This is a genomic window from Streptomyces sp. NPDC058246 (assembly GCF_042881985.1).
Classification (GTDB): Bacteria; Actinomycetota; Actinomycetes; order Streptomycetales; family Streptomycetaceae; genus Streptomyces.
This window is the reverse complement of record NZ_JBHVWZ010000012.1, coordinates 125430-183100: the sequence shown is the minus strand read 5'-3', so window position 1 is coordinate 183100 and position 57671 is coordinate 125430. Positions and strand designations below refer to the sequence as shown.

The 57671-nt window shown below is 71.1% G+C and carries 45 protein-coding genes and 1 pseudogene (1 of these 46 only partly in view); 14 read left to right on the top strand and 32 right to left on the bottom strand.

What is annotated here, in order from left to right; genetic code table 11:
* The 3 genes in view from ACFVXA_RS19925 to ACFVXA_RS19915 are tightly spaced (at most 1 nt apart) and all read right to left on the bottom strand, a layout consistent with a single transcriptional unit that may run on beyond the window.
* On the bottom strand, nucleotides 1-228 hold the 5' portion of the coding sequence (locus ACFVXA_RS19925; RefSeq protein ID WP_390025839.1) for a succinate dehydrogenase/fumarate reductase iron-sulfur subunit. The gene continues 516 nt to the left of window position 1, outside the view; the window shows 228 of its 744 coding nt (coding positions 1-228); it begins with the start codon at nucleotides 226-228; the stop codon falls past the left edge of the window.
* Nucleotides 225-2174, bottom strand: coding sequence for a fumarate reductase/succinate dehydrogenase flavoprotein subunit (locus ACFVXA_RS19920; RefSeq protein ID WP_390025837.1), 1950 nt, complete (start codon nucleotides 2172-2174; stop codon nucleotides 225-227). The genes ACFVXA_RS19925 and ACFVXA_RS19920 overlap by 4 nt, the downstream gene beginning before the upstream one ends.
* 1 nt (nucleotide 2175) lies before the next feature.
* Nucleotides 2176-2847, bottom strand: coding sequence for a succinate dehydrogenase (locus tag ACFVXA_RS19915; protein WP_362023082.1), 672 nt, complete (start codon nucleotides 2845-2847; stop codon nucleotides 2176-2178).
* Between the two features lie 121 nt (nucleotides 2848-2968).
* Here ACFVXA_RS19915 and ACFVXA_RS19910 point away from each other — a divergent pair, with 121 nt between their 5' ends.
* Complete coding sequence (locus tag ACFVXA_RS19910) at nucleotides 2969-3853, top strand: LysR family transcriptional regulator (protein WP_390025835.1); 885 nt, start codon at nucleotides 2969-2971, stop codon at nucleotides 3851-3853.
* 227 nt (nucleotides 3854-4080) lie between these two features.
* Here the strand turns inward: ACFVXA_RS19910 and ACFVXA_RS19905 are convergent, their stop codons facing one another.
* The 5 genes from ACFVXA_RS19905 to ACFVXA_RS19885 form a co-directional block, all read right to left on the bottom strand.
* Nucleotides 4081-4860: an SDR family NAD(P)-dependent oxidoreductase gene (locus ACFVXA_RS19905; protein WP_383740509.1), complete on the bottom strand. Its 780-nt coding sequence runs from the start codon at nucleotides 4858-4860 to the stop codon at nucleotides 4081-4083.
* A gap of 61 nt (nucleotides 4861-4921) precedes the next feature.
* A complete protein-coding gene (locus ACFVXA_RS19900) occupies nucleotides 4922-5098 on the bottom strand; it encodes a hypothetical protein (protein WP_390025833.1) in 177 nt (58 codons plus the stop codon).
* Between the two features lie 411 nt (nucleotides 5099-5509).
* Nucleotides 5510-7645 carry a putative bifunctional diguanylate cyclase/phosphodiesterase gene (locus tag ACFVXA_RS19895; RefSeq protein ID WP_389748833.1) on the bottom strand — a complete coding sequence of 712 codons (2136 nt, stop codon included), beginning with the start codon at nucleotides 7643-7645 and terminating at the stop codon, nucleotides 5510-5512.
* On the bottom strand, nucleotides 7642-8454 hold the full coding sequence (locus ACFVXA_RS19890; RefSeq protein WP_389466813.1) for an SAM-dependent methyltransferase: 813 nt from the start codon (nucleotides 8452-8454) through the stop codon (nucleotides 7642-7644). The genes ACFVXA_RS19895 and ACFVXA_RS19890 overlap by 4 nt, the downstream gene beginning before the upstream one ends.
* Nucleotides 8455-9142: 688 nt before the next feature.
* The gene (locus ACFVXA_RS19885) at nucleotides 9143-10087 is read right to left on the bottom strand and encodes an SCO0930 family lipoprotein (protein WP_383740518.1); all 945 of its coding nucleotides are present in this window, start codon (nucleotides 10085-10087) and stop codon (nucleotides 9143-9145) included.
* 754 nt (nucleotides 10088-10841) lie between these two features.
* Here ACFVXA_RS19885 and ACFVXA_RS19880 point away from each other — a divergent pair.
* From ACFVXA_RS19880 to ACFVXA_RS19870, 3 genes are all read left to right on the top strand, one after another.
* Nucleotides 10842-10970 (top strand): hypothetical protein, encoded by a 129-nt coding sequence (locus ACFVXA_RS19880; RefSeq protein WP_384018556.1) that lies wholly within the window; start codon nucleotides 10842-10844, stop codon nucleotides 10968-10970.
* A 15-nt stretch (nucleotides 10971-10985) separates the two neighbouring features.
* Nucleotides 10986-11750 (top strand): hypothetical protein, encoded by a 765-nt coding sequence (locus ACFVXA_RS19875; RefSeq protein WP_389934773.1) that lies wholly within the window; start codon nucleotides 10986-10988, stop codon nucleotides 11748-11750.
* A gap of 226 nt (nucleotides 11751-11976) precedes the next feature.
* Nucleotides 11977-12582 carry a hypothetical protein gene (locus ACFVXA_RS19870; RefSeq protein ID WP_390025831.1) on the top strand — a complete coding sequence of 202 codons (606 nt, stop codon included), beginning with the start codon at nucleotides 11977-11979 and terminating at the stop codon, nucleotides 12580-12582.
* 149 nt (nucleotides 12583-12731) lie between these two features.
* Here the strand turns inward: ACFVXA_RS19870 and ACFVXA_RS19865 are convergent.
* Nucleotides 12732-13136 (bottom strand): annotated as a pseudogene (locus ACFVXA_RS19865) (hypothetical protein); the annotation flags it as partial.
* A gap of 734 nt (nucleotides 13137-13870) precedes the next feature.
* Between ACFVXA_RS19865 and ACFVXA_RS19860 the strand changes: the two are divergent.
* The gene (locus tag ACFVXA_RS19860) at nucleotides 13871-14533 is read left to right on the top strand and encodes a class F sortase (RefSeq protein ID WP_362023110.1); all 663 of its coding nucleotides are present in this window, start codon (nucleotides 13871-13873) and stop codon (nucleotides 14531-14533) included.
* 39 nt (nucleotides 14534-14572) lie between these two features.
* Here ACFVXA_RS19860 and ACFVXA_RS19855 read toward each other — a convergent pair whose 3' ends face one another.
* Nucleotides 14573-15418, bottom strand: a complete 846-nt coding sequence (locus ACFVXA_RS19855; RefSeq protein WP_383740527.1) for a polysaccharide deacetylase family protein — start codon at nucleotides 15416-15418, stop codon at nucleotides 14573-14575.
* An 81-nt stretch (nucleotides 15419-15499) separates the two neighbouring features.
* The gene (lysX, locus tag ACFVXA_RS19850; RefSeq protein WP_384399006.1) at nucleotides 15500-18778 is read right to left on the bottom strand and encodes a bifunctional lysylphosphatidylglycerol synthetase/lysine--tRNA ligase LysX; all 3279 of its coding nucleotides are present in this window, start codon (nucleotides 18776-18778) and stop codon (nucleotides 15500-15502) included.
* 101 nt (nucleotides 18779-18879) lie between these two features.
* Here lysX and ACFVXA_RS19845 point away from each other — a divergent pair, with 101 nt between their 5' ends.
* Both ACFVXA_RS19845 and ACFVXA_RS19840 read left to right on the top strand, forming a co-directional pair.
* On the top strand, nucleotides 18880-19344 hold the full coding sequence (locus ACFVXA_RS19845; RefSeq protein WP_362023118.1) for a universal stress protein: 465 nt from the start codon (nucleotides 18880-18882) through the stop codon (nucleotides 19342-19344).
* Nucleotides 19345-19450: 106 nt separating this feature from the next.
* A complete protein-coding gene (locus ACFVXA_RS19840; RefSeq protein ID WP_362023121.1) occupies nucleotides 19451-20881 on the top strand; it encodes an amino acid permease in 1431 nt (476 codons plus the stop codon).
* Here the strand turns inward: ACFVXA_RS19840 and ACFVXA_RS19835 are convergent.
* Nucleotides 20868-22025, bottom strand: a complete 1158-nt coding sequence (locus ACFVXA_RS19835; RefSeq protein WP_384399008.1) for a CapA family protein — start codon at nucleotides 22023-22025, stop codon at nucleotides 20868-20870. The two genes, ACFVXA_RS19840 and ACFVXA_RS19835, sit on opposite strands and share 14 nt — an antisense overlap.
* An 881-nt stretch (nucleotides 22026-22906) precedes the next feature.
* Here ACFVXA_RS19835 and ACFVXA_RS19830 point away from each other — a divergent pair.
* The 3 genes from ACFVXA_RS19830 (at nucleotide 22907) to ACFVXA_RS19820 (ending at nucleotide 24956) form a co-directional block, all read left to right on the top strand.
* Nucleotides 22907-23455 (top strand): sigma-70 family RNA polymerase sigma factor, encoded by a 549-nt coding sequence (locus ACFVXA_RS19830; RefSeq protein ID WP_362023126.1) that lies wholly within the window; start codon nucleotides 22907-22909, stop codon nucleotides 23453-23455.
* Between the two features lie 145 nt (nucleotides 23456-23600).
* Entirely contained in the window at nucleotides 23601-24116 is a 516-nt protein-coding gene (locus ACFVXA_RS19825) for a hypothetical protein (protein ID WP_362023129.1), read from the top strand.
* 189 nt (nucleotides 24117-24305) lie between these two features.
* Nucleotides 24306-24956 (top strand): zf-HC2 domain-containing protein, encoded by a 651-nt coding sequence (locus ACFVXA_RS19820; RefSeq protein WP_383740698.1) that lies wholly within the window; start codon nucleotides 24306-24308, stop codon nucleotides 24954-24956.
* Between the two features lie 34 nt (nucleotides 24957-24990).
* Here the strand turns inward: ACFVXA_RS19820 and ACFVXA_RS19815 are convergent, their stop codons facing one another.
* The 3 genes from ACFVXA_RS19815 to ACFVXA_RS19805 all read right to left on the bottom strand — a co-directional run bounded on the left by ACFVXA_RS19815 (nucleotide 24991) and on the right by ACFVXA_RS19805 (nucleotide 30063).
* On the bottom strand, nucleotides 24991-25851 hold the full coding sequence (locus ACFVXA_RS19815) for an Fpg/Nei family DNA glycosylase (RefSeq protein ID WP_384018569.1): 861 nt from the start codon (nucleotides 25849-25851) through the stop codon (nucleotides 24991-24993).
* A 690-nt stretch (nucleotides 25852-26541) separates the two neighbouring features.
* The gene (locus ACFVXA_RS19810) at nucleotides 26542-28617 is read right to left on the bottom strand and encodes a SpoIIE family protein phosphatase (RefSeq protein ID WP_362023135.1); all 2076 of its coding nucleotides are present in this window, start codon (nucleotides 28615-28617) and stop codon (nucleotides 26542-26544) included.
* 75 nt (nucleotides 28618-28692) lie between these two features.
* Nucleotides 28693-30063, bottom strand: coding sequence for a DUF6777 domain-containing protein (locus tag ACFVXA_RS19805; protein ID WP_390025829.1), 1371 nt, complete (start codon nucleotides 30061-30063; stop codon nucleotides 28693-28695).
* 372 nt (nucleotides 30064-30435) lie between these two features.
* Between ACFVXA_RS19805 and ACFVXA_RS19800 the strand changes: the two genes are divergently transcribed.
* Entirely contained in the window at nucleotides 30436-31866 is a 1431-nt protein-coding gene (locus ACFVXA_RS19800; protein WP_390025827.1) for a lipase maturation factor family protein, read from the top strand.
* 47 nt (nucleotides 31867-31913) lie between these two features.
* Here ACFVXA_RS19800 and ACFVXA_RS19795 read toward each other — a convergent pair whose 3' ends face one another.
* From ACFVXA_RS19795 to ACFVXA_RS19760, 8 genes are read right to left on the bottom strand one after another with little or no spacing between them, the layout of a single operon-like run.
* The gene (locus tag ACFVXA_RS19795) at nucleotides 31914-32753 is read right to left on the bottom strand and encodes an amidohydrolase family protein (RefSeq protein ID WP_390025825.1); all 840 of its coding nucleotides are present in this window, start codon (nucleotides 32751-32753) and stop codon (nucleotides 31914-31916) included.
* Nucleotides 32750-33064, bottom strand: a complete 315-nt coding sequence (locus tag ACFVXA_RS19790) for an L-rhamnose mutarotase (RefSeq protein WP_362023147.1) — start codon at nucleotides 33062-33064, stop codon at nucleotides 32750-32752. Before ACFVXA_RS19790 ends, ACFVXA_RS19795 begins: the two co-directional genes overlap by 4 nt.
* Nucleotides 33061-34047 carry an aldo/keto reductase gene (locus ACFVXA_RS19785; RefSeq protein ID WP_390025823.1) on the bottom strand — a complete coding sequence of 329 codons (987 nt, stop codon included), beginning with the start codon at nucleotides 34045-34047 and terminating at the stop codon, nucleotides 33061-33063. Before ACFVXA_RS19785 ends, ACFVXA_RS19790 begins: the two co-directional genes overlap by 4 nt.
* Entirely contained in the window at nucleotides 34044-34817 is a 774-nt protein-coding gene (locus tag ACFVXA_RS19780; protein WP_362023153.1) for an SDR family oxidoreductase, read from the bottom strand. The genes ACFVXA_RS19785 and ACFVXA_RS19780 overlap by 4 nt, the downstream gene beginning before the upstream one ends.
* Nucleotides 34814-36169: an L-fuconate dehydratase gene (locus tag ACFVXA_RS19775; protein WP_390025821.1), complete on the bottom strand. Its 1356-nt coding sequence runs from the start codon at nucleotides 36167-36169 to the stop codon at nucleotides 34814-34816. Before ACFVXA_RS19775 ends, ACFVXA_RS19780 begins: the two co-directional genes overlap by 4 nt.
* A 49-nt stretch (nucleotides 36170-36218) precedes the next feature.
* Entirely contained in the window at nucleotides 36219-37253 is a 1035-nt protein-coding gene (locus tag ACFVXA_RS19770; protein WP_362023159.1) for an ABC transporter permease, read from the bottom strand.
* Nucleotides 37246-38769: a sugar ABC transporter ATP-binding protein gene (locus ACFVXA_RS19765; RefSeq protein ID WP_390025819.1), complete on the bottom strand. Its 1524-nt coding sequence runs from the start codon at nucleotides 38767-38769 to the stop codon at nucleotides 37246-37248. Before ACFVXA_RS19765 ends, ACFVXA_RS19770 begins: the two co-directional genes overlap by 8 nt.
* Entirely contained in the window at nucleotides 38766-39842 is a 1077-nt protein-coding gene (locus ACFVXA_RS19760) for a sugar ABC transporter substrate-binding protein (RefSeq protein ID WP_362023164.1), read from the bottom strand. The genes ACFVXA_RS19765 and ACFVXA_RS19760 overlap by 4 nt, the downstream gene beginning before the upstream one ends.
* Before the next feature lie 207 nt (nucleotides 39843-40049).
* On the opposite strand from ACFVXA_RS19760, the gene ACFVXA_RS19755 reads away from it, so the two are divergent.
* Nucleotides 40050-40751, top strand: a complete 702-nt coding sequence (locus tag ACFVXA_RS19755; RefSeq protein WP_362023167.1) for a FadR/GntR family transcriptional regulator — start codon at nucleotides 40050-40052, stop codon at nucleotides 40749-40751.
* A gap of 568 nt (nucleotides 40752-41319) precedes the next feature.
* Here the strand turns inward: ACFVXA_RS19755 and ACFVXA_RS19750 are convergent.
* Genes ACFVXA_RS19750 through ACFVXA_RS19725 form a run of 6 tightly spaced genes read right to left on the bottom strand, consistent with a single transcriptional unit; the run spans nucleotide 41320 to nucleotide 50799 of the window.
* Nucleotides 41320-44337, bottom strand: a complete 3018-nt coding sequence (locus tag ACFVXA_RS19750) for an alpha-mannosidase (RefSeq protein WP_389466785.1) — start codon at nucleotides 44335-44337, stop codon at nucleotides 41320-41322.
* 28 nt (nucleotides 44338-44365) lie between these two features.
* Nucleotides 44366-46366 carry an endo-beta-N-acetylglucosaminidase gene (locus ACFVXA_RS19745; RefSeq protein WP_390025817.1) on the bottom strand — a complete coding sequence of 667 codons (2001 nt, stop codon included), beginning with the start codon at nucleotides 46364-46366 and terminating at the stop codon, nucleotides 44366-44368.
* A gap of 29 nt (nucleotides 46367-46395) precedes the next feature.
* On the bottom strand, nucleotides 46396-47628 hold the full coding sequence (locus ACFVXA_RS19740; RefSeq protein ID WP_390025815.1) for a glycosyl hydrolase: 1233 nt from the start codon (nucleotides 47626-47628) through the stop codon (nucleotides 46396-46398).
* A gap of 34 nt (nucleotides 47629-47662) precedes the next feature.
* Nucleotides 47663-48568 (bottom strand): carbohydrate ABC transporter permease, encoded by a 906-nt coding sequence (locus ACFVXA_RS19735; protein WP_389466779.1) that lies wholly within the window; start codon nucleotides 48566-48568, stop codon nucleotides 47663-47665.
* A complete protein-coding gene (locus tag ACFVXA_RS19730; RefSeq protein ID WP_362023180.1) occupies nucleotides 48565-49503 on the bottom strand; it encodes a sugar ABC transporter permease in 939 nt (312 codons plus the stop codon). The genes ACFVXA_RS19735 and ACFVXA_RS19730 overlap by 4 nt, the downstream gene beginning before the upstream one ends.
* A gap of 6 nt (nucleotides 49504-49509) precedes the next feature.
* Nucleotides 49510-50799 (bottom strand): ABC transporter substrate-binding protein, encoded by a 1290-nt coding sequence (locus ACFVXA_RS19725; protein ID WP_390025813.1) that lies wholly within the window; start codon nucleotides 50797-50799, stop codon nucleotides 49510-49512.
* Nucleotides 50800-51020: 221 nt separating this feature from the next.
* On the opposite strand from ACFVXA_RS19725, the gene ACFVXA_RS19720 reads away from it, so the two are divergent.
* On the top strand, nucleotides 51021-52067 hold the full coding sequence (locus ACFVXA_RS19720; RefSeq protein WP_362023186.1) for a LacI family DNA-binding transcriptional regulator: 1047 nt from the start codon (nucleotides 51021-51023) through the stop codon (nucleotides 52065-52067).
* A 500-nt stretch (nucleotides 52068-52567) separates the two neighbouring features.
* Here ACFVXA_RS19720 and ACFVXA_RS19715 read toward each other — a convergent pair whose 3' ends face one another.
* The gene (locus tag ACFVXA_RS19715; protein WP_390025811.1) at nucleotides 52568-54937 is read right to left on the bottom strand and encodes an alpha-L-fucosidase; all 2370 of its coding nucleotides are present in this window, start codon (nucleotides 54935-54937) and stop codon (nucleotides 52568-52570) included.
* Between the two features lie 291 nt (nucleotides 54938-55228).
* Here ACFVXA_RS19715 and ACFVXA_RS19710 point away from each other — a divergent pair, with 291 nt between their 5' ends.
* Entirely contained in the window at nucleotides 55229-56569 is a 1341-nt protein-coding gene (locus ACFVXA_RS19710; protein WP_390025809.1) for an amidase, read from the top strand.
* 181 nt (nucleotides 56570-56750) lie between these two features.
* On the opposite strand, the gene ACFVXA_RS19705 is transcribed toward ACFVXA_RS19710, so the two are convergent.
* Nucleotides 56751-57233, bottom strand: coding sequence for a GNAT family N-acetyltransferase (locus ACFVXA_RS19705; RefSeq protein ID WP_384399032.1), 483 nt, complete (start codon nucleotides 57231-57233; stop codon nucleotides 56751-56753).
* 53 nt (nucleotides 57234-57286) lie between these two features.
* Nucleotides 57287-57463 carry a hypothetical protein gene (locus ACFVXA_RS19700; protein WP_362023196.1) on the bottom strand — a complete coding sequence of 59 codons (177 nt, stop codon included), beginning with the start codon at nucleotides 57461-57463 and terminating at the stop codon, nucleotides 57287-57289.
* Nucleotides 57464-57671 lie beyond the last annotated feature (208 nt).

Here is a 57671-nt window from a genome sequence, read left to right as displayed (position 1 = left end):
TCCGTGCGCGTCACCGTTGATGACGAGCGAGCAGGCACCGCAGATGCCCTCGCGGCAGTCGTGGTCGAAGGCGACCGGGTCCTCGCCCCTGAGGATGAGTTCCTCGTTGAGGGTGTCGAGCATCTCCAGGAAGGACATGTCGGCCGAGATGTCGTCCACCTCGTACGTGGACATCGCTCCGTCGGCGTCGGCGTTCTTCTGCCGCCAGACGCGCAGGGTGAGCTTCATGCGTAGCTCCGCTGGGTGGGGTGGACGTACTCGAAGACCAGGTCTTCCTTGTGCAGGACGGGCGCGGCGCCGGTGTCGGTGAACTCCCAGGCGGCGGCGTACGAGAACTCCTCGTCCTTGCGGGCCGCCTCGCCGTCCGGGGTCTGCGACTCCTCGCGGAAGTGCCCGCCGCAGGACTCGGACCGGTGCAGCGCGTCGAGGCACATGAGCTCGGCGAGCTCCAGGTAGTCGACGACGCGGTTGGCCTTCTCCAGGGACTGGTTGAACTCCTCGCCGGTGCCGGGCACCTTGATGCGCCGCCAGAACTCCTCGCGGATCTGCGGGATGCGCTCCAGCGCCTTGCGCAGTCCGGACTCCGTTCGGGCCATGCCGCAGAACTCCCACATGAGTTCGCCGACCTCGCGGTGGAAGGAGTCGGGCGTGCGGTCGCCGTCGACGGCGAGGAGCAGCCGCAGTCGGTCCTCGGTCTCGGCCAGCACCTCCTGGACGGCGGGGTGTTCGTCGGTGACCCGCTCGTGGTGCGGGTTGCGGGCGAGGTAGTCGTTGATGGTGGACGGCAGCACGAAGTAGCCGTCGGCGAGGCCCTGCATGAGCGCGGACGCGCCCAGCCGGTTCGCGCCGTGGTCGGAGAAGTTGGCCTCACCGATCGCGAACAGGCCGGGGACGGTCGTCTGGAGGTCGTAGTCGACCCACAGGCCGCCCATCGTGTAGTGCACGGCGGGGTAGATCCGCATCGGCACCGTGTACGGGTCCTCGGCGGTGATCCGGGCGTACATGTCGAAGAGGTTGCCGTACTTCTCCTCGACCTTCGCCCGGCCCATGCGCCGGACGGCGTCGGCGAAGTCCAGGTACACGCCCTGCCCGCCGGGGCCCACTCCCCTGCCCTCGTCGCAGACGTTCTTGGCGGCGCGGGAGGCGATGTCGCGGGGTACGAGGTTTCCGAAGGACGGATAGACGCGCTCCAGGTAGTAGTCGCGCTCGTCCTCGGGGATCTCGTTCGGCGGACGGTGGTCCCCCTTGGCCTTCGGCACCCAGATGCGGCCGTCGTTGCGCAGCGACTCACTCATCAGGGTGAGCTTGGACTGGTGGTCGCCGGTGCGCGGGATGCAGGTGGGGTGGATCTGGGTGAAGCAGGGGTTGGCGAAGTAGGCGCCACGCCGGTGCGCCCGCCAGATCGCGGTCGCGTTGGAGTTCATGGCGTTCGTCGAGAGGTAGAAGACGTTGCCGTATCCGCCGCTCGCGAGGACGACGGCGTCCGCGTAGTACGTATCGATCTTGCCCGTGATCAGATCGCGGGCCACGATCCCGCGCGCCCGCCCGTCCACCACGATCAGGTCGAGCATCTCGGTACGCGCGTGCATCTCGATATTGCCCGCGGCGATCTGCCGGGACAGCGCCTGGTACGCGCCGAGCAGCAGCTGCTGGCCCGTCTGGCCACGGGCGTAGAAGGTACGGGAGACCTGGACGCCGCCGAAGGAGCGGGTGTCGAGGAGGCCGCCGTACTCTCGGGCGAAGGGCACGCCCTGGGCCACGCACTGGTCGATGATCTCGACGGAGATCTGCGCCAGCCGGTGGACGTTGGACTCGCGCGCCCTGAAGTCGCCGCCTTTGACGGTGTCGTAGAAGAGCCGGTGGACGGAGTCGCCGTCGTTGCGGTAGTTCTTCGCCGCGTTGATACCGCCCTGGGCGGCGATGGAGTGGGCGCGGCGGGGCGAGTCCTGGTAGCAGAACTGGACGACGTGGTAGCCCTGTTCGGCGAGTGTGGCGCCGGCGGATCCGCCGGCCAGACCGGTGCCCACGACGATCACCGTGTGCTTGCGGCGGTTGGCGGGGTTGACCAGCTTGGCCTCGAAGCGGCGGGTGTCCCAGCGTTCGTGGACCGGACCCTGCGGGACCTTGCCGTCGACGACCGGCTCACCGGTCGCGTACTCGGTGTATGCGGTCATGTCAGCTCACCACTCCAGTCATGACTCCGACGGGTACGGAGACGAAGCCCGCCGTCAGCACCAGCGCGAGGACGTTGGCGACGGTCTTGAGGGCGCGGTCGCGGGTGCGGCTGCCGGCGCCCAGGGTTTGTGCGGCGCTCCAGAAGCCGTGCCGGATGTGCAGGCCGAGCGCGAGCATCGCGACGATGTAGATCACGTTGCCGTACCAGGTGGAGAAGGTGTCCACGACGTTCTGGTACGGGTGGCCCTCCTGGAAGCCGCCGGAGTGCACGGTGCCGGTCGTGAGGTCCAGGATGTGCCAGACGATGAACAGGCCGAGGATGATCCCGCCCCAGCGCATGGTGCGCGTCGCGTAGCTCGCCCGCGGCTTGCTGTGGACGTACTTGCTGGGGCGCGCCCTGATGTCGCGGCGGCTGAGCTGGTAGGCGGCGGTGGCGTGCGCGACGACGGCGACGACCAGGACCACGCGGATGATCCACAGCGCCCACTCGTAGTGCAGGAAGGGCTCGCCGAGGGTGCGCAGCCAGTGCGCGTAGTGATTGAACTCGCCCGTACCGAAGAAGATCTTCAGGTTGCCGAGCATATGGACGGCCAGGTACAGCAGCATGATCAGACCGCTCACGGCCATGACGGTCTTCTTGCCGACGGACGAGTCCCACACGGTGCGTGTCATGGACGGTTTTCGGTCCGTCCGCGTTGCCAGAGCCATGGAACAGCACGCTAGGGCCGAGGGACCCGATCGGTCCAAGACATGGTCCGGCTCGATTCCATAGGCTTGGGCTATCGTGGCTTGTGTGCAGTTCCAACAGCTCCAGTACTTCGTGGCGGTCGCCGAGACCCGGCACTTCACCCGGGCCGCCGATCTGGTCCATGTCGCGCAGCCCTCCCTCTCCCAGCAGATCAAGTCCCTGGAGCGGGAGTTGGGTGCGGATCTGTTCCTGCGGGCGCGCGGGAACATCACGCTCACCGACGCCGGGGAGGCGCTGCTGCCGCTGGCCCGGCGCATCCTCGCCGACGCGGACACCGCCCGGCACGAGGTGCAGGAGCTGGCCCAGCTGCGCAGCGGCCGGGTGCGTCTGGGCGCGACCCCGAGCCTGTGCACGGGCCTGCTCCCGGACGTGCTGCGCGCCTTCCACGACCGCTACCCGGGCATCCGGCTGCTGATCGAGGAAGGGGGCTCCCACGATCTCGTACGAGAACTCGCGCGCGGAGCGCTGGACCTCGCCCTGGTCGTCCTCCCGCTCCCGACGCCGTCCCCCGCGCTGACCACGGTGGAGCTGCTGCGCGAGGACCTCGTGGTGGTGTCGTCGCCGGAGGCCCCCGCCCCCGGCCGCGGACGGCGCACGGTCGGCGTCGCCGACCTGGAGGGCGAACGTCTGGTGATGTTCCGGCACGGCTACGACCTGCGCGAACTGACCGTCGCCGCGTGCCGCGCCGAGGGCTTCGAGCCGGACTTCGCCGTGGAGGGCGGGGAAATGGACGCGGTGCTCGGTTTTGTACGGGCGGGGCTCGGCGTGGCCGTCGTACCGCGCATGGTCGCGACGCGCTCCGGGCGGGGGCTACGGGTGACACCGCTGGCCCGTCCCGGCCTCCATCGGACGATCGCACTGGCCCACCGCAGCGATGTGGCTCCGCCACGGGCGGCCCGGGAGCTCCAGCGGATGCTGCTGGAGCGCTGAACGGCGGGGTCAGGACAGGAAGCGCCCAGGCGCCCGGCTCTCACAGCCGGGCGCCCCGTCGACCTGCTCTGCGCCGAGGAGCGGCGCATTGCTCTGTACCGAGGCGCGTCGCGGGCGTGCTGTGCCGAGGCGCGTCCCGGGCGTTGCGTTCTGTGCCGAGGCGCGTCGCGGGCGTGCTGCGGGCGGCGCGTCGCGGGCATGCTGCGGGCGGCGCCCCCGCGCCCCCGTCACCAGGTCGGAATGAAGCCGCCGTCGATGACGAGGTCGCTGCCGGTGATGTTGCGGGCGTGGTCGGCGGCGAGGAAGAGGACCAGTTCGGCGACCTCCCGCGGCTGGGAGAAACGACCGGTGACGGTCGCGCCGGCGGCCCCGGCCACCACCTCCTCGGGGGTGATCCCGGCGGCGGCCGATACGGTCTCGGCCACGCCACCGCCGCCGAGCCACAGCTCCGTCTCGACCGGGCCGGGGCTGACGGTGTTGACCCGGATGCCCTGGGGGCCGACCTCCTTCGACAGTGCCTTGGAGAAGGCGACCAGGGCGGCCTTGCTCGCGCTGTAGTCGATCACCAGCGGGTCGGGCAGGGTGGCGTTGACCGAGGCGATCGTCACCACCGAGCCGCGGCCCGCCTCGAGCATCACCGGCAGCGCGGCCCGGGTGACCCGGACGGCGGTCAGCAGGTTCAGGTCGACGGTGCGCCGCCAGTCCTCGTCGGTCACCGAGAGGAAGCCGCCCGTGCGGGCCGGGGCCGAGCCGACGTTGTTGACCAGCACGTCGATCCGCCCGTTCGCCGCCGCCACGAGCCGCTGGGCGGCCCCGGGTTCGGCGAGGTCGACGGGCACCCGGATGACGTTGCCCTGTTCGACCAGCGTGTCCAGGCCCGCCGTGGTGGTCCGGGATCCGGCGATCACCGTCGCCCCCGCGCCGGCCAGTACCTCGGTGACGGCCAGTCCGATGCCCTTGCTGGCGCCGGTCACGACCGCGGTCCTGCCCTGAAGTTCCGTGCTCATGCGTCTCGACTCCTCTGCTGGGACGCCCGCTTCGTCGGACGCCGATGGGATGTATGTCCCGTCAGGGGCGCGATGCGTCGCGGCCGTGGAGGTCCCGGTCGGCCGGCCACTGGAGGGCGTACCCGGCCACGGTCCGCCGGCCGTGCCCGACGACCAGGGAGTGCCCGTGGTCGGGCAACCGCTCGCGCTCGGTGACGGCCGGCGAGTCGCCGCGGAACTCGTACGCCGATCGGCTCACGACGTCGGGACGGTACGGAAGCCCGCGTGCAGCTGAGCCGGCGGCAGCGCCCGCACGCCCTTGATCCGGGCGGGACGATGGCCAAGGCCGCCCGGCCCAGGTCCGCGCCCGCCGGCAGCTTCGCCCGATCAGCCCGCCGAAGGAGTGCCCGATGGGCATCGGCGGCCGGTCGAGGGAGTGAATGATCCCGGCGCGGTGGTTCGTGACGTCGTCGATGCCGAGCCGACGACGGCACGCAGCCGGCCCCCAGTCGACCGAACTGGGGGGCCACCGTCGCGGCAAGGCCGACGCGATGCACCCGGCCCACTCGACATGCCCGACGTACGCGACGTACCCACGGTGTCGCGGGCCCTCGGTGTCGCGGGCCCGTACCAGTCGGCCGGCCCCGCGCACCGTGCGTCGCGCGCGTCGTCAGCCGGTCGCGTCCACCAGCGCCAGATCGTGCAGCCGCTCCGGTGGGCCGGGCCGAGCGTAGTACCAGCCCTGGGCCGTGTCACAGCCCAGTATCCGCAGCTGCTCGGCCTGGGCGCCGGTTTCCACGCCCTCGACCGTGACCGCGAGGTCGAGGCTGTGGGCGAGGGAGACGATCCCCTCGACGATCTTCAGGTCGACCGGGTCCGCGGGGAACTGCTGCATGCCCTGGGTGAAGGATCGGTCCAGCTTGAGGATGCTTACCGGCAGGCGGCGCAGGTTGGCGAGGTTGGAGTACCCCGTGCCGAAGTCGTCGAGGGCGATGTCGACGCCCATTTCGGCGAGCCGCCGCAGTGGCTTGAGCAGGTCGTCGTCGGCGCCGATCAGCGCGGACTCGGTGACTTCCAGGCACAGCGCCTCGGCGTCGAGTCCTTCGCGCTCGAGGATGTCGATCGTGTCCTGGACCAGACCGGGATGGGTCAACTGGCACGGCGACAGGTTGACGTTGATGCGCAACGGCCCCGCGTCGACGTGTCGTTCCTGCCACGCCCTGGCCTGGCGCACCGACTGCTCCAGGACCCAGCGGCCGAGCGGGACGATCAGTCCGGTGTGCTCGGCGAGCGGGATGAACTGGTCGGGTCCGAGGACGCCGTGCTGCGGGTGCAGCCAGCGCACCAGAGCCTCCGCCCCGCGCACACTGCCGTCGCCGAGGTGCACCAGCGGCTGGTACTCGATGAAGAACTCGCCCCGGTCCAGGGCCGCGGGCAGCGCGGTGGTCAGTCCGTGCCGGGTGATGGCGCGGGCGTCGGCCTCGGGGTCGGCGAGCTCGAAGCGGTTGCCGCCCGCGGACTTGGCCCGGTACATCGTGATGTCGGCGCTGCGCAGGACCTCGGCGGGCCCGCGCTCACCCGCCGGCCCCTCGACGATGCCGATACTGCCCCGCACGGTCAGTTCGCGGCCGTCGATGCTGATCGGGGTGACCAGCGCGTTCATGATGCGCCCGGCGAGCTCGTCGACCTCGCGCTCGGTGTCGGGTCCGGTGGTCAGGGCGACGAACTCGTCACCGCCGAGCCGGGCCACCATCTCGCCCGGGGCGGTCGCGCAGGACTGGAGCCGGTCGGCGACCTCGACGAGCAGCCGGTCACCGGCCGCGTGCCCGAGACTGTCGTTGATGGTCTTGAAGCCGTCGAGGTCGAGATAGCACAGCCCGAAGCGCTGGCCGTCGCCCGCGGACAGCGCCTTCTCCAGGCGCTCGAAGAACAGGGTGCGGTTGGGCAGTCCGGTGAGCGCGTCGTGCGTGGCCTCGTAGCGCAGCCGCAGATTGAGCAGCCGCCGCTCGGTGGTGTCCTCCATCAAGGCCAGCTGGTACTGGGGTTCGCCGTCCGGGTCGCGCAGCAGCGAGACCGTCAGGTTGGTCCACAGCGCGGTTCCGTCGGGACGGTAGAAGGCTTTTTCCACGTGGTAGTGCTCGCGCTCGCCGCGTACCAACTCCTCGTACAGGCGCCAGACTTGAGGAGCGTCGTCAGGGTGGGTCCACTCGGGGACCTTGCGGCCGCGCATCGACTGCTCGGAGCCACCGAACATGCGCAGCAGGGCTCCATTCACCTGCAGGATGTTGCCTTCGAGGTCGGCGATGCCGATCCCTATGGCCGCGCCCTCGAAGACCGCGCGGAAGCGGGCCTCGCTGGCGTGCAGCGCCTCGGCCACCGCGCTGCGCGCGTTCAACGCCGCCCGGTAGATGGCCTCTTGCTCGGCGAGCGTCCGCTCGCGCAGCGCCCGCGCGAACCCGGCTGCCATGGCGTGCTGCAACCGCGCCGACCGGGTCCGCAGCGCATCCTGGGGCCCGTCCTCGCCGCAGTAGAGCACCAGGTAGGCGTCCACGCAGTCGAGGGCGCGGCTGAGCGCCTCGGGGTCGGTGCAGTGCGCGGCGACGAGCGCGGCGCCGACCGCCTGGCCCTCCGTAGCGTCGAAGGTCCTGGCTCGCAGAGCGTCGCTCAACCGCCGTGCGAGCGGCAGCAGTTGCTGCTCGAATTCTGGCCGGGTCAGCGACGTCGAGGTGACAGGGAAGACGGCCCGGCCCCAGATCGTCGCGAACCGGCGCAGTCTGTCCTCCGGCCCGTCCGGCTCGGCGGTCACGCCGTGCGCCCCACGCCGGCGAACCCGGAGAAGGAATAGGGATCCTCGTCCTCGGGTGCCGTGTCGGGCCGCCAGTTCGGCATCGACACCAGTCCGGGTTCCACCATGTCGTACCCCTCGAAGAACCGCGCGATCTCCTCGCGCGAGCGCATGATCAGCGGGCTGCGGATGTTCTTGTAGACGTCGACCGTGCCCTCGGCCCGCTCCGCAGGGAGCGGAATTCCCTCGTACGAGGCATGCGTGACGACGAGCAGACTGCCCGGCGCCAGTGCGTCGCGCAGTTCCGCCACCGCACCGTACGGGTCGTCCGCGTCTTCCACGAAGTGCAGTATGGCAACGAGGAGGAGGGCGACCGGCCGGTTCAGGTCGATCAGGCGCTGAAGCTGCGGACTCGCCAGGATCTCCTGGGGCTTGAGGAGATCGGCGGCGACGACGTCCACCTTCTCGTTGTCCCGCAGCACGGCCTCGCTGTGCGCGACGGCCACCGGGTCGTGGTCCACGTAGACGACGTGCGCGCCGGGGCTGGCCGTCTGGGCGACCTCGTGGACGTTTCCGAAGGTCGGGATGCCGGAGCCGATGTCCAGGAACTGGTCGATTCCCTCGTCGGCCGCGAAACGCACGGCGCGGCGCATGAACGCCCGGTTCGCCTGCATGATCTTGGGAAGTCCCGGCATGAACTCCATCGCCTTGCGTGCCGCTTCCCGGTCGACCTCGAAGTTGTGCGAACCGCCCAGGTAGTAGTCATACATACGGGACACGCTCGGCACCGAGATGTCAATGTTCCGGGGGGCCCAGGCGGGACGCTCCATCTATCTCTCCAAGGCGTTGTCGACGGCGTAGACGATCCGGTGTTCGAGCTGAGGCTACTGATCGCCCGCCAAAGGAGCGAGCCAAAACGGAAATTGACCGTCCGTTCCCGGTCACTGCCTCCGGCAAGTGCCGAATTGGCGCCCCGCGAGCGCCACCCGAACGCGCCTCTCACCGCCCCTGCGAAATCGCTCCGAAGCATTCCAAAAGGCTCCGCAGAGTTACGAAGAGTGGCCACGCTGTCGGAGAGTCGCCGAGGTCATTCCGAACGGACGCGCCCCGGTCCGCCTCGGGCCCGGACCCGGCCCGGGTGCGCCCCTCGGCCCCGGACCGCCCGGCCCCTCGCCTCGTCCCGTCCCGGGAATCCGTGACCCGCCCCCCCCGGTCCCGGCACCCTGACCCGCCCGTCCCGGCACCGGGACACGCCCGTCCCGTCCTGTCCCGGCACCGGGACACGCCCGTCCCGTCCTGTCCCGGCACCGTGATCCGCCCGTCCCGTCCCGGCACCGTGATCCGCCCATCGCGTCCGGGTACGCCAAGTGGTCCGCCCCCTCCGTGCGGTGCGGAGGGGGCGGACCCGGGGTCGCGCGCGTCGCTGTGTTCGTCCGGCACACTTGCCTGTCTGTGTCCACTCCCTTCCGCGTTCCGTTGCCTATGGGGTGAGGCGATCAACCCTGGGGAGGTGATCCACTACTCCGACGCGCCGACCGGCTTTCCGTCGGGTGCGACGGCGTACCACGTGCCGCCGACGCCCTGACCGTTGGTGTCCCCGGGAGCCGTGTCACCGGAGAAGGTGTAGATCGGCCAGCAGTTGACCGTCATCTGCTTGACGCCGTCCGGGCGGGTGAAGCCCATCAGGCCCTTCTTCTTGACGCCCTTGGTGTCGTTCGCGGAGACCGGCGCGACGGCGGGCCACTTCTCGAGGCAGGCGCCGGTGCAGGCCGACTTCGAGACGGGCCAGGCCTGGTCCTTCATGAAGCGGTAGACGGTCATGCCGTTCTTGTCGACGACGATGTCACCGAGCTTCGCGTCCTTGCGGACCGACAGACCCGGCAGGTCGGCCAGCGTCGCCTTCTTTCCGTTCGGCGCGGACGCGAACCACGTACCGCCCACGCCCTGGCCGTTGGCGTCCCCGGCCTTGGTGTCCTTCGCGTACCGGTACATCGGCCAGCCGGCGACGGTCAGCTGCTTCGTGCCGTCCGAACGGGTGACCTCACCGAGAAGCGCCTTGTCCACACCGGTGGCGGCCTCGGCACCCTCGGCGGGCACCGGCGGCCAGGCCTTCGCGCAGTCGCCGTCACAGCTGGACTTGGGCGGTTCGGCGGTGTCCTTGTCGAAGCGGTAGAGGGTGAGTCCGGCACTGTCGGTCAGCACCTTGCCAAGCTTCGCGCTCTCCGTGACGGAGAGCTGACCTGCGGCTTCCGCCTGGGCCGCGGCACTCTGCTGGGTCCCGGAATCGGCGCCGTAGCCGTTGCCCGCGGTCGTGCTCGTTCCATAGTCACCCGCGGCCGCGGTGGCACCCACGTTCTGGCTCCCCGTCGACTGGGTGCCCTGTTCCTGACCGCACGCCGTCGTGAGCGCCAGCACGGCCGCAGCTGTCGCCACGAGTGAGGCGCTCCGCCAGGAGGTCTTCATTGGTAACTCCCGCTGTTCGCGTTGGTGTTGCAGCGCCCTGCGGCACCGCGCATGGCCCTAGGTACGGGTGGGGACGGCGGGAGTGTTCAACCGGCTCACAAATTTCTTTCCGAATCCTGTGACGCGCACCGCGCGGCTAGCACGTGCGTGCGCCCTCGGCGACGTGTCTCGCACGCTCCGTCAAACCGCCGGGAGGCGCACGTCCTCCCTTCGGGGGCAATCCCCCGGCACTCCGGCGTACGCAGGCGTCACGGGGCAGATGATCTCCGTCGTGCATGGACCCAAGCGGACCCGATCCGCCCTCGTCATACGGGTGTTGGCAGTGCTGACGCTCACCTGGATTCTCGGCGGTGCGCCGAGCGGAACGGCCGCGGCCGATGCGTGCGCGTACGCCTCCACCGGCCCGGACGGCGACGGGAGTGCGGCGGTGGCCGTCGCCGGGAGCGGCGTGGCGGCCGTCGCTGGAAGCGGCGCTGTGGCGGTGGCCGGGAACACCAACTGGTGCCCGACGCCCACCCCGACACCACCCTGCCCTACGCCCACCCCGACCCCGACGCCGACGCCCACCCCGACACCCGCCCCCACCCGCGCTCACTCGCCGAAGCCCGAACCGCCGCCTCCCCCGCCGCCGCCTCCTCCCGCGCCGACACCACGACCCGTGGCGCCGCGGCCCGCCCCCACGCCGACGCCGAGTGCGCGCCCCCGGCCCCCCGAGCCCAAGCCCCCGAAGCGCCCCAAGCTGTCGCCGTCCCCGGTGAGTTACCCGGCGTACCACACCCCGCCGCGCAAGCACCCGCCGCGCAGTGGCCCGTCGCTGGTCTCGCTCACCCTGCTCATCACCGCGCCCGCGGTGCTCGCCGTCGCGGCGCTGCGCCCGCGCTGACCCTTGGAGGCATCCTTGTCGGATTGGCTTGTTCTCGCCCTCGCGATGGCGGCCGCGTGCGTCGTCGTCCTCATCGTGGCCCTCGTACGCCATCGCACGGCCCGGGAGGACGACGATCCGTCCGAGACCCCGGACGTGATCGAGTACATGACGATGATGATCGGCGTCGTGTACGCCATCGTTCTCGGCCTGGCCATCGCCGGTGTCTGGGAGGCCCGCGGCGGCGCCCAGGACCATGTGCAGGCGGAGGCCCAGGCGCTGCACGAGATTTCGGAGCGGGTCCGCGTCTACCCGCCCGACGTGCGCGACCGCATCCGGGGCGACGTCAACGCGTATGTCAGCCACGTCGTCACCACCGAGTGGAAGACCATGGCGGACAAAGGCCATGTGACCGCCGAGGGCGGCCGGCTCCTGGACCGTGTCCGCGAGGACGTCACCGACTACCAGCCGAAGTCGGACTTCGAGGCTCAGGCGTACCAGCCGCTGGTCGACCAGGTGACGGCGGCGGACGCCGCGCGCAACGCCCGCTCCGACTCGACGGGGGCGACCATGCCGGGCGTGGTGTGGTTCGGGCTGATCACCGGCGCCGTGGTCACCATCGGGATGGTCTTCGCGCTGCAGATCCGGCGCACCCCCCGCGAACTGATCCTCGCCGGGCTCTTCTCCGCCCTGATCGCCTTCCTGCTCTTCCTGATCTGGGACTTCGACGCGCCCTACAGCCGGGGCATCACGGCGTCGGCGGAACCGTTCACCTCGCTGTTCCCGCACCTTCCCGGGTGACGGAATCCTCAGGAGTCGTCCGACGGCCGGGGGACGGGCGCCACGCCGCGCCCGTCACCCGGCCGCACGCACACCGTCCCCCGTACGGCCCCCACGATTGCCCCGTTCGCGCGACTGCGATCGCGCCCACGCGCACCCTTTCCTAGCGTTCCGTTCATCGAGGTGCATTTCCGGCGCGAGCGGAAGAAGTCCGCGGCACGGCTCCTCGGGGACCTGGAGGCGCACCATGCGCGCGATACCCATGGCTTCGGCCGTACTGCCGGCCGTGGCCGTCCTGACGTTCGCCGCGCCCGCCGCCGTCGCAGACAACGGAGGCGGGAACGGACACGCGAACGGCAACGGAAATGGGACCAGCACCGGCACCGGCAATCACAACGTCACGCCGTTCGGCTACAGCGTCGAGCCGTCGGCCATCTCCGCGGGCGGTCAGATCTCACTGCTGCTGAAGCGGGACGGGGGCTGCAAGAGCCGCGCCACGGTCTCCTCGGGGGTCTTCGAGACCGTCACCATCTCGCCGGGCCAGTCCTCGGCCAGGGCCACGGTCGACTGGGACGCCAAAGCGGGTGCGGTGTACGAGGTGACGTTCGTGTGCGACGGCGTGCGGGGCCACACCGAGCTCACCATCGCCCCCGGCCGCTCCGACGACGGCCGGACGCCCCCCGACCTGACGCCCGCCGCGGTTCCGGTCGAACGGGGCGTCAGGGCGGGTGTCGGCGGCAGCGTCGGCGGCTTCGACCTCAAGGAGATCGGCCTGGGCGCCGCGCTCATCGGCGGCTCCGTCGGCACGGCGTGGCACTTGTCGCGCCGACGCGGCGCGGACGACGACTCCTGAGGCGGTGGCGCGATGCTTCTTACGCGACGGCACAGCCCTCCGCCCCGGACCCCTTCGGAAGGATCCAGGGCGAAGAGCTGTCACGTGCGGAGTCCTGAAGGGGGACGCCGGTCCCGAAGGGGAGGACCGGTCCGTCGACGGCGAGGCCGTCAGATCCTCTTCTCGGACCTGCGGCGCATCCAGTACACCCCGCCGCCGATGACGGCCGCGGCCACCAGACCGCTGCCGATCGCCATGTCGGTGGGCGTGGCGCCGGTCGAGCTGCCGCCGCCGAACCCGGCGTGGGCACCACCGATGACGGTGAAGGCGGACGGACGGGTCAGCCGGCTCGCGCCCACGCAGTCGACCCTGATGTCGTACGTGCCGGGGTGCGCGTCAGGGGCGACGGTCACCGTTCCGCTCGCCCTGTCGTTGTCGCCCGGGACCCGCGAGAGGGTGGCACGCCGGAATCCGGGCGAGGTCATGGTGCCGCCGTTCCGGCAGTCGTCGACCGTCACCGTCAGCCGGCCGCCGGCGGCGATGATGCTGGGTACGGCGACGATGTTCCTGGAAGGCCCCCAGCGTTCGTTGCCCCGGCCGTTTTCGCGTTCGTTGCCGGGCCCGAACCCGTTGTTGTTGCCGAACCCGTTGTTGCCCGGCCCGCCTCCACGTTCGTTGCCCGGCCCGAAGCCATTGTTGTTGCCGAACCCGTTGTTGCCCGGCCCGCCTCCACGTTCGTTGCCCGGCCCGAACCCGTTGTTGTTGCCGAACCCGTTGTTACCCGGCCCGAAGCCGTTGTTGTTGCCCAAGCCGCCCCAGTTGTTGCCCGGAACAATAACGCTGGTGTTGCCCAGGCCACCCACGTTGTTGTTCTGATTGCCCGTGCCGCCCATACCGTCCGCGACGGCCGCGGGGGCGGCGGGCCCGAAGACGGCGGCCACCGCAACCGCGGCCGCCAGGGCACGTGAGTTTCGCATGTGATCCTCCGCGGAAGACGCCCCGGGAACCGTCCCCGGTGGATCGGCGAGAAAACGCCTCCCAATCAGACCCTCAGATGCCGTGCACAGAGCCGCATTTCGAGAATGGTCCGTCCTGGTGAGAGGACACGCCGAGAGAATTCCATACAATCGGATATTGCCGCAGGTCACGGACCGTCAGAAAATTCCTGCCTGCGGCAACTCGGATGGCGCACGGCCGAGGTGCTCCACCACCCGTTCGCCCGCCCCCCGTCGCCCTCCGAGCAAGCTGCACTTAGCGTTCTCATACGCGCGACGGAGGCGGCGACGGCCGCGTCGAGAGGGGATGGCGAATGTCTGCGTCCGAGCTGGCCGAAGAGGAGGAGCGGCGGAGGAAGCGAGCCCCGTGGGGCGTGATAGCGCTTGTTCTGCTGACCGGTCTCGCACTCATTCGGAATGGTTCCGGTGAGTTCGACGTGGGCCCTCCGCAGCCCGCTTCCGCGGCGGCCGCGGACAGCCGCACCCCCGTCGGCACCTTCTCGAGCGGGCTGGCCCCGCTGCCGTACTCCCAGGTCGACCGGGTGCGGATCCCGGCGATCCGGGTCGACGCGCCGGTCATTCCGGTGGGCCTGGACAATGACGGATGGGTCGGCGCGCCGCCGCCGGACGACCCGAATCTCGCGGGCTGGTTCACCGGCGCGGTCTCGCCCGGCGAAAAGGGCACGGCCGTGATCGTGGGCCATGTGGACAACATGCAGGGCCCCGCCGTCTTCTATGGACTCGGGGCGCTCAAGAAGGGAAACCGGGTAGAGGTCCGGCGCAAGGACGGAAAGATCGCCGTGTTCGACGTGTACGGCATCGACGTCTTCGCGAAGAGCAATTTCCCCGGCGACCGTGTGTACAGCAGCAAGGGAACCGCCGAATTGCGCATCATCACCTGCGGGGGCGGTTTCTCCAAGCAGCACGGATACGACGGAAACGTCGTCGTTTTCGCCCGCCTGGTCGAGGTTCGCTGAGCGTTCCACGACCGGGCGGGCGAAAGCCCGTGGTCCGCGTCAGGTGAACTTCCGGCGCGGCACGTGGAAGTGATAGCCGGAATCCAGCAGGTGCGGCAGATAGCGGCGCAGCGCGCGGACGCTCTGTGAGCGGTCACCGCCCGCGTCGTGCGAGAGGACGACGACCCCCGGGGCGGCGCCGCTCTCCACCCGGTCGACGATCGTGTCGGTGCCCGGGGTGGTCCAGTCGAGCGAGTCGACGGTCCAGGCCAGCGGCTCCATGCCGAATTCCGCGCCGACCCGGAAGACCGCCCGGTTCCAGGCCCCGTACGGCGCGCGGAACCAGACGGGCGGCTCGCCGTAGGCGTCGTCGATGACCTCACAGGTGCGCTCGATCTCGGAGCGGATCTCGGAGCGCGAGAGCTGGGTCAGCAGGGGGTGTGTCCAGGTGTGGTTGCCGACGACGTGCCCGTCGTCGGCCATCTCGCTCAGCAGGTCCTGGTTGTCGGCGGCCATCTCCCCGCACACGAAGAACATCGCGCGCACGTCGTACTTGCGCAGCGTGCGCAGGATGTCCGGGGTGTAGCGCGGGTCGGGGCCGTCGTCGAAGGTCAGCACCATGTTCCGGCCGCGCGCGGACATGCGCAGGAACGGCTCGTGCCGGACGGCGGTCCGGGCGGGTCTGCTGCGCGTGGGGGCGAATCCGGCCATCGGCTGGAGGCGGTAGGCGGAGGGCTTGAGGGCGCTGCGCACCTCCGGGCCCGAGACCGCAGGGGCTTTCCGCACCGGCTCGGTGGCCGGTTCGTCCGTCAGGACGCGCGCCGTGCCCGCCGCCCCGGCCGCGCCCAGGACGGCGGCGCCGGCGATCAACGCCCGGCGCCTGGTGAGCAGCTGATCCTTTTTCATGACTCATCAGTCACCCCGGGGAGGGGCGGCGCGGCTGAGCAACACCGGTGTGGACCCACGAAAGCACCCGCTCGGACCATTTCAGCGGCGGCGCACCAGCGGGAAGGGCAATGTCTCACGGATGGTCAGCCCGGTGAGGAACATGATCAGCCGGTCGACACCGATGCCGAGGCCTCCGGTGGGCGGCATCGCGTACTCCAGCGCGTCGAGGAAGTCCTCGTCCAGCTCCATCGCCTCCGGGTCTCCCCCGGCGGCGCGCAGCGACTGCGCGGTCAGCCGACGGCGCTGTTCGACCGGGTCGGTCAACTCCGAGTAGGCGGTGCCCAGTTCGGTGCCGAAGGCGACGAGGTCCCAGCGCTCGGCGAGGCGCGGGTCGGCGCGGTGCTGGCGGGTGAGCGGGGAGACATCGGTCGGGAAGTCCTTGTAGAAGGTGGGCAGCCGGGTCTTCTCCTCGACCAGCCGTTCGTACATCTCCAGTACGACGTCACCGCGTCCGTCGTCCGCCCTGTACGGCACGCCCGCCCGGTCGCACAGTCGCAGCAGGGTCTCCTGGGGTGTGCCGGCCCCGATCTCCTCCCCCAGGGCCTCCGAGAGGGCGCCGTACACCGTCTTGACGGGCCAGGGCCCGGAGATGTCGTACTCGGTGCCGTCCTTGCGGGCGACGGGCCTTCCGAAGGCGGCGGTCGCGGCGCCCTGGATCAGCTCGCGGGTGAGGTCGAGCATCACGTCGTAGTCCGCGAAGGCCTGATAGGCCTCCAGCATCGTGAACTCGGGGTTGTGCTTGTAGGAGACGCCCTCGTTGCGGAAGGTGCGGCCCATCTCGAAGACCTTCTCCAGGCCGCCGACGCACAGCCGCTTCAGATACAGCTCGGGTGCGATGCGCAGATAGAGGTTCAGGTCGTAGGCGTTGATGTGGGTGGTGAACGGGCGGGCGTTGGCGCCGCCGTGGATCTGCTGGAGCATCGGGGTCTCGACCTCCAGATAGCCGCGGTCCAGCAGTCCCTGGCGCAGGGCCTGGACGGCCGTGGAGCGGGCCCGCACGACCTCGCGGGCGGCCGGGCTGGAGACCAGGTCGAGATAGCGGCGGCGGACCTTGGCCTCGGGGTCGGCGAGGCCCCGGTGTTTGTCGGGCAGCGGGCGCAGGCACTTGCCGATGAGCTGCCAGGAGCTGACGAAGACGGTCGGTTCCCCCTGGTGGCTGGTGCCCGCGCGGCCGGTCGCCGTGACGTGGTCGCCGATGTCGATGTCCTTGCGGAACCGGTCGAGTGCGGGCCCGGAGTCCTCGCGGGTGAGGGCGAGTTGGAGGTCGCCGGACCAGTCGCGCAGCACGGCGAAGACGAGGCCGCCGAAGTCGCGGACGAGGATGATCCGCCCGGCGACGGTCACCCGGTCGCCCGCGCGGACCTCGGCGAGGGCGTGGGTGCGCGGGGGCAGGCCCACCGGGTAGGGGTCGGTGCCCTCGGCGCGGAGCCGCTCCAGTGTGCGGTGCCGGATGCGGACCTGGTCGGGCAGTCCGGCGGTGGGATCGCCGCCCCCGGCCTCGTCCCCTGCGTCGAGGCCGAGAGACGACAGCGACGGCAGGCCCGTGGTGGTGGCGGGTTCCGGTCCGCCCTTGGTCTTCCCCTTGCCCCAGAGCTTGCGCAGCGAGGGTACGGAGACGAAGCCCTCGGCGATGCCGGAGGCCAGGCCGATGCGGGCGAGGGAGCCGGTCTCGCCGTAGCAGATGAAGCGGGGATACCACTCGGGGTGGTATTTGGCGTTGGAGCGGTACAGCGCTTCCAGTTGCCACCACCGGGAGAAGAACAGGAGCAGTCGGCGCCAGAGCCGGAGCACCGGTCCCGCGCCGATGCGCGCGCCTTCTTCGAAGACCGAGCGGAACACCGCGAAGTTGAGCGAGATGCGCCGCACGCCGACCGTGCCCGCGACCGCGCACAGCTCCGCGACCATGAACTCCATGACCCCGTTGGGGGCGGTGCGGTCACGGCGCATCAGGTCGAGCGAGATGCCGTCCCGGCCCCAGGGGACGAAGGAGAGCAGCGCGAGGAGCTTGCCGTCGGATCCGATCGCCTCGACGAGGAGGCAGTCGCCGTCCGCGGGGTCACCTAGGCGGTCGAGGGCCATCGAGAAGCCGCGCTCGGTCTCGGTGTCGCGCCAGGCGTCGGCCCTGTCGACGATCTCCTCCATCTCCTCGTCGGTGAGGGTGGAGTGACGGCGTACCCGGCAGGTGGCGCCGGTGCGCCGGACGCGGTGGACGGCCTGGCGGGTCACGCGCATGTCGCGGCCGTCCAGGTCGAAGTCGGCGACGTGCAGGATGGCCTCGTCGCCGAGTTGGAGCGCCCCGAGCCCGGAGCGCGCGAACGCCTTCGCGCCGTCCTCCGAGGCGCCCATCACGGCTGGTGCCCAGGCGTAGCGGCGGGCCGCGTCCAGCCAGGCGCCGATGGCGTGCGGCCACGCCTCGCGGTCGCCGACGGGGTCACCGCTGGCCAGGCAGACACCGGCCTCGACGCGGTAGGTGACGGCGGCCTTGCCGCTGGGCGAGAAGACGACGGCCTTGTCGCGGCGGGTGGCGAAGTAGCCGAGGGAGTCGTCGGCGCCGTACGCGTGCAGCAGGGCGCGGATGCGGGCCTCCTCGTCGCCGTGCAGGGCCGCCTCCATGCGCTGGGAGCGGAAGAGCGTGGCGGCGGCGTTGAGCAGGGCGAGGGCGCCGAAGAGGCCGAGGAGGAAGGACAGGGCTCGCGGGGGACTCCCCTCGAAGGAGCGCCCGGAGACCAGGCCGCCGCAGACCCGGTTGGCCGCCCACAGCAGCTGCCGGCCCTCCGGCAGGGTGCCGGGAAACAGCACGACCAGGCCCCAGCCGATCAGGATGGCCACGCCGAGCCCGGCGAGCAGTACGGCGAGGGCCCGCCAGACGGCGCCGCGCCGGTGGGCGGCGTAGAACTCCTTGCGGGCCACGATCAGCAGCACCAGCGCGAGCCCGCAGACGACGAGCGACGGAAGCGCCTGGGCGTAGACGCCCTGGGCGATGTCGGGGATGTCGTCGAGGACGAGGATTCCGAGGTAGACGACGACCAGCCACCAGGCGACCTTCTTGCGGGCGGCGGTCGCGCCGGCGAGCAGGAAGAGGAAGACGGCGTACGCCAGGTTGGCGCTGACCGGGACGGTCAGCAGGTCGAGGAAGTTCACGACGGGGCGCAGCAGGACCCGGAGGGGCTCGATGAAGGCCAGCAGGGCGCAGAGGAGGCCGAGGGCGCCGAAGAAGGCCCCGAAGCCTTCGGGCACCTTGCTGAGGAAGCCGCTCCGGGACGGTGGTATCGGGCCTGTGGCGTCCTTCGGTGGGCGGGCCTCCACGGTGGCACTCATGGTTTCGACTCTAGGAAGGGCGGCGCGTGCCCGCCCGTCGAGCACGTTTCCCCGTGTCCCCCACGGGGTCGGGACCTGCGGTTTCCGATAGCCTCACAGCCGTGACGGAACAGCAGCACTCGCAGGGTTTCGAGCGGGGCACGGACGGTCCCAAGGTCATCGTCGTCGGGGTGGACGGCTCCGACTCCTCGCTGCGCGCGGCGGCATATGCCGGTGGCCTGGCCCGACGGCAGCGCGCGCTGCTGGCCGTCGTGTACGTCCAGCCGGTGATGGCGGCGGGGGCGGCGCTCGGGGTGCCCGTCGCCGAGACGACCGACGAGATCGCCGAGGACCTCGCCGCGCAGATCCGGGACGCGGCCGAGCGGGTCAAGGGCATATTCGACGTCCGCTGGGAGTTCCACACCTTCCGTGGCGACCCCTACAACGGCCTGGTGACGGCGGCGGACGAGCTCAAGGCGGACGCCGTGGTGGTCGGCGCCTCCGAGCAGGCGGGACACCGGATCATCGGTTCGGTGGCGATCCGGCTCGTCAAGGCGGGACGCTGGCCGGTCACGGTCGTGCCCTAGCCCTTTTCGAGGTGTCCGCGGCTCGCGTGGCATCTTCCGTCGCCGCCGCCCCTGGGCCATCATGATCCGCCGTCAGCCGATTACCGTCTGCGAAGAGGTGAGGCTCATGGCCGGGCTCCGAATGGGTGAGGGCATTCTCCGCCGCAAACCCATCGAACACATCGAAGAGACCGAAATCGGGGCGGGCCCGAAACTCGACCGGTCGCTCGGGCTGTGGCAGCTCACCGCGATCGGGGTCGGTGGCATCATCGGCGCGGGCATCTTCACGCTCGCCGGGACGGTCGCGAACGGCACGGCGGGCCCCGCGGTCCTGGTCTCCTTCCTCATCGCGGGCGTGGCGAGCGCGGCGGCGGCCCTGTCGTACGCGGAGTTCGCGGGCCTGATCCCGAAGGCCGGCTCGGCCTACACCTACGGCTACGCGGTGCTCGGCGAGTTCGCCGGCTGGTTCATCGGCTGGGACCTGCTCCTGGAGTACACCGCGATCGTGGCCGTGGTCGCGATCGGCATCTCCGGCTACTTCAGCTTCCTGATCGGGGAGCTGGGCGCCGATCTGCCGACCTGGATGCTGGGGGCGCCCGGCACCGGCGACGGCCACCGGGTGGACCTGTTCGCCGCGGTGCTGTGCCTGGTCATCGCGGCTCTGCTGAACATGGGCATCAAGAACGCGGCCCGCTTCGAGACGGTCGTCGTGATCCTGAAGGTCCTGGTCGTCCTGCTCGTCATCGGCGTGGGCGTCTTCCACATCGACACGAGCAACTACAACCCGTTCTTCCCGTACGGGATCAGCGGGGCGTTCACGGGTGCGGCGACCGTCTTCTTCGCGGTCTTCGGGTACGACGCCATGTCGACGGCGGCCGAGGAGTCGAAGGACGCCCAGCGGCACATGCCGAAGGCGATCATCTACTCCCTGGCGATCTCGATGGTCCTGTACGTGGCCGCCTGCCTGGTCCTGACCGGCATGCAGAACTACAAGGAGATCGACAAGGAGAGCGGCTTCTCTACCGCCTTCAAGTCGGTGGGCCTGAACGGTCTCGCGGACGTCATCGCGGTCGGCGCGATCATCGGCATCCTCACGGTGATGTTCACGTTCATGCTGGGCGTCACGCGGGTGTGGTTCTCGATGAGCCGGGACGGCCTGCTGCCCAAGTGGTTCGCGAAGACGCACCCCACCCGCCATGTGCCGACCCGCGTGACGTGGATCGTCGGATTCGCCTCGGCCGCCATCGCCGGGTTCCTGCCGATCGGCCAGGCGGCGGAACTCACCAACATCGGGATCCTGCTGGCGTTCGTCGTGGTGTGCGTCGCGGTGATCGTGCTGCGCTACCGCCGGCCCGACCTGCCGCGCACCTTCCGCACCCCGGGGATGCCGGTCGTACCCGCGCTGGGGGTGATCTTCTCCATCTGGCTGATCACCTTCCTGCAGTGGCAGACGTGGGTGCGGTTCGCGGTGTGGTTCCTGATCGGATGCGTGATCTACTTCGGATACTCGTACAAGCGGTCGGAGCTGGCGAAGGACACCACGGCTACTTCCCCATGACGAGCCCGGCCTGGGCCGCGCCCCGGCTCAGGACGACGTCCCGGATCCGGTCGCGTACGGCGCCGACCTCGGCCCCTTGGTCCAGCGCGGCGTTGAGGTTCACCACGCGACCGGCGTCGATGTCGAAGGCCTGCGGAATGAACTCGGCCTTCGACACCTCCCAGCGGCCGCCCCGGTGCGCGGGCGGGGCGAAGGTGAACCGCCCGATTGAGCTCTCGTTGGCGCGCGTGTCCCCGACGCGCCGGCTGTTGACCATCTCGCCGGCGATCTGGTCTCCCATGCCATAGACGACCCAGGTGCCGTTGACCTTCTCGTACGCCTGCGGGACGTGCGCGTGCGTGCCGAGGATCAGGTCGATGTCGGGCCTGCCGTCGGTCCGGGAGGCGGTCAGCTCCTTGCTCAGCTGCAGCTGCCACTCGTCCGGCGCGTCCTGCCATTCGGTGCCCCAGTGCAGGGATACGACGACCACGTCGCCGCCCGCCTTCCGGGCGGCACGGGCGTCCGCGACGATCCTGGCGGGGTCGATCAGATTGACGGCCCAGGGCTGGTCCGGCGGCGGGGACCCGTTGGTGCCCAGGGTGTACGCGAGGTGCGCCACGTTGGCGTCGCCCGCGCGCATCAGGGTGGCGATGGTCGCCTCCTGCGGCGTGCGCGCCGATCCCGCGTGCCGGACGCCCGCGCGGTCCAGCGCGTCCAGGGTGCGCCGGATACCGTCGGTGCCGTCGTCCAGGGTGTGTTCCGAGGCGGTCGAGCAGCTGTCGTAGCCGGTCGCCGCGAGTGCGTCGGCGATCTGCGGCGGGGACTTGAAGATCGGCTGGTCGGTGTACTGGCCGTCCGCGCCGTACACGGTCTCCATGTGACAGATCGCCAGGTCGGCGCCGGAGACGACGGGTTGCACCGCCGCGAGCATCGGCCGGAAGTCGTATCCGTTGCCTCCCGCGTCGTAGCTCGCCCGCTCGATGATCGAGCTGTGCGGCAGTACGTCGCCGGAGGCCACGAGGGTGAATCCGCGGGTGGCGGAGGAGGGCGCGGGCCGGCTGCCGTGCCGGGCCGGCGCCTGCTCGGTCGCCTGGCAGCCCGCGGCGCCCGCGAGGAGTACGGCCGCGAGGGCCAAGGTGGTCGGTCGTCGCCTGCGTGTGGTCATCGCTCTCGCCCCGATACAGTCGGATTTGATTATGAATCGACAGGTAAGGGCGGCCGGGAGTCAAGGAGCCACGACCGCCGCTAGCCCGTCCGGCGAGGCAGGACGCGCCCGTTGGGGCGATGCGGGGTGCGGGCCCCGAGGGGGTGCGTCGGACCCCGGACGGTCGGGTACCGGAGGCGCTGGGCGGGTACTGGAGGCGCTGCGCAGGTACCGGGAGGCGCTCGCCGGGCGGTCCCGCGCCGCGGTGCTCGCGCCCGTTGGGGGGCGGTGCGGGGGCCGAGGGGGTGCGCCCACCCCCGACGGTCGAGTGCCGGAGGCGCTGCGCGGGTACTGGAGGCGCTGCGCAGGTACCGGGGGGCGCTCGCCTGGCGGTCCCGCGCCGCGGTGCTCGCGCCCGTGGGGGCGATGCGGGGTCCGGGGGCCGAGGGGGTGCGTCGGCCCCCGACGGTCGGGTACCGGAGGCGCTGCGCGGGTCCGGGAGGCGCTGCGCGGGTACCGGGGGGCGCTCGCCGGGCGGTCCCGCGCCGCGGTGCTCGCGCCCGTGGGGGCGATGCGGGGTCCGGGGGCTGAGGGGGTGCGTCGGCCCCCGACGGTCGGGTACCGGAGGCGCTGCGCGGGTACGGGAGGCGCTCGCCGGGCGGTCCGCGCCGGGGTGCTCGGGCCCGCCACCACCACCGAGGATGACGTCGGCAGCTCAGCTTCCATCAGGGGCGCCACCCTGGTGGCGGGCGCGCCGCACCGGCGCCGCCGGCGACGGCCGGAGGGCCCCCAACCGCCCGGCGGACCGTTCACCGCACCGCTCACCGACCGCATCGACCGCCCACCGCACAACCATGCCCCGCCCCTGTCCCCGCGGCGCGGCACCCGCTGGCATACACGCCATGACGGCCGGAACCACCACCATCACGCACGGGACGACCGCCGAGCACGAGCTGGCCGCGCTGCAGCGCGAGCACGGCCGGCCGCTCTTCGCGCTGCTGCTGCGCCTGTCCGACGGCGACCGGCAGCGCGCCGAGGACCTGGTGCAGGAGACCTTCGTACGCGCCTGGCAGCACCCCGAGGCACTGCGTGCCGACGAATTCGACTCGGTACGCCCCTGGCTGCTCACCGTCGGACGGCGGCTCGCCATAGACGCACGCCGGGCCCGCCAGGCGCGCCCCCCGGAGGTCGGGGACGCGGTGCTGGAGAGCGCCCGGGTCTGCGCGGATCACGCCGAACGGTCCGCGGCGACGCTCGATGTACGGGAGGCTGTGAAGACACTCACTCCCGAGCACCGTGAAGTCCTGGTGCAGGTGTACTTCCGTGGGGCGAGTGTGGCCGAGGCCGCCGCGGCGCTCGGAATTCCGCCCGGTACGGTGAAGTCCCGTGCGTACTACGCATTGCGCGCCCTGCGCCGGGTTCTTCCGGAATACGCAGCCGACCTGCGGTGAAACCGAAGGCTGAGTCAAACCTCCGTAAAGCGCCTTGCTGAGGACCACGGTTGAGCACTCAGCTGTCCTCATCCGTGTTCCGGATTGGGGGCCCGGGCCCGGGGGTGGGGCGACGCGCAGGCACACCGGAGGAAGGCGGGAAGGGATGCTGCACAGAGGTCAAGAGAGCACGGACGGCACCGGCGGTGGGGAACTCACCGTGCCCATGGCGTGGTTGTACGCCGAGTACATCGCCGACGAACTGTTGCGGACCGGCGACCTGATGCCGCCCACGTCCTTCGAGTTCCGCGCCGGGCGCGACGCGCTGGCGCTGACCATCTTCCTCTCCGACAGCGCCGGTGAGCTCTCCGGTATCCGGGTCGTCACACAGCTGGAGACCTGGCTTTCGCTGACGGCGTACGACCAGCCGTGGCAGGACTGGGTGCGCGAGCGCATGGCGCGGCTCGCCGCCGAGGCGGTGGAATCGGCCGGCCCCGCTCCGGACTTGGAGCTGGCGTCGGCGGCCTGGCGGTGGCTGGAGGAGACCGAGCTGCTCGCCCCCGACCTGGACGCGGTGCCCGGTGGCGGCCCCGTGCCGGGCGAGGACGACGGTCCGAAGGTGTGGACGCCCGCCTGGCGGCTGGGGCTGCCCCTGGGGCATCTGGCGATCCACCTCTTCTGACGACCTTGCCCGGCCACACGTCCGGGCAAATTTTCTGAGCTCTCACCAATCCGCGGGCCCTCGCGCTCCGAATGTCCTTGCCGTTATTCCGGACGGGTCTTGAGTGATTCGTCGGTCTGGTGCGTACCGGTGGGCAACAGCAACACCACCCCCACCCCGCACTATCGCCACGAGGATTCGGTATTCGGTATGAGGTCCCTGGAACGGCATCGTGACGTCGGCGCCTACGCGCTCGGCGTGCTGGACGAGGCGGATGCCTTCCGCTTCGAGGACCACCTCATGGAGTGCCCCAGCTGCGCGGCGCACGTGAGTGAGTTCCGGCCCGCGACACGGCAGTTGATGCTGTACCGCCGGGCCACCCCGCGCTCCGTGCACCCCTTCGCCGCCCCCGGGCCCCGGCTTCTCGACCGGCTGCTCGGCGAGGTCGCGGCCCGGCACCGGGCCGGGCGCAGGCGCTGGCTGTACGCGGTCGCGGCCTCCGTGGTGTTCGCGGCGGGCGGTCCCGCGATCGCGATCGTCACCGCGCACGACCCGCAGTCGACCCAGATCGCCGCGACGGACACGCAGACCGGGGTGTGGGCCCAGGTCACGGCCCAGGACCGGGTCTGGGGCAGTCAGGTCGACGTCGAGGTCAAGGACGCCGCGGGTCCTCGTCCCTGTCAGCTCGTCGTCGTGGGCAAGGACGGCTCGGAGCAGACGGTGACGAGCTGGATGGCGCAGCCTCAAAACGGCAAGGCCACCAGCATGCAGGGCGGCGCCGCGCTGCGATCCGATGAGATCAGCCGGTTCGAGGTGCGCACGACGGACGGCAAGCACCTGGTGACGCTCAAGTCCCGCTGATCACCTGCCGGTGAACGTCCAGGGCGCCCCGCGGCTACTTGAGGAGCCGGGACAATCTGCGGTCCGCGAGTGGCTTCCCTCCCGTCTGGCAGGTCGGGCAGTACTGCAGGGCCGAGTCGCTGAAGGACACCTCGCGGATGGTGTCACCGCACACCGGACAGGGCTCGCCCGCCCTGCCGTGCACGCGCAGCCCGCTCTTCTTCTCCGCCTTCAGGCGTCCGGCGGCCACCCCGCGGGAGCGCTCGATCGCCTCGGTGAGCGTGGCGCGCAGCGCCTCGTACAGACGTCGGGTCTCCTCGGGGGTCAGCGAGGAGGCGAGCTTGAAGGGCGACATCTTGGCGGCGTGCAGGATCTCGTCGCTGTACGCGTTCCCCACACCCGCGATCAGGCTCTGGTCGCGCAGGGCGCCCTTGAGCTGACGCCGCTCGCCCTCGAGGAGCTTCGCGAAGCGGGTCTCGTCGAAGTCGTCGGCGAGCGGGTCGGGGCCCAGGCGAGCCACGCCCGGGATCTCCGCCGGGTCCCGGACGACGTACACCGCGAGCCGCTTCTGGGTGCCGGCCTCGGTGAGGTCGAAGCCCTCACCGGTGTCCAGCGCGACGCGCAGCGCCAGCGGGCCCTTGCCGGGGCGGGGCGGTCCGTCGGGCAGCGTGTCCTTCCAGTGCAGCCAGCCCGCGCGGGCCAGGTGCGTCACGAAATGCAGCCCGTCCGCCTCTATGTCGAGGAACTTGCCGTGTCGGTGCACGGCCGTGACCTCGCGGCCCTCGAAGGCGCTGACGGGCGGGTCGTACGTCTTCAGGACGCTGATGGCGACGGGCAGCACGCGCACGACCTCACGGCCGACGAGATGGTCGGCCAGGAAGTCCTTGAGCGCTTCGACCTCGGGCAGTTCCGGCATAGCTCCAGAGTGCCACCCGGCACCGACAACACCAGGCGAACCGGCTCGGTCCGGCTCAGGCGGCCGTACGACCGCCTGACGGCGTCCCGGTCTGCGTCCCGGTCGGCGTGCGCCGGCTGTCCTGTGCCGGGCCTGGGGGCGCTCAACGTCGGGCCAGGAATGGCCCGCCGCGCGGTGGGGTCGCCTCCGGCGGGGGTCGAGGCCGTGGGCGGCCTCTCGTCCCGGTAGACCTCCCGGCGCGCGGAGCCGCCGAGGCCGAGGCCCGACGCCGAGGACCGTCGCCGGGGCCCGTCGCCAGGGCCCGTCGTCGGGGTGCTGCGGGCGCGTCCCGTGGGAGCGTCCCCTGCCGGAGCGCCCGGTGGGGGCCGGGGTAGCTCCGGGCACGGCCGGCGCGGCCCCAGCACCCGTGGGGGCCGGGGCGGCTCCGGACGCCGCCGACGCGGCCATCGGGAAGGCCGCCCCGCGCCCACCGTCCGCGCAGCCATCGGGAACACCGCGCCGCACCCACGACCCGCGAGGCCATCGGGAGCACCGCGCCGTATCCACCGCCGGCGAGGCCATACGGAACGCCACCCCACACCCACCACCCACTCGGCCATCAGGAGCACCGCGCCACACCCACCCCCCGCGAGGCCCTACCGAATGCCACCCCACACCCACCACCGGGCGGGGGTCCGGGGCCGCGGGTGGTCAGTCGCGTTCCGGGACGGTGAACTCGCACCACACGCACTTGCCCCTGCCGCGGGCCTCCACGCCCCAGACGTCGGCCAGTCGGTCGACGAGGAGGAGGCCGCGGCCGGAGACTCCGGACTCGCCGGCCTCGCGGCGGCGCGGCAGGGCGCTGGAGGAGTCCTCGACCTCGACGCGCAGCCGGCGGTCGGGGCCGGTCAGGACGCGCAGGGTGACAATGGCGGAGCCCTCGGTGTGCATCAGCGCGTTGGTGATCAGTTCGTCGGCGACGAGCTCGATCTCGTCGGCCCGTTCGCGGGCACCCCAGGCGCGCACGGCAGCGGCGATCATGTGCCGGGCGCCGGTGAGCGCCTCGGGGTCGCCCGGCGCGACATGTTGCTGAAGCCGGCCGCCGGACTGCTGGGGGGCGAGACCGCGGCGGCGCAGGAGCAGCAGCGCGACGTCGTCCTCGCCGCCGCGTGCCTCGGCCACGTCGATGAGCCGGTCGGCGAGGTCGCTGACGTCGTCGGGACCCGTACGGATGAGTTCCATGAGGGTGTGCATGCCCTCGTCGAGGTCGATGCCCGGCTGCTCGACGAGGCCGTCGGTACACAGCAGCAGGGTCTGTCCGGGGTCGAGTTCGACGGTGTCGACCGGGTATTCCAGGCGGCCGAACTCGGCGGACAGCCCGAGCGGCAGGCCCCCCTCGACGCTCAGGCGCCGACAGCTTCCGTCGGTCTGCCGGACCAGCGAGTCGATGTGGCCGGCGCGCACCACCTGGACCACCCCGGTGGACATGTCGGCCTCGGCGTACAGGCAGGTCGCGAAGCGGTCGGTGTCGAGCTCGTGCAGGAAGACCGACGCGCGGGCCATCACGGTGGCGGGGGTGTGGCCCTCGGCGGCGTAGGCGCGCAGCACGATGCGCAGCTGGCCCATGACCGCCGCCGCATGGGTGTCGTGGCCCTGGACGTCGCCGATGACGGCGCCGACCCGCCCGCCGGGCAGCGGGATCACGTCGTACCAGTCACCGCCGATGTCCCGGCCGAAGGACGCCGAGCGGTAGCGGACGGCGATGTCGGCCTCCGGCACGTCGGGGATGGAGCGCGGCAGCATGGCCTGCTGGAGGCTCTGGGCGAGGTCCTTCTCCTGCTCGTAGAACATGGCCCGCTGGAGGCTCTGGGCGATGCTGCTGCCGAGCGCGACGAGGACGTTGCGCTCCTCCGACGTGAAGCCGTACCGGTCGTTGTAGAGCAGGCCGATCGCGCCGATGGGCCTGGCCTGCACGATCAGCGGCAGATACGCGGCCGAGGTGATCTTCAGGTCGGTGATGTTCGGCCACAGCAGGGGGTAGGACTCGGCGAACTCCTCGGGCGACTCGATGAAGTGCGGGGTGAGCGTCCGTACGACCTCGTTCATCGGGTACTTCGCGTCGAGGCGGGTGACCCGGGTGCCGGGCACGTAGCTGGCCTGGGGGCCCGTGGCGACCATGCGGACGCGTCCGGCCTCCACCAGGCCCATGACCAGGCTCGTCGCCCCCAGGTGGGTGAGGCCGTGGGTGTCCTCCAGGACGTCGATGACGTCCTGGACGGTGCGGGCGTGCGCGAGGGCCGCCGTGGTCATCTGGACGACGTTCGTCTGCTGGCGCCGGGCCTCGTCCTGGGCGGCCTGCTCGCGGCGCTCGGCGCTCTCGCTCAGCTCGTCGGTGGCGTCGCGGACGATGCCGATGATCCGGCGCGGTCTGCCGGTCTCGTCGCGGCGGATGTAGCCCTGGGTGTGGGTCCAGCGCAGGGTGCCGTCGCGGCGGCGGATGCGGAAGTAGGCGCCGTAGTTCTCGCTGCCGTCCTTGAGGGCGTGGGACACCATCGTGTCGAGGCGTTGTCCCTCGCCCGGTGGCACACGCATGCCGAGGGTCGCCGGGTTTCCGTCGAACTCGTCGGGGCGCACGTCGAAGACCTCGTGGGCCCGGGCGTCCATCAGCATCTGACCGGTGTCCAGGTCCCAGTCGAAGCTGCCCATGCGATTGAGCGCCAGGATCGGATCCGGGTGGGCGGGCCAGTCGTCCGGGAGTGACAGGGCGCTCGCTCCCCGATCAACCATGGGGCCACCTTGCCAGGATTTACCCGATTATTCGACTGGGGAGCCCGCCTACGGGCTCCCCGGCCGAGCGCGGGCTCAGCTGTCGAAGATGTCGGTCGGGGCGTCGAAGATGCTCTCCGCGGACGGTGGCTCCTCCGGGATGAGACCGCCGCCGTCGGGGAGGTCGGGGCTGTCCGGGACGGTGTCCGGGCCGATGTCCTCGTCGGACGGGCTCGACTCGCTCGACGGGGCGGACGGTGACGAGGGCTCCTGGGACGCGGACCGGTCGGGGGAGGTCGGGTCCGTACCCGGAGCGGTGCTCTCGTTCGAGGGCGGCCCGCTCGAAGGCGTCCCGTTCGAAGGCGTCCCGTTCGGCGGAGGCTCTTGCGAAGGGGGGAGCCCGCTTCCGGGATCCGTCGTCGGCGGGGCCGTGAGGCTGGGTCCGGCGCAATCCGAGGGCTCGGTCGCCGGGGAGTCGAGTCTCGCCGAGTCGGAGAGCGCGAACTCGGAGTCCGGGGTCTCGGCCGGGGCGGTTTCGGCCGGTTCCGGCGCGCGCGGCACCGTACCGGCTGGCGGCGCACCGCAGTCTGTCGGCGACTCGCCGGGCAGGGGGTGTTCCTCGTGCGGGGAGGCGCTGGGCGACGAGAGGTCCGGCCTCGGGGTCCGTGTCCCGTCGCCCGGCGGACGTACGACGTGATCGTGGTGGCCGTCGTCGCCGATCCTGCGCTCGATCCAGGAGTTGTCGGCGACGTTGATGATCGTGATGTTGGTGATCACAGTGGGCGCCGGGGACACCTCGACCACCTGGGTGGGCCGGTATCCGGACCAGGGCCGGCCCTGGGTGCCCGGGGTCCCCTCGAGCGCGGCGGGCCGGTCGAGCGGGTTGCCGGAGGCGCAGCGGAGGCGGGGCACGCCCCGGTTGTCGACGAGGACGGCGGTGCCGACTTGGAGCACCGACTGGAAACTCGTCGCCTGCCGGTCGTGGAACCCGTGGTCGGTGACCCGTGTGTCGGCGCGCAGGACGACCGAGGTGAGACCGCGCAGGAAGTCCGGGACGGAGGCCTCGGAGATGCCCGAGGCCTGGGCGAAGGCGCGCGCCTTGCGCGGGTCCTCGGTGAGGAAGCGGGTCTGCCGCTCGACGTCGCAGCTGCCGGCGTTCCGGGTGCCGCCGTAGAGGCCCGGCGTGGCGCCCGAGAGGGACCGCACGCCCTCGGCGTCGGAGATGCCGCCGGTGGACATCGATTGCGGCGTTCGGGTGACGCGCGGCGCGATGGCGGTGGAGTCGGTGAAGGGGTCGGGGCCCGGGTCCGCGACCGACTGGAGGAAGAGCTCGCCGCCGGATCCCCCGGACGCCGCCCTGCCCTTCTGCTGGACGCCACCGCACCCGGCGACGAGCAGCGCCACCGAGAGCGCACAGGCCGTGAGGAGGGCTCTGACGGCTGCGCGCGCCACGGTTCCGGTGGGCACGGGCTCCACGACTCCCGCGGCCACTGGTCCCGCCGGCACTGGCTCCCCGGCCCCCGTACTCACGGGCTCCCCGGGCCGCACAGGTACGGGCTCCCCGGCCCCCGTAAATGCGGGCTCCCCGATCCCCCTGGGCACGGGCCCCGCGGTTCCGGCGCGGCTGTGTGACAGCGTGCCGGCGGGTATGTGTTCCTCGGCTCCGGGGGGTCTGTGCGCCCCGCTTCTGGTGGGTCTGTGCACCGCGTTCTCCCGTGTTCTCCGTGTTCTCCCGTTCCTTCCGGGCAATTCGTCCACCATTGTCTGCGTCGCTCAGTTGGCGCACGCAAGCGGAGGAAGTCACCGAGCGTCACAATGGAAGGGAGAGGAGCGCTCGACGTGCAGTGGTTCGTCGCCCCCGAGTACTGGCTGAGCCGGCTGGTCTTCCAGCGGGCGCTGGCCGTCGTGTACCTCGTCGCGTTCCTGGGCGCGGCGCGGCAGTTCCGCGCGCTGACGGGGGAGCGCGGGATGCTGCCGGTTCCGCGTTACGTACGGCGCGTGCCGTTCCGTCAGGCGCCGAGCGTGTTCCACTGGCACTACTCGGACCGCTTCTACGCGGCCTGGGCCTGGACGGGCTGCGCGGTGTCGGTGGCACTGGTCGCGGGCCTGGACTCACAACTGCCGCTCTGGGGCGGGATGCTGCTGTGGCTCGTCCCGTGGGGGCTGTATCTGTCGATCGTCAACGTCGGCCAGACGTGGTACTCGTTCGGCTGGGAGTCACTGCTCCTGGAGGTGGGATTCGTCGCGGTCTTCCTCGGCAACGACGAGGTGGCCCCGCCGATCGTCGTCCTCTTCCTGCTGCGCTGGGTGCTGTTCCGCGTCGAGTTCGGTGCCGGGCTGATCAAGATGCGGGGCGACGCCTGCTGGCGGAAGCTGACCTGCCTGGACTACCACCATGAGACGCAGCCGATGCCGGGCCCGCTGAGCTGGTTCTTCCACCATCTCCCGAAGCCGTTCCACCGGGTCGAGGTGGCCGCCAATCACGTCACCCAACTCGCGGTCCCGATCCTGCTGTTCACCCCGCAGCCGATCGCGACGGCCGCCGCGTCGCTGATGATCCTCACCCAACTGTGGCTGGTCCTGTCCGGCAACTTCGCCTGGCTGAACTGGATCACCATCGTGCTCGCCCTGTCCGCGGTCCGGCTCCCCGCCACTCCCCCGCAGGTGGCCGCCCCACCGCTGTGGTACGAGGTCGTGGTCCTCGCCGTGTCCACGGGGCTGGTGGCCCTCAGCTACCGTCCGGCGCGCAATCTGGTCTCCCGGCGCCAGGTCATGAACCGCTCCTTCGACCCGCTCCACCTGGTCAACACCTATGGAGCGTTCGGCAGCGTCAGCCGAGTGCGCTACGAGGTGGTCGTCGAGGGCACGGCGGACGGCATGCCGCGCGAGGACTCCGAGTGGCGGGAGTACGAGTTCAAGGGCAAGCCGGGCGATCCACGGTACTGGCCGCGCCAGTTCGCGCCCTACCATCTGCGGCTCGACTGGCTGATGTGGTTCGCGGCGCTCTCCCCCGCGTACGCCGGTGCATGGTTCTCGGGCCTGGTGGAGCGGCTCCTGGAGAACGACCGCGACACACTACGGCTGCTGCGCCGCTCCCCGTTCCCCGCCGACGCCCCGCCCCGCTACGTCCGCGCCCGCCTGTTCCGCTACCGCTACACGACCTGGCACGAGCTCCGGGAGACGGGCGCCTGCTGGCACCGGACGTACGTACGCGACTTCCTGCCGCCGACCCGGCTGGAGACGGCGGACGAGCACCACGTTCCTTACTAGGACCGGTCCGGCGGATCCTGCCGGAGGCGCGGGTCTCGGCACGCCGGTCAGAGGCCGTAGACGCGGGTGGCGGTGCCGCTGAACACGGACGCACGCTCACCGGCGTCGAGTGTCGACGTCAACTCGTATGTAGCCTCCATGACTTGACCGTACGTCGCGGCCAGTGTGCACACCGGCCAGTCGGAGCCGAACATGAGGCGGTCGGGGCCGAAGGCGTCCAGAACCGTGTCGGCGTACGGGCGCAGCGTGCCGGTCGTCCAGGTGGCGGGGTCGGCCTCGGTGACCATGCCGGAGAGTTTGCAGACGGTGTTGGGAAGGGCGGCGAGGGTCCGGACGTGCGACGCCCAGGGTTCGCGTGCGCCCGAGGCGATCGGCGGCTTGCCCAAGTGGTCGAGCACGAAGGTGAGTTCGGGGTGAGCGGCGGCCGCCTTGGCGGAGGCGGGGAGCTGGTGGGGCAGGACGAGAAGGTCGTAGACCAGTCCGGCGTCGGCGACGGCCGCGAGCCCTCGCCGCACCTCGGGGCGCAGCAGCCACTCGGGGTCGGGCTCGCCCTGGACCTGGTGGCGGATGCCCTTGAGATACCGGCCGCCCGGCGACTCCCGCAGCCGTGCCAGTTCCTCGGCCACGTCCGGCCGGGTCAGGTCGGTCCACCCCACGACCCCGGCCACCAGCTCGCTCCGAGCCGCGAGGGCGAGGAACTCCGGGGTCTCCTCGGCGACGGTGATCGTCTGCACGAGGACGGTGCGGTCGACCCCGGCGGCCCGCGCCTGAGGTGCGAGGTCCGCGAGGGTGAAGTTCCGTCGCAGCCGCTGGAGTTCGGGCCCGGTGATCCAGTCCTGGTCGCGGACGGAGAGGTCCCACACATGGTGGTGCGCGTCCACACTCACGGCAGCTCCCACACGACGGGCAGGCCCGCGTCGGCCCCTGTGTCGGAGTAGTCGTGGACGACGTCGAGGAGTTGGGCCATGCGCGCCTGCCAGGCGATGTTGACCGGCAGCTTCTCCAGCTCGGCGAGCATCCGCCCGTAGTCCTCGCACTCCAGTACGTGGAAGAGGTCGGTGCCGCTGCGCCAGATCGTCCAGGAGGTGGCTCCGGCGGCGCGAACGGCCGCGGTGAGCTCCTTGGGCACGGCCCGGTGGGCGGCCTCGTACTCGGCGACGCGGTCCGCGCGGACCTTCGTGTGCAGGGCGATTCTCATGACGGCTCCTGTACGGGTACGGGCGCGTCCTCGGGCAGCAGGTGCGCGTCCCGCAGCTCCCGCCAGAAGGCCGCGGGCACCGGCGCCGCGAAACGCTCGACGCAGTCACGGACTTCATGAGCCGAGCGGGCACCGACGAGGACGCTCACCACGGCCGGGTGGGCGGCGGGGAAGGCGAGAGCCGCGGCGCGAAGGCTGGTGCCGTGCCGTTCGGCGATGTCCTTGAGGCGCAGGGCCCGGTCCAGCAACTCGGCCGGTGCGGTCGCGTAGTTGTACGTGGCTCCCGGCCGCGGGTCAGCCAGCAGCCCCGAGTTGAAGGCTCCGCCGATGACGACGGACGTGCCGCGCTCATGGGCGGCGGGCAGCAGGTCGGTGAGCGCACGGTGGTCCAGCAGGGTGTAGCGGCCGGCGCACAGCACCACGTCGACGTCCGTCTCGCGGACGAAGCGGGTCAGCATCTCGGTCCGGTTCATGCCGGCGCCGATCGCGCCGATCACCCCTTCCGAGCGCAGCTTCTCCAGGGCCGGGTAGCCCTCGCGGAAGGCCTGCTCGGCGTGGTCGTCCGGGTCGTGCAGATAGACGGCGTCCACGCGGTCGAGGCCGAGGCGTTCGAGGCTGGCGTCCAGGCTGCGTCGTACGCCGTCGGCGCTGAAGTCCCAGACGCGCCGGTGCGTGGCGGGCACGGCGAAGCCGTCGGCCAGGTCGTCGCCGCCCGCGTCCGTGGGCTCCAGGAGGCGGCCCACTTTGGTGGAGACCGTGTACTCGGCGCGGGGCCGGTCGCGCAGGATCGCGCCGAGGCGCCGTTCGGAGAGACCGATGCCGTAGTGCGGGGCGGTGTCGAAGTAACGGATGCCGCCGGCCCAGGCCGCGTCGACCGCCGCGTACGCCTGCTCGTCGTCGAGCGCGGTGAACAGGTTGCCGATGCCCGCGGCGCCGAAGGACAGCTCGCTGACCTCGACTCCGCTGCTCCCCAGGGTGCTCACTGGCCCACCGGGCGCAGTCGCAGTCCCTGCATGCCGCCGTCGACCGCGAGTGCCGTGCCGGTGGTGGCGCCGGACAGTGGACTGGCCAAATAGGCGATGGCGCCCGCGACTTCGGACGCGGAGACGAGGCGGCCGGTGGGCTGGCGGGCCTCCAGCGCGGCGCGTTCGGCGGCCGGGTCCGGCGCCGCGTCGAGCAGCCGGCCGACCCAGGGGGTGTCGACGGTGCCGGGGTTCACGCAGTTCACGCGGATGCCCTCGCGGACGTGGTCGGCGGCCATGGCGAGGGTGAGGGAGAGGACGGCGCCCTTGGACGCGGAGTACAGGGCGCGCTGGGGCAGTCCTGCGGTGGCGGCGATGGAGCAGGTGTTCACGATCGCCGCGTGCGTGGATTCCCGCAGCCGGGGCAGGGCGGCTCGGGTCGTACGGACCATGCCGAGGACGTTGACGTCCAGGACCCGGTGCCACTGCTCGTCGGCGTTGTCCTCGACGGTGCCCTGGGCGCCGATGCCGGCGTTGTTGATCAGTACGTCGAGGCCGCCGAGGTCGGCGACCGCCGCTGCCACCGCCGCACGCACGGAAGCGTCGTCGGTGACGTCGGCGCGGTAGCCGAGGAGCGGTTTGTCGACCGAGGAGGGGTCGAGGTCGAGGACGGCGACCTGGGCGCCGCGCGCGGCGAGGAGGTCGGCGGTGGCCCGGCCGATGCCGGAGGCGCCGCCGGTCACCAGCGCCTTGAGGCCGGTGAAGTCCTGAGTGGCCTGAGATTCCGTCATGCGGCCGCCCCCTTCTGGTCGGTGTGTGCCTGCTGGGCGAGGTCGGCGGCCCAGAAGGTGCCGTCGGGGTAGGTGAACTGCGTGATGGACTCGGGCCGCATGGTGGCGGAGAAGCCCGGCGCGCTGGGTGCCGTGTAGCGACCCTCGCGGATCACCACCGGGTCGAGGAAGTGGTCGTGCAGATGGTCGACGTATTCGATGACCCGGTCCTCGGTGGTTCCCGAGAGCGCCACGAAGTCGAACATCGAGAGGTGCTGGACGAGTTCGCACAGGCCGACGCCACCCGCGTGCGGGCAGACGGGCACGCCGAACTTGGCCGCGAGGAGCAGGATGGCGAGGTTCTCGTTGACGCCTCCGACCCGGGCGGCGTCGATCTGGAGGACGTCGATGGCACCGGCCTGGAGGAGCTGCTTGAAGATGATCCGGTTCTGGACGTGCTCGCCGGTGGCGACCTTGACGGGGGCGACGGCCCTGCGGATCGCGGCGTGACCGAGGACGTCGTCGGGGCTCGTCGGCTCCTCGATCCAGTAGGGCCGGAACTCGGCGAGGGCCTTGGTCCAGGTGATCGCCTCGTCGACGTTCCAGCGCTGGTTGGCGTCGATAGCGATGCGGATGTCCGGTCCGACCACGGAACGGGCGACGCGGCAGCGGCGTACGTCGTCCGCGAGATCCGCGCCCACCTTCAGCTTGATCTGCGTGAACCCCTCGGCGACGGCTTCCGCGGCGAGCCGGGTGAGCTTCTCGTCGCTGTAGCCGAGCCAGCCGGGCGAGGTGGTGTACGCCGGGAAGCCTCTCGTCTCCAGGGTTTCCGCGCGTTCGGCGGCTCCCTGCTTGCCGCGTCGCAGCAGCTCCAGGGCCTCCTCGGGTGTGAGCGCGTCCGTGATGTAGCGGAAGTCGACCTGGCGGACGAGCCACTCCGGTTCGGCATCGGCGAGCAGCCGCCACAGCGGCTTGTGCGCGCGCTTGGCGGCCAGATCCCATACGGCGTTGACGACGGCGCCGATCGCCATGTGCATCACGCCCTTCTCGGGACCGAGCCAGCGCAGCTGGCTGTCGCCGATCAGGTCCCGGCCGAGGGAGCCCGGGTCGGCGCACAGCTCGTCGACGGACCTGCCGAGCACGTGCCCCCGCAGCGCGTCGATCGCGGCGACCTGGACATCGTTGCCCCGCCCGATGGTGAAGGTGAAGCCGTGCCCCTCCGCTGCGTCGGCGTCGTCGGTACGCAGTACGACGTACGCCGCCGAGTAGTCCGGGTCCGGGTTCATCGCGTCGGAGCCGTCGAGCTCGCGCGAGGTGGGGAAGCGGATGTCGTAGGTGTCGACCGCGGTGATACGAGCGGCAGTTGGGGACACGGGAGGCCTTTCGGTCCGGGACACGGGGGCGTACGAGAGCGAGGCGGCGTCAGTCCTGGGCGCGGCCCGTGGTCACGCGGGCGATCATCAGCGCGACCAGGATGATTCCGCCGTAGATGGCCTGGATCCAGAAGGACGGCACCTGGGCGAGCGTGAGCAGGTTCTGCACCACGCCGAGGAGGAGTACGCCGGTCAGGGCGCCGAACATGGTGCCCTTGCCGCCGTCGAGGCTGATGCCGCCGATGACGGCCGCCGCCATCACCGTGAAGATCATGTTGTTGCCCTGGTTGGCGCTGATCGCGCCGACGTAGCCGGTCTGCATGATCCCGCCGACCGAGGCGAGGACGCCCGCGACGACGGACACCCCGAGCACCACCCGGTCGACGCGGATGCCGGCCGCGCGGGCCGCTTCCGCGTTGCCGCCGATCGCGTAGAGGGCGCGGCCGATGCGGTGGTACTTGAGGATCAGCCCGGCGACGCCGAAGGCGACCGCGGCCAGCCACACCGACAGCGGGACACGCAGGAAGGTGGAGGTGGCCAGCGAGAAGAACGCGTCGGGCATGCCGAACAGCGTCTTGCCCTTGGTGGCGCCGACCAGCAGCCCGCGCAGCACGATCAGCATCGCGAGGGTGACGATGAAGGCGTTGAGCTTGAACTTCACCACGAGGACGCCGTTGAAGGCGCCGATGACTCCGCCCACGACGAGGATCGCCACGATGGCGAGCCCGGCCGGCCACTGCGTGCCCCAGCCGGACTGCGCGGCCGGCAGCACGAGCAGCGCGCCGACAGCGGGGGCGATACCGACCACCGACTCCAGCGACAGATCGATCTTTCCGGTGATGAGCACCAGCGCCTCGGCGAGGACGACCATCGCGAGGGCGGCCGAGGCACCCAGGATGGAGATCAGGTTCCGTTCGGTGAGGAAGGAGTCGTTGACGATCGCGCCGAGCACCAGGAGCACCAACAGGGCTGGTACGAGGGCGAGTTCGCGGGCCCGTCGGAGCAACACCGCCTTGGCGGCGCGTGCGTCGGGGGCGCGTACGGAGGTGGGGGTCGAGGCCGACGGGGCCTTCGTGTCAGCCATGGTCCACTCCTTCGATGGAGGCGATCAGCTCGTGGTCGTGCCAGCCCGCCGGGTGTTCGGCGACGACGCGGCCGTGGAAGAGGACGAGGACGCGGTCGCAGCGGCGCAGGTCGTCGAGTTCGTCGGAGACGACGAGCACGGCGGTGCCGTCCTCGCGGGCGCTGTCCATCCGGGACAGCAGGGACTCCTTGGACTTCACGTCGACGCCCGCGGTGGGGTTGATGAGGACGAGAAGGCGCGGGTCGGAGGCGAGGGCGCGGGCCATGACGACCTTCTGCGCGTTGCCGCCGGACAGGTCGGAGACGGGCTGCTCGGGACCCTCGGTGTGGATGTCGAGGCGTTCGATCAGCTCGGTGGCGAAGCCGCGTTTGCGGTCGGTGCCGATGAAGCCGTACCGGCCGAGCCGGTTCAGGACGCTCAGGGTGGCGTTGTCGCCGATGCTCATCCCGGAGACCAGGCCCTGCTCGTGCCGGTCGCGCGGCACGCAGCCCACACCCGCCTTGAGCGCGGCCTGCACATCGCCGAACGGCAGCCGCTCGCCGTCCAGGTGAGCCGAACCGCCGGTCGGGGTGTACAGTCCCGCGAAGGACTCGGCCAGCTCGATCTTGCCGCTGCCGCTGGACCCGGCGAGACCGACGACCTCGCCGCTGCGGACGGTGAGGTCGATGCCGTCGTACGCGTCCGAGGTCAGCCCCTTGGCGTCGAGCATCACCGGCGCGTCCGTGGCCACGGACTCGTGCCGGGCCGTGAGTTCGGCGATCGACTCCCCCGCCATGGCCTCCACCAGTGCCGGGCGCGGGAGTGCGGCGACCGGCGCGGTGGTGATCCAGCGGGCGTCGCGCAGCACCGTCACCGTCTGGCACACCTCGTACACCTCCTGGAGGTGGTGCGAGATGAACAGGAAGGTGACGCCGGACTCCTGGAGCGCGCGCATCCGGGTGAAGAGCCGCTCGATCTCACGGTTGTCGAGCTGCGCGGTCGGCTCGTCGAGGACGATGAACCGGGCGCCGAAGCTCAACGCCCGGGCGACCTCCACCATTTGCCGGTCCTCGACCTTGAGGTCGGCGGTCCGCGCGTCCGGGTCGACCCGCACGTCCCAGGTCTCCAGGACCTCCGCCGCCTCCGCCTTCAGCCTGCGCCAGCTGATGAAGCCGCCCCGGCCCACCGGTTGCCGGTTGATGAAGAGGTTCTCCGCGACCGTCAACTCGGGTACCACGGTGGGCTTTTGGTAGACGCAGGCCACCTTGCGGCGCCAGGCGTCGCGGTCCGTGAGCGCCGGCGCGGGCTCGCCGTCGAAGCGGACCGTTCCCTCGTCGGGGGCCTGGAGGCCGGTGAGGATGGTGACGAGGGTGGACTTGCCCGCGCCGTTGCGCCCGACGAGGGCGTGGGATTCACCTGGCAGGACGGTGAGACGGCCGTCCTGGAGCGCGACGGTCGGACCGTACCGCTTGGCTATCCCACGCGCCTCGACCAGCGGCGGGCTCTCCGGTGGGGGGATCTCACGTGGGGTGCTCATTTGACCGTGTTGCCCCAGAGCTTGGAGTCGTCCACGTTGTCCTTGGTCACCAGCGGCGCGGGCAGCTGGTCCTCCAGGATGCCGCTGGGCAGCTTGACGATCTCGGAGTCGTGGTCGGTCGGGCCCGGCTTGAATGTCTTCCCCTGCATCGCCGCCTTGATGTAGTACATGCCGTACTTGGCGTACGCGTCGGCGGGCTGCGAGACGGTGGCGTCGATCTGACCCTTGCGGATGGCGTCGAACTCCTGCGGGATGCCGTCGTTCGAGACGATGGCGATGTGGCCCTTCTGTCCCACCGTCTTCAGCATCCCCTTGGACTTCAGGGTCTGGAGGGTGGGCGCGAGGTAGACGCCGCCCGCCTGCATGTAGATGCCCTTGATGTCGGGGTTGGCGTTCAGAAGGGTGTCCAGCTTGGAGGCCGCGGTGTCGGACTCCCACTTGGCCGGGATCTCCAGGACCTTCAGCTTCGGGTAGTTCTTCTTGACGCAGGAGCGGAACGCCTCGGAGCGCTCGCGGCCGTTGACCGACGCCAGGTCGCCCATGATCTGCACGACCTTGCCGGAGCTGATCTGCTTGCCGAGGTACTGGCAGGCCTTCTCGCCGTACGCCACGTTGTTGGCGCGTACGACCATGGCGACCTTGCCCTTCTCGGGCGCCACGTCGACGGCGACCACGGGCACGCCCTTGCGCTCGGCCTGGTCGAGGCCCGCCGCGATCGCGGCGCTGTCCAGGGGGGCCACGACAAGCCCCTTCACGCCCTGGTTGAGCTGGTTGTTGATGTCGGTGATCTGCTGCGACGGGTCACTGTTGGAGTTGACGGTCTTGAGCGCGTCCACGCCCTCGGACTTCGCCATCTTCGGGACATAGTCGTTGTACGACTGCCAGAACGGCGAGGTCAGCAGGGGCAGGATCACCCCGACCTTGCCGCTGCCGTCGCCTCCCCCGCCGCCGGAGGCGCCGGTGTCCTTGGTGCTGCCGCATGCAGTGAGCACGAGGGTCGCGCAGGCGGCCGCAGCCGCCGCACGTACCGCCCGCGACGAGATTCGCCTGTTCCGCACAGTTCTGCCGGCCATCTGACGGCTCCTCATTGAGCGTGATCGAGAGCGTGATCGAGCTGGACGCGTGGCCGGAGGTCCCTCTACCGACCGGGACGAATATTTATCAGACCACTTCCCCCTCACAACACCCTTCGGAGCCAATTTTTCGTCCTTTCAAGCCGTAGTGGTCCTACCACTCCGGTGGTTAGACTGCGGCGCACCCGACCATCAGGAGGAAGTGGCGTGGACGAGCCGGCCCCGCAGAAGGGCACCGTGACGCAGCGCGCCATCGAGCAGATCAAGGCGTTGATCGGCGAGGGCCGCCTGGAGCCGGGGCAGCGGCTGCCGACCGAGCGTGATCTGGCGGCCCAGCTGGGCATCTCGCGCAGTTCGATGCGCGAGGCGATCCGGGCTCTCACCGTTCTCGGCGTGCTGGAGGCGCGGCACGGATCGGGCATCTACGTCACGCAGTTGGAGGCCGGAGACCTACTGGAGACCTTCGGTGTCGTGGCCGATCTCTCGCGCGGTCAGCGGCTGGTCGAGCTGCTGGAGCTGCGCCGGATCCTGGAGTCGACGGCGACCGCGCTGGCCGCCGCCCGGATCTCGCCCGACCAGCTCGCCGAGGTGGAGAAACACCTGACGGCGATGAACGCGACGGATGATCCGGAGCAGATCCTCGCGCACGACCTGGCCTTCCACCGCGAGATCGCGGCCGCCGCGGGCAACGAGACCATGGCGGCGATCCTGGAGGGCCTGTCCTCGCGCACCTTCCGGGCCCGCGTCTGGCGCGGCTACCAGGAGGAGGGCGCCTTCGAGCGCACCCGGCGCGAGCACGCGGCGATCCACCGCGCGCTCGTCGCCCATGACCCGGAGGCGGCTCGCGCGGCGGCCGCCGCGCACGTGGCCGAGGTGGAGCAGTGGCTGCGGGCCCAGCTGCAGCCGTAGGGCCGGCGACCGCCGGCGCCTCACACTCGCGACCGATCCCACCTCGGCCCCGCAACCGCTCCCGCCTTTGAGCCCGGACCACTCCGGCCCTGAGCCCTGGCCACTCCCGCCGCGGCCACGGCGACTCCCACCCTGAGCCCGGGCCACTCCCCTCTTGAGCCCGCGGCTGCTCCCACCCCGAGCCCCGGCCATTCCCACATTGAGCCCCGGGCGACTCCCACCTTGCACCCGCGGCTGCTCCCACCCCGAACCCCGGCCACTCCCACCTCGGACCCGGCCATTCCCACCTTGCGCCCGGGCGACTCCCACCTTGAACCCGCGGCTGCTCCCACCCCGAGCCCGGGCCGCTCCCACCTCGGATCCGCGGCTGCCACACTCCGGCGGTGTGGGGGCGGCGCCGTTGGGCCGGTGGGGGTGCGGGCCCACTCGGCTGATGCGGGTGGGAGCCCGTGCTCGAGCAGCCGCGGGTTCAAGGTGAAGGCAGCCGCGGGCCCAAGGCCCGCAGCCCCCGCACCGCCCGAGTGGGCCCCCAGCCGACCACGCCGCCGGGGGCCCTTGGGCCTCGCGCTCAGGCGCGCCGCAGTCTCAGCGTCACCAGCTCGAAGGCGCGCAGCGGGACGGAGATCCGGTCGCCGTCGTGCCGCGGGGCCGCCGCGTCCTGGAGGGGCCGCTCCAGCAGGTCGGTCACCGTCACGCCCGCCACCTCGAAGCCCGCCGTGAGCATGGCCCGAGTACGGCCCCCGCGGGACTCGTGGAAGCGGACGACCACGTCACCGCTGCCGTCGTCGGCCAGCTTGACGGCCGTCACGACGACCGCGTCCTGGTCCACGCTCACCAGCGGCGTGACCTCCCGGGAGCCGGTCACCCGCCGCTCCGGCAGATTGATCCGCCACCCCTCGCGCACCGCGTCGCCGATCGCCGCGCCCGGCACCAGCGCGTGCCGGAAGCGGTGGACGCCCTGATCGGTCTCGGGATCGGGGAAGCGCGGAGCACGCAGCAGCGAGACACGCACGGTGGTGGTCGTACCGGAGTCGGTGTCGCGCACGGTCCGGGTGACGTCATGGCCGTACGTCGAGTCGTTGACGAGGGCGACACCCCAGCCCGGTTCCTCGATGTGCACGAACCGGTGGTTGCACGCCTCGAACTTTGCGGCCTCCCAGGAGGTGTTGGTGTGCGTCGGCCGGTAGAAGTGCCCGAACTGGGTCTCGGACGCGTACCGCTCGGCGTGCACGTCGAGCGGGAAGGCGAGCTTCAGGAACTTCTCGGTCTCGTGCCAGTCGACCTCGGTGTCGATGCCTAGCCGCCGCTCGCCCGGCGGGAGCGAGAGCACCTGGGTGACCCGCGACGCGCCGAAGGACCGTACGATCCGGACCGACACGCCGTCCTCACCAGGCACGACCTCGTCGGCGTCCACCAGGTCGGTGACCGTGTTGCGGTAGAACTCGTCGACGTCCCAGGCGTCCCACATGTTGGGGAAGTCGGGGTGGATCTGGAGCAAGTTGGCGGCCTGCCCGGGCGCGACGGTCTCGCGGTCGGCCACGAGGTCGTACGCGGAGACGACGAGCCCCCGCGCGTCGACCTCGACGCGCAGCACGCCGTTGTCGAGGACGTAGCCACCGTTCACGCGCGCCGCGAGCGCGGCCTCACCCTCGACGACGGGCATCCCGGCAGCGCCCGCCCGGACGCCGTCCCTGCTGTGCGGCGCGGAGTTGAACACCAGAGCCGTGTCGCCCTCACCGGCGAGCGCCCGCTGGGCCGCCTCGATGATGCCACCGAGCTCCTCCGCGACCCGCTCGTACGTCTTCCGCGCCTCCCGGTGCACCCAGGCGATGGACGAGCCGGGCAGGATGTCGTGGAACTGGTGGAGCAGCACCGTCTTCCACACGCGGTCCAACTCCTCGTAGGGATAAGGGAATCCCGTGCGTACCGCAGCCGTGGACGCCCACAGTTCGGCCTCGCGCAGGAGGTGTTCGCTGCGGCGGTTGCCCTGCTTGGTCCTGGCCTGGCTGGTGAGCGTGGCGCGATGGAGTTCGAGGTACAACTCGCCGACCCATACGGGGGCGTCGGGGTACTCGGCCTCCGCCTTGGTGAAGAACTCCTCGGGGGTCTCCCACACCACCGTCGCGGACCCTTCGAGGTCGCGCAGCCGGGCCGCCTTGGCGACCATCTCGCGCGTGGTGCCGCCGCCCCCGTCACCCCAGCCGGTGGGGGCGAGGGAGTGCCGGGCGACGCCCTTGTCCTTGAAGTTGTGTGCGGCGTGGGCGATTTCGCTGCCCTTCATGGAGCAGTTGTAGGTGTCCACGGGCGGGAAGTGCGTGAAGATGCGGGTGCCGTCGATGCCCTCCCACTGGAAGGTGTGGTGCGGGAATCTGTTGGTCTGCGACCACGAGATCTTCTGCGTCAGCAGCCACTTGGAGCCCGCCGCCTTGATGATCTGGGGCAGTCCGGCGGCGAAGCCGAAGGTGTCGGGCAGCCAGACCTCGTCGTTCTCGATGCCGAACTCGTCGAGGAAGAACCGCTTGCCGTGCACGAACTGACGGGCCATTGCCTCGGAGCCCGGCATGTTGGTGTCCGACTCCACCCACATGCCACCGGCGGGCACGAACCGCCCGTCGGCCACCGCCTTCTTCACCCGCGCCCACACCTCGGGCCGGTGCTCCTTCACCCAGGCCCACTGCTGGGCCTGGGACATCGCGAAGATGAAGTCGGGCTCGTCCTCGAGAAGCGCGGTCATGTTGGAGGTCGTGCGGGCCACCTTGCGGACGGTCTCGCGCAACGGCCACAGCCACGCGGAGTCGATGTGGGCGTGCCCGACGGCGCTGATGCGGTGGGCCGAGGGAGCGGCGGGCACCGACAGGACGTCTTCGAGCCGCGAACGTGCCGCGGCCGCCGTGCCGTTCACGTCCTGGAGGTCCACCGCGTCCAAGGCACGCTCCACGGCGCGCAGGATGTCCCAGCGCCGCGCGGACTCCACCGGAAGTTCGGCCATCAGCTCGCCGAGCACCTCCAGGTCGATGACGAGCTGCCACACGGTCTCGTCGAAGACCGCGAGGTCCATGCGTTCCAGCCGGTACTGCGGCGCGCTGCCCGCCGTCTCCTTGTCGCCCAACTGCGTGGGCAGGAAGGGGTGGTAGTCGAGGATGACCGGGTTGGAGGCTGCCTCGATGTGCAGCCGGACCTGTTCGCCGCCCTCCACCGGGGCGCCGATCCGCACCCACTGGTTGCGCGGGTTGAGGCCCTTCACCGGGGTGCCGTCGGGCCGGTAGACGAGGCCTTCGCACTGGAACCCGGGCATGTTCTCGTCGAAGCCGAGGTCCAGCAGCGCCTCGACGGTCCTGCCCGCCCAGGCCTCGGGGACGGTCCCGGTGACGCGGAACCAACTGGTGCCCCACGGAGCACCCCAGCGTGCGCCCGCCTCGATCGGCTCCGGCGTGGCCGCGAGTCCGTCGACGACCGGCACGGGCTCGCCGGGCGCGTGCCACACCGCCACGTCCAGCGGTACGGACTCGGGGTACACGGCGGGGCGTATGCGCTCGTCGAGGACGCGCTTGAGGCGGGCTTCGACCAGGGTGCGGTCGTCATGCATGAGAGTGCTCCGTGGGTGAGGGTGCGGGCTACCAGGTGTGCGTGGTCGTGGCGGAGGTCGAGACGGTGAACAGCTCCCCCACCGCGCGCAGTTCGAACCGCGCGGCCTTCTCCCCCTGTGCGGGGGCGAGGCCGCCGGCGTAGAACGCGCGCTGGCAGGTGCCGCCGAGGAAGCGGCGTGTGCCGTCGGGGAGGATCCGGTACAGCTCGTAGTGGCGTACGGGGCCGGGGGCGCCCTGCCAGGCGAAGCGGAGGTTTCCGCCGTCGGCGTCGGTGACGCGCAGGCCGGTGGGTGCGGCGGGGGTCACCACCGCGTCCCGGACGGCGAGCCCGCCGAGCCGCCAGCGCACGGGACCGCCGGTCGCGGTCAGCCGGACGCCGAGCGCGCGCACGGTCCCGGACAGGCCCGTGAGCCGCACGGTGGAGGTCTGCCAGCCGCCGCCCGAGGTCACGGTCACCGGGATGTACGTGTACGGGGGTGCGCCACCGGCGGCGCCCGGCTCGGCGGTGGCGACGGCCAGTTCGAGGGAGGCGCTGCCCGCGTCCGTACGGTGGGTGAGTTCGACCACGGTGTCGGCGCCGAGCGGCAGCCGCGTCGCGTACAGGTCCAGCGTGGTCGGGGCGGTGAGGGTGCCGTCGACCAGGAGGCTGCTGCCGCCGCGCCAGGCGTCCGCGAAGTCGAAGGTGACGGAAGGGCGTTGGCCGTTGGCCCGGACGACCCAGCGGCGGGACGGCAGCCGGTCCTGGAGACCGAGGTGGTTCCAGGCCGCGTCCGCGGTGACCTTTCCGTTCTCGTACCACTTCAGACCGTGGCCGGTGTTGAAGACGGTCGCGAAGGGGACGGACGTGATGGTTGAACGGTCGGCGACGGAGAGGGCGGGTGCGCGCCAGCTCGCCGTCGTGTCCGGCCTGGAGGGGTCGAGCGAGGCTCCGGTCCAGAACTTGTCGTCGGCGGCGTGGAAGTCGCCGGGCGTCCGGTTCGCGGGCAGGTGGTTGCGGGTCCACTCGGGCCGGTAGAAGCCGATGGAGGTGACGTGCGACTTGGTGGTCGGCACGATGGCGTCCCAATTCACCGACGTGCCGGTGCCGTTGGCCTCCACATCGACGCCCGCCCACAACTCGTAACGGCTGCGGCCGAGTTGCTGGGCCGTCGTGCCCGAGGAGGCCAGACTGCTCTGGGACCAGCGGAAGTCGACGAACATGGAGTCGGCGGCCTGGAAGAAGGTCCGGTTCTGGCTGTTGAGCGCGCCCTGCCAGCTCACCGAGCCGTTCACGGTCATCGAGTCGTACCAGGTGACCCGCTGGCCCTTGGCCGTGCCGAGCGCCTTGAGCTCCTTGAGGAACCCGAGCATGTCGGTGGCGAGCGCGCTGTTGCCGCCGCCGGTCTCGGCGTTGATGAACCAGCCGTCGAAGCCGTACGCCGCCGCGACCGCCACGAGCTGCGCGGCCAGCGGGTAGTGTCCGGCCGAGTCCTTCTGCACCAGGTCGCGGGTCCACTGGAGCTGTCCGCCGTAGGCGACGGGCGGCAGGAAGACATTGCCGAGGACGCGGACGCCGTGGCGGTGGGCCGCGTCCACGATCGGGGCGTTCGGAGCGAGGATCAGGCCCTCGCCGGACGAACCGCCCCAGAAGACGAGTTCGTCGACGTACGCCCAGTGGGTGAGGGCGTAGTAGTCGGCGGTGGCCGCGCCCTGCGAGGGGTTGCTCGCCGTGGGGCCGAAGGAGACCAGGGACTGGATGCGAGCCTGCCCGGAGCGGGCCGTCGTGTTCGCGGGGACCGGTGTGAAGCGGGCGGCGAGCGGCACGGACGCCGCGTTGAACGCCAGGTCCGCGTCGGTGTCGGCGCGCCAGGCCTTCAGGCTGCGCCAGGTGATGCCGGTGCCCGGGGTGCCGGAGGGCAGCGAGTCGGGGTACCAGTAGGAGGCGTACGGCTGGAGGTCGCGGGTGGCGGCGTGGGCGAGGCCCGGCAGCATGGGTGTGAGGGCTGCCGCCGCGCCGGCGAGCAGGACGGTGCGTCTGCTGAGGTTCACTGTGTGCTCCGTATCGTCGTGGGGACGGGCTACTCGGTGACCTGATCCGGTGTGACGACGTCGGTGATGCCACGGGCCGCGAGGTGTTCCTTGTCGTCGGCGCGGCTCGCGAGAACGGTGGTGGGACGGGCCCCGTCGGCGGTCAGCCGGGCGAAGGCCTCGAAGACGGGGCCGCCGGGGGCGCAGACCGAGCGGCCCGGGGCGGTGTCCACGACCAGCGCGGTGCCGCGTGGGGCGGGCGCGTCCGGCCGGCGCTCCTTGATGATCCGGGCGATGCTCTCCGCGGCGGGCTTGGGCTGCCGGTCGCTGGTCAACAGGCCCAGGCTGTACTCGAGTTCGGGGAAGTCGGCGAGGGAGCGGCTGACGTCGTGCGAGCACCACCAGGTGACGCCCCAGACGTCCGGGCAGTCGAGGGCGTTCGCGACGGTCGCCTCGGTGAAGGCGGCGGCGTGCTCGGCGGGGATCAGTGGGGCGGGCGCGCCGACCTCCTGGAGCCAGACCGGGCGGTGCGGGTCGTCCGCCCAGGCCTTGGACAGCTCGATGAGGTACGCGGCGTGGTGCTCGGTGGCGACGCCCGTACGGCCGTGGCGCTGGGCCGTGCCGTTGAACACCCACGAGTGCACGGCGGTGACCGCGCCGAGCCGGGCCGAGTGCTCGGCGGTGAACGGCTGGTCGTCCTGGTACCAGGCCGCGTCGTACGAGGCGTGCAGGTGCAGCCTGTCCGGGGCGCCCTCCGCACAGGCGGCGAGCAGACGCTCGAGCCATGCCCCGGCCTGTTCCGGCGTGATGCGGTCCGGGTCGGGGTGCGGTCCGGCGGCGAACTGGTTGACCTCGTTGCCGATGGTCATCCCGATGAAGTTCGGCCGGTCCGCGAGCGCGGCGGCGAGGGTGCGCAGGTATGCGGCCTCCCCCTCCACCACCTCCGGATCGGTGAAGATGTTCCGCCGGTGCCAGGTCTGCGTCCAGGCGGGCAGGAAGTCGAAGCTCGACAAGTGCCCCTGCAGCCCGTCCACGTTGACGTCGAGTCCGCGTTCGGCGGCGGCGTCGGCGAGCGCGACGAGCTGCTCGACGGCCCGCGGGCGGATCAGGGTGCGGTTGGGCTGGAAGTAGGGCCACAGCGGGAAGACCCGGATGTGGTCGAGGCCGAGCGCGGCGATGGAGTCGAGGTCGGCGCGTACGGCGTCGAGGTCGAAGTCGAGCCAGTGGTGGAACCACCCCTCGCTCGGGGTGTAGTTGACGCCGAAGCGCACGGCAGCAGGCATGCGGGGTCCTTGCGAATCTGAGGTACGGAGCGGGTCAGCCCTTGACGGCGCCCTCACCCACGCCGCGGAAGAAGTACCGCTGGAGGCAGGCGAAGAGGGCGATCAGCGGTGCCACGGCGATGACCGTGCCCGCGGCGACGAGCCGTTCGTCGTTGGCGAAGGTGCCGTGCAGATAGTTCAGTCCGATGGTCAGAGTGAACTTCGAGGGATCGCTGAGGACGATGAGCGGCCACAGGAAGTCGTCCCAGGCGCCCATGAAGGCGAAGATCGCGACGACGGCGAGGGTGCCCTTCACGGACGGCAGCGCGATCCGCAGGAACCGCTGCCAGGTGTTCGCCCCGTCGACGAAGGCCGCTTCCTCGATCTCGTACGGGAGGTTGAGGAAGGCGTTGCGCATCAGCAGGACGTTCATCGCGCCGATGCAGCCGGGCAGTACGACCCCGATGAGCGTGTTGTTCAGACCGAGCTCACGCATGGTCGTGAACTGGGCGATGATGATGCCCTCGGCCGGGACCAGCATGGCGAGGATGAAGACGAGGGTGGCGACGCGCCGGCCGCGGTAGCGCAGCCGGGCCAGGGCGTAGCCCGCGAGCGCGGAGCCGAGGCAGTTGGTGACGACGTTGGCGCCGGCGACCTTGAGCGAGTTGAACGCGTAGTCCCAGACGGGGATGGTGTCGGCGACGCGCTGGTAGTTGTGCAGAGTCGGCTCGCTCGGCAGGAACTTGGGCGGCGAGCTGAAGATGTCCTCGGTCGGGCCCTTGAGCGAGGTGGACAGCTGCCACAGGAACGGGCCGACGGTCAGCGCGAGGACGGCGAGCAACAGCAGGTAGCGCAGGGCGAGTTCCCAGACGCGGATACGGCGGCCGTGCTCATCCCTGACGCGCGGCTCGCGAGCGGCCGCCGGTGCCTGAGCGGGACGTACCTTCTCGACGACGCTCACGCTTCCTCCTTGCGGTCCGCGCGCAGCACCAGCAGCATCAGGACGACGGTCACGACGAAGACGACGACCGAGATGGCGGAGGCGTAGCCGACACGGCCGGTCAGCCCGGTGCCGGTGCGCTGCACGAGCATGACGAGGGTGGTGTCCTCGCCCGCCGGGCCGCCGTCCGGCCCTGCCATCAGGTAGACCTCGGAGAACACCTTGAACGCGGAGACCGAGGAGAGCGCGCCGACCAGGACCATGGTGGAGCGGACGGCGGGCACGGTGACCGTGAAGAAGCGGCGTACCGCGCCCGCCCCGTCCACCTGCGCGGCCTCGTGCAGTTCGCGTGGCACATTGGCGAGCGCGGCCAGGTAAATGATCATGTAGTAGCCGAGGCCCCTCCAGACCGTGACGGCCATGGCGCTCAGCAGGAGCAGCCACTGGTCGCTGAGGAAGCCGACCTTGCCGACGCCGACCGTCTCCAGCAGCGCGTTCACCAGGCCGCGTTCGTCCAGCAACCACACCCAGATCAGGCCGACCACGACGATGGACGCGACGACCGGGGTGTAGAAGGCCGACCGGAAGAAGGTGATGCCGGGGATGTTCTTCTGCACCAGCAGGGCGAGCAGCAGCGGCAGCAGGACGAGCGCGGGGACGACCCCAAGGACGTACAGCGTGCTGTTGCGCAGGCCGATCCAGAACATGTCGTCGTGCAGCAGCTCGCGGAAGTTGGCGAGGCCCACGAACTTGCCCGGGATCAGGGTGCGGCGGTCGGTGAAGGCGTTGATGAGCGTGGAGACGAAGGGGTAGAGGATGAAGACGCCCACGACCAGGAACCCCGGGGCGGCGAACAGCCAGGGGCTGCTGGGCAGTTGGCGCCGCACCCGGGTGCCGGGGCGCGCCGTCCGCACCCCGCGCCGGGCTCCGCCGGAGATGCTGGAAGAACTCGCCATGTCGGATCAGCCCTGCTGCCGAAGCAGCGTGTCGCAGGCCTTGACAGCGTTGTCGAGAGCCGTCTTGGGGCTCTCCTTGCCCTGCAGCGCCTTGGCGACCTCGTTGCGCAGCGCGGTCTTCATCTGTTCGCTGAACAGGACCGGCGTGTAATTGACCGCGTTCTTAAGGGACTTGGCGGCGGCGATGCGCACCCGAGTCTCGTCCGTGCCGTCCTGCTTGGTGAAGTACGGGTCGTCGAGCGATCCGGCGGTGCTCGGGAAGATCGCGACCTTCTTGGCGAACGACATCTGGTTCTGCGCGTCGGTGACGTAGTGCGCGAAGGCGACGGCGGCGGGCGTGTGCTTGGTGCGCGAGTTCACCATCACGCCCATCACGTACATGTTCACCTTGCCGGTGCTGGTGATCTGGTCCGTGATGCCGATGTTCTTGTAGAGGTTCGGGGCCTGCTTCTTGAAGTTGCCGAGGTCCAGGGCGCTGCCCGGGTTCATGGCGACAGCCTCGGTGAGGAACTTCTTGCCGGACGACTCGGGGGTCGCGGTCAGCGCCTGCGGATCGAGCGCCTTGGCGTCGTACAACTCCTTGTACTTGGTGAGGAGTTCGACGCCCTTGGCGTCGTTGAAGGCGAAGGCGGTGCCCTGCTTGTTCATCAGCTCGACGCCGTAGCGCCCGAAGTCCTCGATGGTGGGCACGTTGGCGAGGGTGGCAACCTTGCCCTTGCTTTTCTTCGCCAACTGCAGGGCGTCGGCGAAGAGTTCGTCGTACGTCGTCGGCGGTTCGGAGGCGTCGAGTCCGGCCTGCTTGAAGAGCGACTTGTTGTAGAAGAGCGGGCCGGTGTTGAGGTACCAGGGGAAGGCGTACGTTCCGGTCATGCCCGGGATCTGGTGGCTGGCCCAGGCGCCGCCCAGGTACTCCTTCTTGTACTGGGCGGCCGACTTGTCGAGGTCGAGCGCGAGGCCCGCCTTGGCGAGCGGCGCGACCAGGTCCGGCGAGACGTTGACGACGTCGGGCAGGGTGCCGCCCGCCGCGTCCGCGCTGATCTTGTCGGCGTAGCCCTCGGCGGGCTGGTCGATCCACTTCACATGGGTGCCGGGGTACTTCTTCTCGAAGTCGGCGATCACACCCTCGAAGTACGACTTGAAGTTGGCCCTCAGGTTCCACGTCTGGAAGGTGATGTCGCCCTCGACCTTGCCGGAGGCGTCCGTCGAACCGCCGCCGTCGTCACCGGAACCGCAGGCGCTCAGCGGCAGGACGAGGGCGACGGCGGCGGCGACAAGTGCTCTACGGGGTATGGGCACGGTGACACGGCTCCCTTGCGGCGTCGGCGAGTGGTGGCGCCAGCGACCATGCCCGGCGCGCTCACAGAAAGTCAATGGATTCGTGCCAGCTAAATGAATCTGCTCAGCATTAGTGCAGGTCACAGGGGCCGGGAAGGGGATCTTGCGAGCAACGACTAATGCGCTTTAGGCTTTGACCACTCAAGCGCATTAGTGCCCGCTCGGAGAAATGGGGAGCCAACGTGCCAGCCAAGCGGTCTCCCGCCCGCCGGCCGACGATGAAGGACATCGCGCGGCGCGCCGGGGTCTCCGAGAGCGCGGTCTCCTTCGCGCTCAACGACCGGCCCGGGGTCTCCGAGGTCACCCGCGACCGGGTGCGCCGGGTCGCCGAGCAGCTGGGCTGGCGGCCGAGCGCGGCGGCGCGCCAGCTGTCCGGCGAGGGAGCGGCCACGGTCGGTCTGGTGGTGGCGCGCCCCGCCGACACGCTGGGCGTCGACTCGTTCTTCCTCCAGCTGATCTCCGGGATCCAGGAAGTGCTGGCGGAGCGTCATCTCGGGCTGCTCTTCCAGGTGGTCGAGGACGTGGAAGCCGAGTGCGCCGTCTATCGGCGCTGGTGGGCGGAGCACCGTGTGGACGGGGTGATGGTCGTGGACCCACGCGTCGACGACCCGCGTCCCGACCTGCTCGACGAGCTGGGCCTGCCGGCCGTGGTCATCGGCGGCGCGCCGGACGCCCGGCATCCCGGGCTGTCCGTCGTCTGGGCGGACGACGCGGGTGCGATGGCGGCGGTCGTGGACGAGCTCTTCGCGCTCGGCCACCGCCGGATCGTGCACATCGCGGGCCTGCCGGGGCTCGCCCACACCGAACGCCGGATGCGCACCCTGCGCGCGGAGGCCGAGCGGCGGGGTCTGGCCGAGGTGCGCTCGGTGCCGACCGACTACTCCGACGCGGAGGGCGCGGCCGTCACCCGCCGCGTCCTGGAGAACGGCACACCGCCGACCGCGCTGGTCTACGACAACGACGTGATGGCCGTCGCCGGGGTCGCCGCCGCGACCGAACTGGGCTTCGCCGTCCCGGGTGACGTGTCGGTGGTGGCCTGGGAGGACTCCGCTCTGTGCCGCATGGTCAAGCCATGGCTGTCCGCGCTCTCCCGCGACACCGTGGAGTTCGGACGCACGGCCGCGCAGGAACTGACCGCGCTGCTGGACGGCGGCCCGGCGCGGACGGTCCAGGTGCCGGTGCCCCGGTTGATCGAGCGGGACAGCACGGGGGCGGCGCGGGGCGCGTGACCCATCTCCCGTTCCCTCCGACCCGCCGTCCCGCCGTCCCTCCGGCCCTCCGTCCCTGCCTCCGTCCGTGAGTCCCTGAGTACGTGAGTCCGTGAGTCCCGCGGTGCCTCCCTCGATACGGGACGGTTGCCGGCCGTGCTGGGCAAGGCGTCCTCGAAGGCGGCCCGGAAGGTGACGCTCGAATGGGCGGCTCCGGGAGGAGAAGCCGGACATCGGAGGTGAGGCGGTGGCCGCCTACCGCCGAGTGCGGGACGACGCACGGACCGACGCTCGGCACGGGCCGGTCCCGCACCAGCAGGCAGCAGGCACGGGCGGATCCCGCACCAGCCGACGCGGGCGGATCCCGCACCAGCGGGCACGGGCCCGGGGCCGCGTCGGTGGACGGCGCGGGCGGGCCCCCTCCCGCGCCGTCGTCCGCGCTTGTGCCGCCGCCGGGACCGGCGTCGCGAGCCGCGTCGGGGCCGCCACGACGCCGGTCGACCGGGACCAGGGTGGTGCGTTCAGCCGTGCCACTCCACTTTGAACACCCACACGTACTGCCCGGCCTTACGGGCCGCCTCCGGTACGTCGACGACCAGCGAACCGTTGTGCACCGTCCAGGTCAGCGGCCGGTCGTGGCCGAGCATCGTGACCTTGTCGCCGGTGCGGATCGGTACCGGTGCCTCGACGGTCAGTTTGGCGCCCGGCGCGGTCAGCGAGTGGATGTAGAAGGCCTTGTTCTGCCGGACCGTGAACCGCAGGTCCTCGCCGAGCTGGGCCATGCGCGACCAGTACGTCGTGTCGTAGATCGCCTCGCCGTTCGTCTTCAGCCACCGGCCGGTCTCGCGCAGCCGGGTCTGCATGATCTCCGGGATGGTGCCGTCGGCGCGCGGGCCGATGTCGAGCAGGAAGTTGCCGTTCTTCGACACGATGTCGACCAGGCTGCGGACCACCTCCTCGGCGGTCATGTAGGCGGCGTCGGGCGTCGCCTGGTTGTAGCCGTAGCTGAACGGGTCGAGACCGCGGCTGGACTCCCACTTCGCGACGACGGTGTTCTCGTACGTCGTGTACTCGGGGGTCGTGAAGTCGTGGAAGCCGATGCCGGCGCGGTTGTTGACGGTCACCTCGTACGGCTTGCGCCGGTTCTTGCCGTGGTTGAAGTACTCGGCGAGCACGTGGACGCTGTCGTTCGCCCCGCCGATGTCGCACCACAGCACGGACGGGTCGTAGCCGTGGATCAGCTCCAGCATCTGCGGGGCCTGATAGTCCTTCACATAGTCCTTGCCCGCGGTGTATCCGGTGTACGGGACCGGCTCCTGGGTGTACGGATTGCGCGGGGCGTGGCCCATCCAGGGGTTGTCGGGGTTGAACCACTCGGGCATGGAGAAGTAGAGGCCGCGATGCAGCTCCGGCGTGAACTGCTTGGAGGCATCGAAGAGTTCGCGGATCAGATCCCTCTTCGGGCCCATCTTCACGGCGTTGCGGTCGGCGACCTTGGTGTCCCAGAGGGCGAATCCCTCGTGGTGTTTCGAGGTCAGGACGTGGTACTGGGCGCCGGCGTCCCGGAAGAGCTCCACCCACGCCCGCGGGTCGAATTTCTTCGCCGTGAACAGCGGGATGAAGTCGTCGTAGGCGAAGTCCTCGCCGTACTTCTCCCGGTGGTAGGCGAACACGGCATTGTCCGGGCTCTGCAGGTGGTTCCAGTACCACTCGGCGTACTGCTTGCCGACCGGTGACCAGGCGGGCACGGAGTAGACGCCCCAGTGGATGAAGATGCCGAACTTGGCGCGGTGGAACCAGTACGGGGCCTGGTGCCCGGAGAGGGACTCCTCCGTGGGCTGGTAGTCGGGGATTCCCAGGGTCAACTTGCGGCCTGTGGAGGTGACTTGCTCGCCACGTCCCGTCACGACCACCGTGCCGTCCTGTGCGGTGCCTGCCGCCGTGCCCACGCGGTTGCGGATGCCGACCCGCACACGGGACTGCTCGCCGGGGTCGAGGCGCGTCACGGGCGCGGGCTCGACGGTGCGGGCGCCGGGTACGTCGACGCCGACGGACACGCGGTCACCGGCCAGGACGGCGACCGTGCCCGCGTTGACGACAGTGGCCTCCACGCTCTGGGCGCCGCTCGACTCCAGGAGGGAGAAGGTGGAGTGCGCGTCCCGCAGCGCCAACGCCCGTCCCTGGGCTGCCGGCTGGAGCGACAGGGCGAATATGTGCAGGGACGACTTGTTCGCCTCGGCCGGGTTGGTGGTCGGCAGGGTGAGGGCGACCGCCTCGCGCTGCGGGTCGATCCAGACCTCCGCCGTGCCGATGCCGACGCGATGCTCGTCCTTGGTGCCGTCCGGCGTGTAGCGGTACGGCGCCGACAGTGAACCGCCCGCCGCGTACCAGTCCGCGCCGCCCAGCCCGGCGGTCGTCGTCGAGCCGTCGGCATAGTGGACGGTGGCCTTGCCGGAGGCGTCGCCGTAGCTGCCCGCGGTGAGGAACAGGGCGGACAGGTAACGGCCCTTGGGCAGGTCGATGCGCTGGCCCAGCGCCACCACGTTGTTCTTGGCGCCCGCGGCGGACGAGGGGAAGAGGAAGGCGATCCCGTCGACCTCCACGTGTCCGGCGGGCAGTTCCTCGCCCGGGAAGGTGTACCCCGAGCCGTCGAAGTTCCCGCCACGGGCTCCGGCGGTGTCGACGCCGTCGTTGTCGACGTAGGCGTCGAGCGGCACGGGTATCGGGTCGGGGACGGGCACCCACTGGCCCTGCGGCTCACCGGCGGCGCCGACGGGCGCCTCCGCCGTGGCGTCGGCCCGCGCCTCGGCCGTGGCGGCGAGGGGCAGGGTGGCCGCGACGGCGACTCCGGCCGCGGCCCCCAGTACGTGACGTCTTGGTTGCATGCTCATGAGCGGCTCCCATTCATCGGATGTCTGATGATTGATCCGCCTTCAAAGGCTGTCAACGGGGCGTGCGCGTATACGAGTTGAGTCAGTGATCGGATGATCTCCCCGATCCGCGGCGCCACCGGGCGGCCTCCGCGCGAAAGTCCAGGAGGACCCGACCGCATGTCTCAGGCAGGCAGCTCTCGACGCGGCCCCCCGCCTCCCGGCAGAGTGCTCCCGTACTACTCACGAGTACGACCGAACACGATCGAGTGGACCGAACACGATCGAGCGACCGCACGACAAGGAGCGCCCGTGACCACCTGGGTCGGCCGGACCGCCGCCGAGATCGCCGCAGCCGTCCGCGAGAAGCGGGCCACACCCCGCGAGGTGGTGGCCGATCACCTCGCACGGATCGAGCGGCTCGACCACCGCGTCGGCGCCTTCCGCACCCTGCGCGCGGAGGCCGCCCTCGCGGAGGCCGACGAGCTCGCCTCGCGGGACCTCGGCGCGCTCCCCCTCGCGGGCGTGCCCGTGGCGGTCAAGGACAACCTCCCGGTGCGCGGCGAGTCGAACCGCAACGGCTCCGCCGCGAGCCCGGACACGCCGGCCGACCACGACCACGTGACCGTGGCGCGGCTGCGCGCGGCGGGCGCCGTGGTCGTGGGTCTGACGAACGTGCCGGAGCTGTGTGTCTTCGGCACCACGGACGGCGTACACGGCACCGCCCGCAACCCGTGGGACCTCTCCCGCACGGCGGGTGGCTCCTCGGGCGGCAGCGCGGCGGCGGTCGCCGCCGGGATGGTGCCGATCGCGCTCGGCAACGACGGAATGGGCTCGCTGCGCATCCCTGCCGCCAACTGCGGCCTCATCGGTCTGAAGCCGGGCCATGGCACGGTCCCGGCCGGCATCGGTCACGGCGACTGGTTCGGCATGTCGGAGAACGGGCCGCTCGCGACCACCGCCGAGGACGCGCGGCTGATGCTGTCGGTCCTGGCGGACATCGAGCCGCTGCGCCCGCTGGGCGCCGTCACCCGGAAGGTGGCCGTCTCCGTGCGCAGTCCGCTTGCCTGTGTCCGGGTCAGCCGTCCGTATACGAACGCCGCCCGGGAGGCCGCCGGCCTGCTCGCCCGGGCGGGCCACGAGGTGCGGCGCGCCGATCCGCCGTACCCCCTGTGGCTGAGCACGACGTCGCTGGCGCACTGGACGGCGGGCACCGCCGTGGACGCCGAGGATCTGGACCGGCGCAGGCTCACCCGGCGCACCCGCGTGCACGCCGCCGTGGGGCGCCGCTTCGTGCGCTCGGTGCGCGACGGCGACCGCCGTGAGCAGTTGCGCCGCCGCCTGGAGCCGTTCTTCGCGGCGCACGACGTGCTGCTCACTCCGGCCCTCGCCCGGCGCGGTCCGGCCGCCGCGGCCTGGCACGAGCGGGGCTGGCTGCGCAATCTGCTGGCCAACTCCGCGTATTCGCCGATGACCCCACCGTGGAACCTCACCGGCTGGCCCGCGCTGTCGGTGCCGTTCGGAACGCTGCCGGGCGGCGCGCCCTGCGCCGTCCAGCTGGTCGGGCGCCCCGGCTCCGAGCCGGCCCTCCTCGATCTCGCGGGACAGCTGGAGGAGCTGCGGCCGTGGCGGCGCACGGCGCCATTGGAATGAGCCGCTGCGACAGCGCTCCACAGCGGCAGGGGTGAACCACGACCACGGAACCCCGCAGACGCAGCGGGTGAACCACGACCACAGAACCCCACAACCCCAGCCGGGGAACCACGACCACGCCACCCCACAACCCCAGCCGGAGAACCACGACCACGCCACCCCCAGCGGCCGCCCGGCGGAGCTACAGCGCCCTGTACATGATGTGCAGCCCCACCAGCCCGTGCCGGGCATGCTCGTACGCGTCCGGCACGGTGCCGAGGATCGTGAAGCCGAGCGAACTCCACAGCTTGACGGCGGGGTTGGTCTCGACGACCGCGTTGAACACCATTCCCCGGTAGCCGTCGGCCCGCGCCGCGGTGAGGATGTGCTCGGCGAGCGCACGGCCGACGCCGCGTCCGGACCGCTCCGGGTCGACCATGAAGCCGGCGTTGGCGATCCGCGCGGCGGGCCCGCCGTAGTTGGGGGCGACATAGGCGGAGCCGACGACGGCGCCGGTGTCGTCCTCGGCGACGTAGACCCGCTTGCCCGGGCCCATCCACAGGGCGCGGGCGGCCTCCTCGGAGGTGTCCGGGTCCCAGGCGTAGGTCTCGCGGGCGGCGACGATACGGTGCCAGAAAGGCCAAATCCGCGGCCAGTCGTCGGCCGCGGCTTCTCTGATCAGCATGGGCGTGAGTCTGGCACGCCCATGCCATCAGCGATCGCGATGCTCCTGCCGGGTCAGTCGACGCTGGGCAGGATGTGGGGCTCGGCGAGGTCGTCCTCGTACCCCGCGAGGCGGATCGGGGCGGACCTGGCCCACACGTCGAGGCTGCCGAGCTTCTTCTCGGTCCGGCGGCCGGCGCGCTCCATGCGTTCCTTGGGGCGCTGATCGCGATTCGTCTTCTCTGGTGTCACCGCGCACTCCTTATGTGTCGGTCACCCTCGGGACGTACAGGGCCAGTCTGCTGCCGGCCGCCTGACGCCCGCTCGGGTCTGAGTCGAAGGCAGTTAGGGACGCGGTGGCGCCGGTAACTCGTATGAGAGCAGGCCGTGGTGACCGGCTTGTCCCGGGACGGACCGTGGGTGTGGGTGGAACCCAGAAAAGCTGCCCGTCCGCTACAGA

Bases quoted from the DNA above. Each gene is read 5' to 3' on its own strand.
- ACFVXA_RS19920 (WP_390025837.1), bottom strand. From the start codon at position 2,174: ATGACCGCATACACCGAGTACGCGACCGGTGAGCCGGTCGTCGACGGC.
- ACFVXA_RS19915 (WP_362023082.1), bottom strand. From the start codon at position 2,847: ATGACACGCACCGTGTGGGACTCGTCCGTCGGCAAGAAGACCGTCATG.
- ACFVXA_RS19905 (WP_383740509.1), bottom strand. From the start codon at position 4,860: ATGAGCACGGAACTTCAGGGCAGGACCGCGGTCGTGACCGGCGCCAGC.
- ACFVXA_RS19890 (WP_389466813.1), bottom strand. From the start codon at position 8,454: ATGGAGCGTCCCGCCTGGGCCCCCCGGAACATTGACATCTCGGTGCCG.
- ACFVXA_RS19885 (WP_383740518.1), bottom strand. From the start codon at position 10,087: ATGAAGACCTCCTGGCGGAGCGCCTCACTCGTGGCGACAGCTGCGGCC.
- ACFVXA_RS19870 (WP_390025831.1), top strand. From the start codon at position 11,977: ATGCGCGCGATACCCATGGCTTCGGCCGTACTGCCGGCCGTGGCCGTC.
- ACFVXA_RS19860 (WP_362023110.1), top strand. From the start codon at position 13,871: ATGTCTGCGTCCGAGCTGGCCGAAGAGGAGGAGCGGCGGAGGAAGCGA.
- ACFVXA_RS19855 (WP_383740527.1), bottom strand. From the start codon at position 15,418: ATGAAAAAGGATCAGCTGCTCACCAGGCGCCGGGCGTTGATCGCCGGC.
- lysX (WP_384399006.1), bottom strand. From the start codon at position 18,778: ATGAGTGCCACCGTGGAGGCCCGCCCACCGAAGGACGCCACAGGCCCG.
- ACFVXA_RS19840 (WP_362023121.1), top strand. From the start codon at position 19,451: ATGGCCGGGCTCCGAATGGGTGAGGGCATTCTCCGCCGCAAACCCATC.
- ACFVXA_RS19835 (WP_384399008.1), bottom strand. From the start codon at position 22,025: ATGACCACACGCAGGCGACGACCGACCACCTTGGCCCTCGCGGCCGTA.
- ACFVXA_RS19830 (WP_362023126.1), top strand. From the start codon at position 22,907: ATGACGGCCGGAACCACCACCATCACGCACGGGACGACCGCCGAGCAC.
- ACFVXA_RS19825 (WP_362023129.1), top strand. From the start codon at position 23,601: ATGCTGCACAGAGGTCAAGAGAGCACGGACGGCACCGGCGGTGGGGAA.
- ACFVXA_RS19820 (WP_383740698.1), top strand. From the start codon at position 24,306: ATGAGGTCCCTGGAACGGCATCGTGACGTCGGCGCCTACGCGCTCGGC.
- ACFVXA_RS19815 (WP_384018569.1), bottom strand. From the start codon at position 25,851: ATGCCGGAACTGCCCGAGGTCGAAGCGCTCAAGGACTTCCTGGCCGAC.
- ACFVXA_RS19810 (WP_362023135.1), bottom strand. From the start codon at position 28,617: ATGGTTGATCGGGGAGCGAGCGCCCTGTCACTCCCGGACGACTGGCCC.
- ACFVXA_RS19790 (WP_362023147.1), bottom strand. From the start codon at position 33,064: ATGAGAATCGCCCTGCACACGAAGGTCCGCGCGGACCGCGTCGCCGAG.
- ACFVXA_RS19780 (WP_362023153.1), bottom strand. From the start codon at position 34,817: ATGACGGAATCTCAGGCCACTCAGGACTTCACCGGCCTCAAGGCGCTG.
- ACFVXA_RS19770 (WP_362023159.1), bottom strand. From the start codon at position 37,253: ATGGCTGACACGAAGGCCCCGTCGGCCTCGACCCCCACCTCCGTACGC.
- ACFVXA_RS19765 (WP_390025819.1), bottom strand. From the start codon at position 38,769: ATGAGCACCCCACGTGAGATCCCCCCACCGGAGAGCCCGCCGCTGGTC.
- ACFVXA_RS19760 (WP_362023164.1), bottom strand. From the start codon at position 39,842: ATGGCCGGCAGAACTGTGCGGAACAGGCGAATCTCGTCGCGGGCGGTA.
- ACFVXA_RS19750 (WP_389466785.1), bottom strand. From the start codon at position 44,337: ATGCATGACGACCGCACCCTGGTCGAAGCCCGCCTCAAGCGCGTCCTC.
- ACFVXA_RS19740 (WP_390025815.1), bottom strand. From the start codon at position 47,628: ATGCCTGCTGCCGTGCGCTTCGGCGTCAACTACACCCCGAGCGAGGGG.
- ACFVXA_RS19730 (WP_362023180.1), bottom strand. From the start codon at position 49,503: ATGGCGAGTTCTTCCAGCATCTCCGGCGGAGCCCGGCGCGGGGTGCGG.
- ACFVXA_RS19715 (WP_390025811.1), bottom strand. From the start codon at position 54,937: ATGAGCATGCAACCAAGACGTCACGTACTGGGGGCCGCGGCCGGAGTC.
- ACFVXA_RS19705 (WP_384399032.1), bottom strand. From the start codon at position 57,233: ATGCTGATCAGAGAAGCCGCGGCCGACGACTGGCCGCGGATTTGGCCT.